At 65.7% G+C, this 53236-nt stretch carries 53 protein-coding genes and 3 pseudogenes; 26 read left to right on the top strand and 30 right to left on the bottom strand.

Features of this window, described 5'->3' with window-relative positions; all coding sequences use genetic code 11:
- Nucleotides 1-323: YkgJ family cysteine cluster protein (locus tag H926_RS34865; RefSeq protein ID WP_237741073.1), on the bottom strand; the 323-nt coding region annotated here is incomplete at its 3' end.
- 3 nt (nt 324-326) lie between these two features.
- Nucleotides 327-944: an SCO family protein gene (locus H926_RS0116050; protein ID WP_028658112.1), complete on the bottom strand. Its 618-nt coding sequence runs from the start codon at nt 942-944 to the stop codon at nt 327-329.
- Between the two features lie 99 nt (nt 945-1043).
- On the opposite strand from H926_RS0116050, the gene H926_RS0116045 reads away from it, so the two are divergent.
- The 5 genes and pseudogenes from H926_RS0116045 (at nt 1044) to ssb (ending at nt 5274) form a co-directional block, all read left to right on the top strand.
- On the top strand, nt 1044-1676 hold the full coding sequence (locus tag H926_RS0116045) for an ankyrin repeat domain-containing protein (protein WP_022677229.1): 633 nt from the start codon (nt 1044-1046) through the stop codon (nt 1674-1676).
- Nucleotides 1677-1722: 46 nt separating this feature from the next.
- On the top strand, nt 1723-2403 hold the full coding sequence (locus H926_RS0116040; RefSeq protein WP_028658110.1) for a COQ9 family protein: 681 nt from the start codon (nt 1723-1725) through the stop codon (nt 2401-2403).
- 112 nt (nt 2404-2515) lie between these two features.
- On the top strand, nt 2516-2761 hold the full coding sequence (locus tag H926_RS0116035; protein WP_054132196.1) for a FeoA family protein: 246 nt from the start codon (nt 2516-2518) through the stop codon (nt 2759-2761).
- Nucleotides 2758-4630: pseudogene (locus H926_RS28085) on the top strand (ferrous iron transporter B). The gene H926_RS0116035 and the pseudogene H926_RS28085 overlap by 4 nt, the downstream one beginning before the upstream one ends.
- A gap of 86 nt (nt 4631-4716) precedes the next feature.
- Nucleotides 4717-5274: a single-stranded DNA-binding protein gene (ssb, locus tag H926_RS0116025; protein WP_022677226.1), complete on the top strand. Its 558-nt coding sequence runs from the start codon at nt 4717-4719 to the stop codon at nt 5272-5274.
- A gap of 67 nt (nt 5275-5341) precedes the next feature.
- Here the strand turns inward: ssb and H926_RS0116020 are convergent, their stop codons facing one another.
- The 3 genes from H926_RS0116020 to H926_RS0116010 form a co-directional block, all read right to left on the bottom strand.
- Nucleotides 5342-5704, bottom strand: coding sequence for a hypothetical protein (locus H926_RS0116020; protein WP_022677225.1), 363 nt, complete (start codon nt 5702-5704; stop codon nt 5342-5344).
- Between the two features lie 92 nt (nt 5705-5796).
- Entirely contained in the window at nt 5797-6543 is a 747-nt protein-coding gene (locus tag H926_RS0116015; RefSeq protein WP_022677224.1) for a 7-carboxy-7-deazaguanine synthase QueE, read from the bottom strand.
- Between the two features lie 131 nt (nt 6544-6674).
- The gene (locus H926_RS0116010) at nt 6675-9389 is read right to left on the bottom strand and encodes a valine--tRNA ligase (protein ID WP_022677223.1); all 2715 of its coding nucleotides are present in this window, start codon (nt 9387-9389) and stop codon (nt 6675-6677) included.
- A 127-nt stretch (nt 9390-9516) separates the two neighbouring features.
- On the opposite strand from H926_RS0116010, the gene H926_RS0116005 reads away from it, so the two are divergent.
- Genes H926_RS0116005 through H926_RS0115990 form a run of 4 tightly spaced genes read left to right on the top strand, consistent with a single transcriptional unit; the run spans nt 9517 to nt 13098 of the window.
- Nucleotides 9517-10635 (top strand): ABC transporter permease, encoded by a 1119-nt coding sequence (locus tag H926_RS0116005; RefSeq protein ID WP_028658108.1) that lies wholly within the window; start codon nt 9517-9519, stop codon nt 10633-10635.
- A 3-nt stretch (nt 10636-10638) separates the two neighbouring features.
- Nucleotides 10639-11517 (top strand): ABC transporter ATP-binding protein, encoded by an 879-nt coding sequence (locus H926_RS28080; protein WP_022677221.1) that lies wholly within the window; start codon nt 10639-10641, stop codon nt 11515-11517.
- A gap of 3 nt (nt 11518-11520) precedes the next feature.
- Nucleotides 11521-12459, top strand: coding sequence for an MlaD family protein (locus tag H926_RS0115995; protein WP_022677220.1), 939 nt, complete (start codon nt 11521-11523; stop codon nt 12457-12459).
- Nucleotides 12460-12495: 36 nt separating this feature from the next.
- Nucleotides 12496-13098, top strand: a complete 603-nt coding sequence (locus H926_RS0115990; RefSeq protein ID WP_022677219.1) for an ABC-type transport auxiliary lipoprotein family protein — start codon at nt 12496-12498, stop codon at nt 13096-13098.
- Nucleotides 13099-13134: 36 nt separating this feature from the next.
- On the opposite strand, the pseudogene H926_RS0115985 reads toward H926_RS0115990, so the two are convergent.
- A pseudogene (locus H926_RS0115985) lies at nt 13135-13302 on the bottom strand (plasmid stabilization protein); the annotation flags it as partial.
- A gap of 222 nt (nt 13303-13524) precedes the next feature.
- On the opposite strand from H926_RS0115985, the gene H926_RS0115980 reads away from it, so the two are divergent.
- Together H926_RS0115980 and H926_RS0115975 are read left to right on the top strand one after the other, a co-directional pair.
- Nucleotides 13525-14001: a cache domain-containing protein gene (locus tag H926_RS0115980; RefSeq protein ID WP_022677217.1), complete on the top strand. Its 477-nt coding sequence runs from the start codon at nt 13525-13527 to the stop codon at nt 13999-14001.
- A gap of 122 nt (nt 14002-14123) precedes the next feature.
- The gene (locus H926_RS0115975; protein ID WP_237741072.1) at nt 14124-15224 is read left to right on the top strand and encodes an acyltransferase; all 1101 of its coding nucleotides are present in this window, start codon (nt 14124-14126) and stop codon (nt 15222-15224) included.
- Here the strand turns inward: H926_RS0115975 and H926_RS28075 are convergent.
- Complete coding sequence (locus H926_RS28075) at nt 15221-15820, bottom strand: type 1 glutamine amidotransferase domain-containing protein (RefSeq protein ID WP_051146397.1); 600 nt, start codon at nt 15818-15820, stop codon at nt 15221-15223. The genes H926_RS0115975 and H926_RS28075 overlap by 4 nt on opposite strands.
- A gap of 105 nt (nt 15821-15925) precedes the next feature.
- On the opposite strand from H926_RS28075, the gene parC reads away from it, so the two are divergent.
- Nucleotides 15926-18205 (top strand): DNA topoisomerase IV subunit A, encoded by a 2280-nt coding sequence (gene parC, locus H926_RS0115965; protein WP_022677214.1) that lies wholly within the window; start codon nt 15926-15928, stop codon nt 18203-18205.
- 14 nt (nt 18206-18219) lie between these two features.
- Here the strand turns inward: parC and H926_RS0115960 are convergent, their stop codons facing one another.
- A complete protein-coding gene (locus tag H926_RS0115960; protein ID WP_022677213.1) occupies nt 18220-19125 on the bottom strand; it encodes a LysR substrate-binding domain-containing protein in 906 nt (301 codons plus the stop codon).
- 99 nt (nt 19126-19224) lie between these two features.
- On the opposite strand from H926_RS0115960, the gene H926_RS28070 reads away from it, so the two are divergent.
- From H926_RS28070 to fghA, 7 genes are all read left to right on the top strand, one after another.
- A complete protein-coding gene (locus tag H926_RS28070; protein WP_043609912.1) occupies nt 19225-20262 on the top strand; it encodes a DUF1338 domain-containing protein in 1038 nt (345 codons plus the stop codon).
- Nucleotides 20263-20347: 85 nt separating this feature from the next.
- Complete coding sequence (locus tag H926_RS28065) at nt 20348-21568, top strand: aspartate aminotransferase family protein (protein ID WP_022677211.1); 1221 nt, start codon at nt 20348-20350, stop codon at nt 21566-21568.
- Entirely contained in the window at nt 21568-22578 is a 1011-nt protein-coding gene (locus H926_RS0115945; RefSeq protein WP_022677210.1) for an arginine N-succinyltransferase, read from the top strand. Before H926_RS28065 ends, H926_RS0115945 begins: the two co-directional genes overlap by 1 nt.
- Nucleotides 22579-22583: 5 nt before the next feature.
- A complete protein-coding gene (astD, locus tag H926_RS0115940) occupies nt 22584-23993 on the top strand; it encodes a succinylglutamate-semialdehyde dehydrogenase (RefSeq protein ID WP_028658104.1) in 1410 nt (469 codons plus the stop codon).
- A 63-nt stretch (nt 23994-24056) separates the two neighbouring features.
- Nucleotides 24057-26660, top strand: a complete 2604-nt coding sequence (locus H926_RS28060; protein WP_022677208.1) for an HWE histidine kinase domain-containing protein — start codon at nt 24057-24059, stop codon at nt 26658-26660.
- 73 nt (nt 26661-26733) lie between these two features.
- Nucleotides 26734-27114 carry a VOC family protein gene (locus H926_RS0115930; protein WP_022677207.1) on the top strand — a complete coding sequence of 127 codons (381 nt, stop codon included), beginning with the start codon at nt 26734-26736 and terminating at the stop codon, nt 27112-27114.
- Nucleotides 27111-27956, top strand: coding sequence for an S-formylglutathione hydrolase (gene fghA / locus H926_RS0115925; RefSeq protein ID WP_022677206.1), 846 nt, complete (start codon nt 27111-27113; stop codon nt 27954-27956). Before H926_RS0115930 ends, fghA begins: the two co-directional genes overlap by 4 nt.
- 48 nt (nt 27957-28004) lie before the next feature.
- Here fghA and nusB read toward each other — a convergent pair whose 3' ends face one another.
- The 3 genes from nusB to hisG are packed head-to-tail and all read right to left on the bottom strand — an operon-like array spanning nt 28005 to nt 30414.
- The gene (gene nusB / locus H926_RS0115920) at nt 28005-28454 is read right to left on the bottom strand and encodes a transcription antitermination factor NusB (RefSeq protein ID WP_022677205.1); all 450 of its coding nucleotides are present in this window, start codon (nt 28452-28454) and stop codon (nt 28005-28007) included.
- Nucleotides 28451-29740 (bottom strand): histidinol dehydrogenase, encoded by a 1290-nt coding sequence (gene hisD / locus H926_RS0115915; RefSeq protein ID WP_022677204.1) that lies wholly within the window; start codon nt 29738-29740, stop codon nt 28451-28453. Before hisD ends, nusB begins: the two co-directional genes overlap by 4 nt.
- Complete coding sequence (gene hisG / locus H926_RS0115910; RefSeq protein ID WP_022677203.1) at nt 29740-30414, bottom strand: ATP phosphoribosyltransferase; 675 nt, start codon at nt 30412-30414, stop codon at nt 29740-29742. The genes hisD and hisG overlap by 1 nt, the downstream gene beginning before the upstream one ends.
- Between hisG and H926_RS0115905 the strand changes: the two genes are divergently transcribed.
- Nucleotides 30413-31519, top strand: a complete 1107-nt coding sequence (locus H926_RS0115905) for a DUF2332 domain-containing protein (RefSeq protein WP_022677202.1) — start codon at nt 30413-30415, stop codon at nt 31517-31519. The genes hisG and H926_RS0115905 overlap by 2 nt on opposite strands.
- Here H926_RS0115905 and H926_RS0115900 read toward each other — a convergent pair.
- The gene (locus H926_RS0115900; protein WP_022677201.1) at nt 31510-32817 is read right to left on the bottom strand and encodes a low temperature requirement protein A; all 1308 of its coding nucleotides are present in this window, start codon (nt 32815-32817) and stop codon (nt 31510-31512) included. The genes H926_RS0115905 and H926_RS0115900 overlap by 10 nt on opposite strands.
- On the bottom strand, nt 32814-33086 hold the full coding sequence (locus H926_RS0115895) for a BolA family transcriptional regulator (protein WP_022677200.1): 273 nt from the start codon (nt 33084-33086) through the stop codon (nt 32814-32816). Before H926_RS0115895 ends, H926_RS0115900 begins: the two co-directional genes overlap by 4 nt.
- A 39-nt stretch (nt 33087-33125) precedes the next feature.
- Between H926_RS0115895 and H926_RS0115890 the strand changes: the two genes are divergently transcribed.
- A complete protein-coding gene (locus H926_RS0115890) occupies nt 33126-33716 on the top strand; it encodes a J domain-containing protein (RefSeq protein ID WP_028658100.1) in 591 nt (196 codons plus the stop codon).
- A gap of 21 nt (nt 33717-33737) precedes the next feature.
- On the opposite strand, the gene H926_RS0115885 is transcribed toward H926_RS0115890, so the two are convergent.
- The 7 genes from H926_RS0115885 to H926_RS0115850 form a co-directional block, all read right to left on the bottom strand.
- The gene (locus H926_RS0115885; RefSeq protein WP_237741071.1) at nt 33738-34406 is read right to left on the bottom strand and encodes a class I SAM-dependent methyltransferase; all 669 of its coding nucleotides are present in this window, start codon (nt 34404-34406) and stop codon (nt 33738-33740) included.
- A 224-nt stretch (nt 34407-34630) separates the two neighbouring features.
- Nucleotides 34631-34837 carry a hypothetical protein gene (locus H926_RS0115880; protein ID WP_022677197.1) on the bottom strand — a complete coding sequence of 69 codons (207 nt, stop codon included), beginning with the start codon at nt 34835-34837 and terminating at the stop codon, nt 34631-34633.
- Between the two features lie 5 nt (nt 34838-34842).
- The gene (locus tag H926_RS0115875) at nt 34843-35199 is read right to left on the bottom strand and encodes a hypothetical protein (RefSeq protein ID WP_022677196.1); all 357 of its coding nucleotides are present in this window, start codon (nt 35197-35199) and stop codon (nt 34843-34845) included.
- 161 nt (nt 35200-35360) lie between these two features.
- A complete protein-coding gene (locus H926_RS30980; RefSeq protein ID WP_158442000.1) occupies nt 35361-35984 on the bottom strand; it encodes a calcium-binding protein in 624 nt (207 codons plus the stop codon).
- Between the two features lie 316 nt (nt 35985-36300).
- Nucleotides 36301-37440, bottom strand: a complete 1140-nt coding sequence (locus tag H926_RS30975; protein ID WP_022677194.1) for an acyltransferase — start codon at nt 37438-37440, stop codon at nt 36301-36303.
- A 212-nt stretch (nt 37441-37652) separates the two neighbouring features.
- Nucleotides 37653-38189: a GFA family protein gene (locus H926_RS0115855; RefSeq protein ID WP_022677192.1), complete on the bottom strand. Its 537-nt coding sequence runs from the start codon at nt 38187-38189 to the stop codon at nt 37653-37655.
- 31 nt (nt 38190-38220) lie between these two features.
- Complete coding sequence (locus tag H926_RS0115850) at nt 38221-39027, bottom strand: VOC family protein (RefSeq protein WP_022677191.1); 807 nt, start codon at nt 39025-39027, stop codon at nt 38221-38223.
- A 202-nt stretch (nt 39028-39229) separates the two neighbouring features.
- Between H926_RS0115850 and cobS the strand changes: the two genes are divergently transcribed.
- Complete coding sequence (gene cobS, locus H926_RS0115845; RefSeq protein WP_022677190.1) at nt 39230-40222, top strand: cobaltochelatase subunit CobS; 993 nt, start codon at nt 39230-39232, stop codon at nt 40220-40222.
- A 101-nt stretch (nt 40223-40323) separates the two neighbouring features.
- On the opposite strand, the gene truA is transcribed toward cobS, so the two are convergent.
- Both truA and fmt read right to left on the bottom strand, forming a co-directional pair.
- Nucleotides 40324-41073: a tRNA pseudouridine(38-40) synthase TruA gene (truA, locus tag H926_RS0115840; RefSeq protein WP_022677189.1), complete on the bottom strand. Its 750-nt coding sequence runs from the start codon at nt 41071-41073 to the stop codon at nt 40324-40326.
- Nucleotides 41073-41978: a methionyl-tRNA formyltransferase gene (gene fmt / locus H926_RS0115835; RefSeq protein ID WP_022677188.1), complete on the bottom strand. Its 906-nt coding sequence runs from the start codon at nt 41976-41978 to the stop codon at nt 41073-41075. Before fmt ends, truA begins: the two co-directional genes overlap by 1 nt.
- 50 nt (nt 41979-42028) lie before the next feature.
- Between fmt and recR the strand changes: the two genes are divergently transcribed.
- Nucleotides 42029-42622, top strand: a complete 594-nt coding sequence (gene recR, locus H926_RS0115830) for a recombination mediator RecR (RefSeq protein ID WP_022677187.1) — start codon at nt 42029-42031, stop codon at nt 42620-42622.
- A 111-nt stretch (nt 42623-42733) separates the two neighbouring features.
- On the opposite strand, the gene H926_RS0115825 is transcribed toward recR, so the two are convergent.
- The 7 genes from H926_RS0115825 to H926_RS0115795 all read right to left on the bottom strand — a co-directional run bounded on the left by H926_RS0115825 (nt 42734) and on the right by H926_RS0115795 (nt 48453).
- Nucleotides 42734-43549, bottom strand: coding sequence for an RNA methyltransferase (locus H926_RS0115825; protein WP_022677186.1), 816 nt, complete (start codon nt 43547-43549; stop codon nt 42734-42736).
- A gap of 41 nt (nt 43550-43590) precedes the next feature.
- Complete coding sequence (locus H926_RS0115820) at nt 43591-43887, bottom strand: HPr family phosphocarrier protein (protein WP_022677185.1); 297 nt, start codon at nt 43885-43887, stop codon at nt 43591-43593.
- A gap of 71 nt (nt 43888-43958) precedes the next feature.
- On the bottom strand, nt 43959-44363 hold the full coding sequence (locus H926_RS0115815) for a PTS sugar transporter subunit IIA (protein WP_022677184.1): 405 nt from the start codon (nt 44361-44363) through the stop codon (nt 43959-43961).
- Between the two features lie 193 nt (nt 44364-44556).
- Entirely contained in the window at nt 44557-45522 is a 966-nt protein-coding gene (gene rapZ, locus H926_RS0115810) for an RNase adapter RapZ (protein ID WP_022677183.1), read from the bottom strand.
- 83 nt (nt 45523-45605) lie between these two features.
- Nucleotides 45606-46049 carry an HPr kinase/phosphorylase gene (locus H926_RS0115805; protein ID WP_022677182.1) on the bottom strand — a complete coding sequence of 148 codons (444 nt, stop codon included), beginning with the start codon at nt 46047-46049 and terminating at the stop codon, nt 45606-45608.
- On the bottom strand, nt 46046-47674 hold the full coding sequence (locus H926_RS0115800) for a stimulus-sensing domain-containing protein (RefSeq protein WP_022677181.1): 1629 nt from the start codon (nt 47672-47674) through the stop codon (nt 46046-46048). The genes H926_RS0115805 and H926_RS0115800 overlap by 4 nt, the downstream gene beginning before the upstream one ends.
- A complete protein-coding gene (locus H926_RS0115795; RefSeq protein ID WP_022677180.1) occupies nt 47671-48453 on the bottom strand; it encodes a response regulator transcription factor in 783 nt (260 codons plus the stop codon). Before H926_RS0115795 ends, H926_RS0115800 begins: the two co-directional genes overlap by 4 nt.
- Nucleotides 48454-48852: 399 nt before the next feature.
- Between H926_RS0115795 and H926_RS0115790 the strand changes: the two genes are divergently transcribed.
- Together H926_RS0115790 and H926_RS0115785 are read left to right on the top strand one after the other, a co-directional pair.
- On the top strand, nt 48853-50457 hold the full coding sequence (locus H926_RS0115790; RefSeq protein WP_022677179.1) for a phosphoenolpyruvate carboxykinase: 1605 nt from the start codon (nt 48853-48855) through the stop codon (nt 50455-50457).
- 177 nt (nt 50458-50634) lie between these two features.
- A complete protein-coding gene (locus H926_RS0115785) occupies nt 50635-52167 on the top strand; it encodes a glycosyltransferase family 39 protein (protein ID WP_022677178.1) in 1533 nt (510 codons plus the stop codon).
- Between the two features lie 65 nt (nt 52168-52232).
- Here H926_RS0115785 and H926_RS0115780 read toward each other — a convergent pair whose 3' ends face one another.
- Nucleotides 52233-52889, bottom strand: a complete 657-nt coding sequence (locus tag H926_RS0115780; RefSeq protein ID WP_022677177.1) for an alpha/beta hydrolase — start codon at nt 52887-52889, stop codon at nt 52233-52235.
- 146 nt (nt 52890-53035) lie between these two features.
- On the opposite strand from H926_RS0115780, the pseudogene H926_RS28045 reads away from it, so the two are divergent.
- Nucleotides 53036-53236: pseudogene (locus H926_RS28045) on the top strand (aminotransferase); the annotation flags it as partial.

The raw sequence follows: 53236 nt of genomic DNA, 5'->3' as shown, positions 1-53236 counted from the left end.
GGCTCGCCGGCGGCGCGCAGGCGATAGGCACAGGTTGCCGGCAGCCAGGCCACTTGCGCCACCAGGCGCGGGGTGAGCCGCAGGCAATCGGGCACCATGGCGCGGCGGTGGCGATAGTCGCTGCAGCGCGCGGTCTTGGTGTCGAGCAAGCGGCAGGCGACGTTGGTGTGATAGACTTCGCCGGTGTCTTCGTCTTCCAGCTTGTGCAGGCAGCACTTGCCGCAGCCATCGCACAGCGCTTCCCATTCATCGCGCGATAGCGTTTCGATCGGGCGATCCCAGAAGCGGTCCTGCGGCGCGCCGGTATTGGGGGGCGTGGCCATGTCTCAGCGCACCCAGCGCGTCAGTTCGGCGGCCACGGCCTCGCCGTTCTGTTCCACCGGCAGCAGGGCGATCGGCTTGCCATCGGGCCCCATCAGATAGGCCGCGCGGCTGTGGTCCATCAGATAGGCCTGTGGCGCGGCGCCCTTGGGTGCGGCGCGCTTCTGGTAATAGACGGCAAATTCCTTGGCTACGGTGGCAATCTGGTCGGCGCTGCCCGTAAGCCCGACCAGTTCCTTGCCGAAATTGCCGGTGAACTGCGCCAGCACTTGCGGCGTATCGCGGGCCGGATCGATCGAGACGAAGATCGGCACGAGGCGGGCTGCCTTGTCCGGGTGCGCCTTGGCAAAGGCGTGATAGCCCTGCATCAGGTTGGCGGTGTCGAGCGGGCAGACATCGGGGCAATAGGTATAGCCGAAATAGAACACGGTATATTTGCCGGCGAAATCGGCGGCATGCACGGTCTTGCCGGCTTCGTTCACCAAAGTGAAATCGCCCCCCAGCTGCGCCCCGGCCAGCGGCGCATCCGATGCCGGCGCACCGCTGCTGCAGGCTGCCAGCGGCAGGGTGAGGGCGGTGGCCAGCGCCAGTGCCGACAGGCACTTGCGGGCAATAATCGGCAAGAACGAGGGGTGATCCATGGCGTGGCGGTTCATGCTCTGCTAACAGCGCGCTTGCAAGGGCCACGTGCACCGTGGCCACGCCAGAGGAGGAATGCAGCCGTGTCGATCAAGAGGGCCAATTCGCGCCGCATCGCTCTTGCCCTGTGCGCCCTGGCGCCTGCTGCGGTGCTGCTGCCGGCCGGCCCGGCACTGGCCCAGTTCTCGGAAAGCTACAAGTTCCTCGATGCCGTGCGCAAGAAGGACGGCGACAAGGTGAACGAGGCGCTGCAAAATCCTGCCAGCCAGATCGTCAACACCAAGGACGTATCGACCGGCGAAACCGCGCTGCATATCGTGACGCAGCGGCGCGACCTGCTGTGGATGCAGTTCCTGGTGGGCAAGGGTGCCAACGTCAACGCGCGCGACAACAAGGGCGTCACCCCGCTGGTGGTGGCCGCCAACCTTAATTTCCTGGAAGGCGTGGACTTCCTCATTTCGGTGGGCGCGCGGGTGGATGATCCCAACAACACCGGCGAAACGCCCCTGATCACGGCGGTTCACGGCCACAACCTCGCCATGGTGCGCGCGCTGCTCAAGGCCGGCGCCAACCCCGATCGGCCCGACAATTCCGGCCGATCGGCCCGCGACTATGCCACGCTCGACCATGCGGAGGCGATTTCCGACGAGCTTGAGGCCGCCGCCAAGAAGCGCCAGACCGGCAAGGCGGCGCAAACCTATGGCCCCACGTTCTGATCACTGATGCGTTGATGTTCCAACCCGGAGACTTGCCATGATCGCCATGCCCGATGCGGCCACGCTGGAAACGCTCGATCTCGATCAGCTGCGCATCGAACTGGCGCCGCTGGTGGCCGAAGCGGCGATGTTCGACGGCTGGACCGGCGCGGCGGTTGATAGTGCCGCGCTCGCCGTTGGGCTCGATCCCGCGGTGGCGCGCCTGGCCTATGGCGTGGGTGAAAGCGGCGCGGCGATGACCATGATCGCCGCCTGGATTGCGCGGATCGATGCCGACATGGCGCGTGCCTTGCCGGCCAGCGAACTGGCCACACTCAAGATTCGCGAGCGTATCCGCCGCCTGGTGCAGTTCCGCCTCGATGCCCTGTCGGGCATGGAAGAGGCGCTGCGCCGCGCCCTGATCGAGATGGCCCGCCCGCGCAACAGCGCTCAGACGCTCAAGCTGGGCTGGCACAGCGCGGACGCCATGTGGCGCCTGGCGGGCGATACCGCCACCGATCTCAACCATTACAGCAAGCGCGCGACGCTGGCCGCGCTCTATGCCGCCACGCTGGCCGTCTTTGCCGAGGATCGCAGCGAGGACCATGCCGACACGCGCGCGTTCCTCGATCGCCGGATCGAAGGCGTGATGCGCTTTGAAAAGCTGAAAGCCGGCCTGTTCAAGCGTGAGGGCGAGCGGTTCAGCCCGGTGCGCCTGCTTGGCCGGCTGCGCTATCCCGCCCGCTGACCCCGCCGCTCACCCATTCGCGCGTGCCGCCAGGCCGTTTGATGAATTGATCGCGATCAATCTTCTTGCGAACGACTTGCATAAGCGGCTGGGCTATGGCAGCGGGGCTGCTGTGACGCTCGATGAACTACCGCTGGGCCACGATGCCCGAATCGCCTCGGTCGATTGGGCCGCGCTGGTGCCTGAAGAGGCGCAGCGCCTGCGCGCGCTGGGCTTTGACGAAGGGGCGCAGGTGCGCCTTGCCTATCGCGGGGTGTTCCTGGGCCGCGATCCCCTGGCGATCGAGATCGGGCGGATGACCGTGGCGCTGCGCCGCATCCATGCCCGCGCGATGCAGGTGGAAGAGTTGGCGGCATGAGCAGGGGGCCATTTGTCGCCGCGCTGGTGGGCAATCCCAATGCCGGAAAATCCGCGCTGTTCAATGCGCTGACCGGCGCGCGCCAGAAGATCGCCAACTATCCAGGCGTCACGGTGGAGCGCAAGGCCGGGCGCCTGCTGCTGCCCAGTGGCGAGCCGGTCGAACTGGTCGATCTGCCCGGTTCCTATGGCTTTGCCGCCACCAGCCCTGACGAGGAAGTGACCCGCAAGGTCATCATGGGCGAGCAGGTGGGCCAGGTGCGGCCCGATGTGCTGGTCATCGTGCTCGATGCCTCCAACCTCGAACAGCATCTGGTCTTTGCCCAGGAAGTGCTGGAACTGGGCCGGCCCACCGTAGTCGCGCTCAACATGGTCGATCTGGCTGCGCGCGACGGGTTGACGATCGATGCCGCCGCGCTGTCCGCCGAACTGGGCGTGCCGGTGATCGAAACCGTGGCGGTGCGGCGCAAGGGGCTGGCCGAGCTGGCCGCGGCCATCGCCGTGGCGCGCGACACCGCCGCTGGCGATGAAACCCCGGCGGCGCGCGTGCATGTGACGCTGCCCGAACGCCGCCTGCTGGCGCGGCAGATGGCGCAGGGCGCCACGCTTTCCGAAACCGCGCGCCATCGCATCCATGCGCGCATGGACCGGGTGCTGTTGCACCCCTGGCTGGGGCCGCCGGTGCTCTTTGCCCTGCTGTTCGTGGTGTTCCAGGCCATGTTTACCTGGGCCAAGCCGTTTCAAGACGGGCTGGATGGCGCCGCCTCTGCCCTGCAGGATCTGGTGCGCAGCGAATTGCCCGCCTCGTTGCTGCGCGATCTGCTGGCCGACGCGATCATTGGCGGGGGGGGCGCGGGGATCGTGTTCCTGCCGCTGATTCCTGCCGCTGATCCTCATCCTGTTCTTCTTCATCCTGGTGATGGAGGCGACCGGCTATATGGCACGCGCCGCGTTCCTGATGGACCGCATGATGGCCGGCGTGGGCTTGTCCGGGCGCAGCTTCATCCCGCTGCTGTCGAGCTTTGCCTGCGCCATTCCCGGCATTATGGCCACGCGCAGCATCACCGATCCCAAGGACCGGCTGACCACGATCCTGATTGCCCCGCTGATGACCTGTTCGGCGCGGCTGCCCGTCTATGCCGTGATCATCGCCGCCTTTATTCCCAACACGCGGGTGCTGCCGGGCGTGGGCCTGCAGGGATTGGTGCTGTTCGGCCTCTATGTTGCCGGTATCCTTGGCGCCATGGTCGTGGCGCTGGTGCTGCGCCGCTCGATCACCAAGGGCGCGGCCTCTGGCTTCATCATGGAGCTGCCCAAGTATCAGCTGCCCACGGTCAAGGATCTGGCGCTGGGCCTGTGGCAGCGGGCCTGGGTATTCCTGCGCCGCGCCGGTACGATGATCTTTACCGTGACGGTGGTCCTGTGGCTGCTGCTCAACTTCCCACGCGCCGAGCCGGGCAAGAGCCAGGTCGATGCCTCGATCGCCGGGCATATTGCCAATGGCCTGGCCGTCGTGGTCGAACCTATCGGTTTCAACCGCGATATCGCGCTGGCCCTGATCCCGTCGATGGCCGCGCGCGAAGTGGCGGTGTCCTCGCTCGCCACCAGCTATGCCGTGGACAACAGCGACGAGGACGCGCAGGGCCGCGCCCTGGGTGACCAGCTCAAGCACCACTGGAGCCTGGCGACCGCGCTGGCGTTCCTGGCGTGGTTCGTCTTTGCGCCGCAGTGCATGTCGACCATTGCGGTGACCCGGCGTGAAACCAACGGCTGGAAGTGGCCTGGCTTCATGCTGGGCTATCTCTTTGCGCTGGCCTATATCTTCGCCGGGATCACCTATTGGACTGCCGTGGCGTTCGGATTGGGTTGATCCGCAGAAATCTTTGCTGTGGGGCGTGCATTGCCATGCTCCCTTGCGCTATCAGGCGCGACTGAATTCCATAGGGACGAGATTCGATGGCAGGCAGCGTCAACAAAGTCATTCTGATCGGCAACCTGGGGGCCGACCCGGAGATCAAGTCGTTCCAGAACGGCGGCAAGATTGCGAACCTGCGCATTGCCACCTCGGAAAACTGGAAGGACCGCAACACCGGCGAGCGCAAGGAGCGCACGGAATGGCACAGCGTCGTGATCAACGGCGATGGCCTGATCGGCGTGGTCGAGCGCTTCCTGCGCAAGGGCAGCAAGGTCTATATCGAAGGCCAGCTGCGCACCCGCAAGTGGCAGGACCAGAGCGGCAATGACCGTTACAGCACCGAAGTGGTCGTGGCCGGCATCGGCGGCGCGCTGACAATGCTCGACGGCCCGCAGGGCGGTGCCGGCGGTGGTGGTGGCGGCGGTCAGCGCTCTGGCGGAGGCGGCTGGAACGACGGCGGCTCGAGCAGCGGCGGTTCGCGTGGTGGTGGCAGCGGTGGCTTTGGCGGCGGGTCGTCCTCGGGCGGCGGCAGCACCTGGAACCAGGGTGGCGGCGGCGGCGGCTTCGCCGACGATCTGGACGACGATATCCCGTTCTGATCGCGCCATCTGTACGCGATGACCGGCCCCCTCCTTGGTTCAAGGAGGGGGATTTTTTATGCCGGCGTCAGCGGCCGCAGGCGTCGTAATAGCCGGCGCGGCAATCGGACACAGCCTGGCGCCAGGCGGCCAGGTCGCGCTGGTATTGCGCCTGCGCCTGGGCATAGCCGCCATCATTGTCATAGCCATATCCCGCGCCATAGCCGTTGCTCTGGCTGCGCGAGGCTTGCTGGCGATATTCGCGGGCCCAGCGGGCATCGCGCTGGCGCACATAGTCCAGCTGGGCCTGGTTCATGCGGCGGATTGCCTCATGATCGCGCATCCGCGCGGCGCTGCTGCGCATCGACGGATCAGCCGGATCATCGGCGCGTGCTGCACCAGGCAGCGCTGCGGCGATCAGCGCCGCAGCCAGTAGTGGAGTGACCCTCATGGTTCTTGTCCCTTTGCGTATCCCGGCAAAGGCATAGCAAGGTGGGGAACCGGCGGGCAGAGCGCTTGCGACGAATGGTTCCGCAGTTGGTCTCAGGTTCCGCGCGTGTCGCCGTAGAGGTGAATGTGCAACCGGTCGGTCATGCGCCAGCCCTGCTCCAGGGCGAGCGCTGACAGCCACTTTTCGCGGCTGCGCAGGGTTTCGCTGTCGGTGCCTTCGGGCATCACGAACAGGCGCTCGCCGGGGATGCCGTAGCAGGCCTGCAGCGCGGCGACCTCGTCACCATCTGCCGGGCTGGCCACCACGAACTTGAAGAACGCGCGCGCGTCGGCCGCCCAGGCTGCCAGCCGTTCGGGGATCAGCGCCAGATCGGCCGGGTTGCCCGAATGCGCCAGCTTGGGCGAGACGTTGAACTGGTCGATCAGCGGATCGATCGCGGGCGTGGGGGCAACCGTGCCGTTCGTCTCGATCTCCACGTGCAGGCCGGGCCGCGCCTGTTTGAGCGCCGCCAGCACACGGGCCAGCGCGGCGGCCTGCAACAGCGGCTCGCCCCCGGTTACCACCACGCGGTCTTGCGGAAAGGCCAGCAGACGGGCGACTACGTCGTCTTCGGGCAGGATCAGCTGGTTGGTGCTGCGCGCGAACGCCTGGTCATCGCGGTGCGGGCGGTTGTCGCCGGTAAACCGCCAGGTATAGGCCGTGTCACACCACTGGCAGGCCAGATTGCAGCGCGACAGGCGGATGAACAGCGACGGTCGCCCCGCCGATGGCCCTTCGCCCTGCAACGAGGCGAAGATTTCCGGCTCACCGGGGGTGGTGGTGGCAAGGGCGATGGTCATGGGCGTTGCTGGTGGCTTCGCACCACCCCCCGCCCCCCTCCTCTGAAGAGGAGGGGGAGCACCGAGGTCATGGCCCCCTCCTCTTCAGAGGAGGGGGTTGGGGGTGGTGCGAGGCACAGCACGATGGTTTGTTACCCCAGCCGCGCCAAGGCAGCGGCCAGGCGCTGGCTTTCCGCGCTGTGGTGGGCGTGGTCGGCGCGGGCCTTTTCTACCGCTTCGGGCTTGGCGCGTTCGACGAATGACGGGTTGCCCAGGCGGCCTTCCAGGGCCTTGGCTTCCTTTTGCGCGGCGGCCAGGGCCTTTTCCAGGCGGGCCTTTTCCGCGGCGATGTCGATGATCCCGTCAAGCGGCACGACCAGCGTGGCGTCACCGGCTACGATCTGCATGGCAGCGCCCGCAGGGGCCGGGGCGAAGTGGATTGCCGAAAGACGCGCCAGGCGTTCGATCGCGGCCGGGTTGGCGGCGATGATCGCGGCGGTGCGTTCGCTCGGCGCAGCCAGATAGGCATCGAGCCGGGCGCCGGGCGCGATGCCCAGTTCGTTCTTGGCGGTGCGCAGCGCGGAAACCAGCGCGATCAGCCACTCGACCTCGGCCTTGGCATCGGCGTCGACGCTGGCCTGTGGCGCGGGCCAGCGGGCCACGATCAATTCGTTGTCGCGGGCGCCAAGCGCGTGCCACAGCTCTTCGGTCACGAAGGGCATGAACGGGTGGAGCATGACCAGGATCTGGTCGAGCACCCAGCCGGCCACGGCGCGGGTTTCATCGTCGAACGAACCCTTGATCAGTTCGATGTACCAGTCGCAGAACGTGTCCCACACGAAGTGGTAGATCGTGTTGGCGGCCGCATCAAAGCGCAGGTCGGCCATCGCCTGGTCGAGCGCAGCAACGGTTTCCACCACTTCGCCCACGATCCAGCGGTTGACCGCGCTGGTCGCCTGCGGGGCTTCCAGCGTGGTGGAGGCGGCAATGCCGTTGGCCTGGCAAAAGCGCGCTGCATTCCACAGCTTGGTGGCGAAGTTGCGATAGCCCTCCACCCGCTTCTCATCCATCTTCACGTCGCGGCCCTGGCTTTCCATTGCCGCCATGAAGAAGCGCAGCGCGTCGGCGCCGTACTTGTCGATCAGGCCCAGCGGGTCGACCACGTTACCCTTGGACTTGGACATCTTCTGCCCATCGGCCGCGCGCACCAGCCCGTGCAGGTAGAGCCGCTTCCACGGCACTTCGTTCATGAAGTGCAGGCCCTGCATGGCCATGCGGGCATCCCAGAAGAACAGGATGTCAAAGCCCGAGACCAGCAGGTCATTGGGATAGTGGCGCTGCACCAGCGTGGTATCGTCGGGCCAGCCCAGCGTGGCAAACGGCCACAGGGCGGACGAGAACCACGTGTCGAGCACGTCTTCGTCGCGGGTGAGCGGCTTGTTGCCGGCAAGGGCCTGCGCCTCTTCCTCGGTTTCCGCGACATAGGCCTTGCCATCGGCATCGTACCACGCCGGGATGCGGTGGCCCCACCACAGCTGGCGCGAGACGCACCAGGGCTGGATGTTTTCCATCCAGTTGAAGAAGGTCTTTTCCCACGACTTGGGCACGATCTCGATGGCGCCCGAGCGCACCGCCTCGATCGGCTTGCGGGCAAGGAATTCGGCATTCACATACCACTGGTCGGTCAGCCAGGGTTCGATTACCACGCCGCCGCGATCGCCATAGGGCGTCTGGATCGTGCGCGGTTCGGCGTCGTGCTCGGTCTCGTTGCCTTCCTTGTCCTTGGTGACATGGGGCACGAGCAGGCCTTTTGCCTTGAGCGCCTCGACCACGGCCTTGCGCGCGTCAAAGCGATCGAGGCCGACGAATGCGTCGGGGATCAGGCCATCGTCGGTCTGCACCACCTTGGCCTCGGCATCGAGCATGTTGAGCATGTCGCGCGCTTCGATTCCGGCGCGCTTGCCCACTTCGAAGTCGTTGAAATCGTGCCCCGGGGTGATCTTCACCGCACCGGTGCCCAGCGCCGGATCGGCGTGTTCATCCGCCACGATCGGAATACGCCGGCCCGTCAGCGGCAGCAAGACATGCTTGCCGATCACGCTCTTGTAGCGTTCGTCGTCGGGGTGCACGGCCACGGCCATGTCGGCCAGTATGGTTTCCGGGCGCGTGGTGGCAACGACAATATGATCGGCCCCGCTGTCGAGCGTGACGCCATCGGCGAGCGGATAGCGGAAGCGCCAGAAATGGCCCTGCACCTCGCGCGTTTCCACTTCCAGGTCGGAAATCGCGGTCTTGAGCTTGGGGTCCCAGTTGACCAGCCGCTTGTCGCGGTAGATCAGGCCCTGGTTGTGCAGGTCAACGAAGACCTTGACCACCGCGCGGGTGAAGTGCGGGTCCATGGTGAACTGCTCGCGGCCCCAGTCCATCGAGCAGCCCAGGCGGCGCAGCTGGCGGGTGATGGTGCCGCCGCTTTCCGCCTTCCATTCCCACACCTTGTCGACGAATTGCTCACGCGTGTAGTTGGTGCGCTTGTCCTGGTTCGCTTCCAGCTGGCGTTCCACCACCATCTGCGTGGCGATGCCGGCGTGGTCGGTGCCCACCACCCACAGCGCGTCCTTGCCCTTGAGGCGTTCGTGGCGGATCACGATGTCTTGCAGCGTGTTGTCCAGCGCATGGCCGATATGGAGCGAGCCGGTTACGTTGGGCGGCGGGTTCACGATGGTGAACGGGGTGGCATCGGGGCGTTCCGGGCGGAACAGGCCTTTGCCTTCCCAATGGCCATACCAGCGCGCCTCGATAGCGCCCGGTTCGAACGTCTTGGCCAGCTGGTCCTGGCCCGATTCCTGCTGCGTAATGGTCTCGCTCATGGCTGGCGCCTTGCCAGTTGCCGCCCGCTATCGCAAGCGGCGGCGGGAACGGAAAAGCCGCTTCCTGCGTTTCGCCGCACGTGATGCACTTGTCGCCCCCTCCATTTTCGCCCATGAAGTGGGCAGGATGAGAGCCTTAGCCGATTTCACGATAGAGCCGGGCCAGGGCGGTGGCGGCAATGTGCTGCACTTCAGCGGCCCGATGGTGGTATCTTCCCTGGGTCTGGTCGATCGGCGCCTGCGCCAGATCGCCGATCCGGTGGACGAGATCGATGTCAGCGACGTAGAACGCATGGACACCGTTGGCGCCTGGACGGTGTGGCGCCTGTCACAGCAGCTCGGCGCCAAGATCGTCAATTGCCGCGACGAGGCCGAACGGCTGATCAACGCGATCAGCAAGACCGACGAGAACCGCGAAAGCATCCGCGCCCCGCGCCTGCCCCTGATCGAGCGGGTGCCCGATGAAGTCGGCAAGATGGTCATCGCGCTGGCGGTGGGGTTCCTGCAGATCATCGGCTTTCTGGGCCAGGCGATTTCGGCGATCGGCATGACGCTGCGCCATCCGCGCCGCTTTCGCGGGCTGGCGCTGGTGCACCAGATGGAACTGGTGGGCGTCAACGCGCTGGGCATCGTCGGGCTGATGAGCTTCCTGGTCGGCGTGGTGATCGCGCAGCAGGGGGCGGTGCAGCTGCAGCAGTTTGGCGCGGAAATCTATACGATCAACCTCGTCGGCCGCCTGACCCTGCGTGAGCTGGGCATCTTGATGACCGCGATCATGGTCGCCGGGCGATCGGGATCGGCCTTTGCCGCGCAGCTGGGCACGATGAAGCTGACCGAGGAAGTGGACGCCATGCGCACGATCGGCGTCTCGCCGACCGAGGCGCTGGTGTTGCCGCGCATTCTGGCGACGATGATCATGTTGCCGCTACTGGGCATCTATTCGTCGGTGCTGGGCATCATCGGCGGCGCGTTTCTGGGCTCGGTGTCGCTGGGCATTCCGTTCCTCACCTTCCTGGCGCGCATCCAGGAAGTGGTGCCGATCCACGACGTGTGGGTCGGGCTGGTCAAGGGGCCGGTGTTCGGCCTGATCGTCGCGCTCGCCGGCTGCTACCAGGGCATGCAGGTCAAGACCAATGCCGAGGAAGTGGGCACGCGCACCACCTCTGCCGTGGTGCTGGCGATCTTTACGGTGATCGTGCTCGACGCCTTCTTTGCGGTGTTCTTCACCAAGATCGGCTGGGGGTGAGCCATGCATGATCCCCAGGCGCACCTGGCGCCGATCCCCGACGAATTCGAAGGCGATTACCCGATCCGCGTGCGCGGGCTGGTCAATCGCTTTGACGACCATGTGATCCACGACGGTCTCGATCTCGACGTGAAGCGGGGCGAGATCATCGGCGTGGTGGGCGGCTCGGGCACCGGCAAATCGGTGCTCATGCGTTCGATCATCGGCCTGCAGATCCCGCAGGAAGGTTCGATCGAGGTGCTCGGCCGCTCGATCACCGACGCGCGCGATGATGACGATATCGATATTCGCAGCCAGTGGGGCGTGCTGTTTCAGGGCGGGGCGCTGTTTTCCACGCTGACCGTGGCGGAAAACGTCGAGGTGCCGCTGCGCGAGTTCTATCCCGAGATCACCGACGAACTGCGCCACGAAATCGCGCGCTACAAGGTGCTGCTGTCGGGCCTGCCGGCCAATGCCACCAGCAAGTATCCGTCAGAGCTTTCGGGCGGCATGAAGAAGCGCGCTGGCCTGGCGCGCGCGCTGGCGCTCGATCCCGAACTGCTGTTTCTGGACGAGCCGACCGCCGGGCTCGATCCGATCGGGGCTGCCGCGTTCGATACCCTGATCCGCAGCCTGCAGGAAACCCTGGGGCTGACCGTGTTCCTGATCACCCACGATCTCGATACGCTCTATGAAATCTGCGATCGGGTGGCAGTGCTCGCCGACAAGAAGGTGATTGCCGTGGGCACGATCCCCGAACTGCTGGCGCTGGATCACCCGTGGATCCAGGAATATTTCAACGGACCGCGCGGCCGGGCGGCCAAGGATGCGCAAGATCGCGAAGCGGCCCATGTGGTAAAACCCAATCCCGAGGCGGCCACCTCCGCGATGGAACAGGAATAAGCGATGGAAACGCGGGCAAACCATATCTGGGTCGGGGCCGTCACGCTGCTGCTGCTGATCGGCGCGGCGGTGCTCACGATCTGGATCGCGCGGCTGAACCAGAACGCGCAGAACGAATACGACATCTTCTTCAAGCAATCGGTCGATGGCCTGGCCAAGGGATCGGAAGTGTCGTTTTCGGGCGTGCCCTCGGGCCAGGTCAAAGACATCGAACTGTGGGAGAAAGACCCCGAGTTCGTGCGCGTGCGCATCGCCATCGACAAGCGCGTGCCGATCCTGATGGGCACCACTGCCAGCATCCAGGGCAGCTTTACCGGCGTTTCCACGATCCAGCTGGCCGGCGCCGTCAAGGGCGCGCCGCCGATCGACCAGCCTGGGCCGGAAGGGGCGCCCGTGATCCCGACCAAGCGTTCGGGCCTGGGTGAAATCCTGTCCAACGCGCCGCTGCTGCTGGAGCGCCTGGCCACCCTGACCGAGCGCCTCACCATGGTGCTGTCTGACAAGAACCAGAAGTCGATCGAGAACATCCTGGCGCATACCGACAAGATGACCGCCAATCTGGCCGATGCCTCCCCGCAGGTGCAGCGCACCCTGGCCGAACTGCAATCGACGCTGCGCCAGGCGACCTATACGCTGTCGGCCTTTGAAAAGGTTGCCGGCTCGGCCGACAATCTGCTCAACGACCAGGGCAATGGTCTGGCCAAGCAGCTGCGCGATACGCTAAAGTCTGCCCAGGCGGCGGCCGATGCGCTCAATGATACGGCCAAGTCGGCGCAGCCTGGGCTCAAGCGGTTTGACCAGCAGACGCTGCCGGCAGCCGATGCGGCGCTGCGCGATCTTCAGGCCACCACCCGGTCCTTGCGTGAATTGACCGATCGCATCAACGATCGCGGCGTCAGCAGCGTGGTCGGCAGCCCCAAGCTGCCCGACTACAAGCACTGATCGTTGCGCCATTGCTCTCCACTGGGGGAATTTGACATGCCGTTTCGCCCGCTCATCCCCGCCTCGCGCCCGGCCATCGGTGCGCTGCTGGTGGCCGCTCTCAGCCTGTCGGGCTGTGTCAGCATCGGTGGCAAGGCGCCTGCCACGCTGCTGGCGCTCAGCTCTGATGCCACGGTTCAAGCCGGGCAGGGCGCCTCGGGCACGCTGGCCAAGTCTGTCGTGGTGATGGAGCCTTCGGCCGATGCGCGCGTCTCGGTGCTGCGCGTGCCAGTGCAGATCGATGCCAGCAACGTGGCTTACATCAAGAAGACACAGTGGGTCGAACGCCCGGCGCGCCAGTTGCAGCACCTGATCGCCGAAACCCTGCGCGCCAAGGGCGGCCGCCTGGTGGTGGAAAGCGATATCGACCAGTGGCAGCAGCGGCTTTCGGGCCGCCTGCTGGCCATGGGCTATGATCTGCCGAGCCACAGCGCCGTGGTGCGCTTTGACGCCGTGAAGGAAGCACCTGGCGGGCAGATCGAAACCCGCCGGTTCGAGGCGCGCGTGCCCAATGTCAGCGATGATGCCGCCGCCATCGGCCCGGCCTTGAACCAGGCCGCCAACGATGTGGCGCGCCAGGTGGTCGACTGGCTGGGATGATCGGGCGCCGGGGCGCGGCTGTGGTCAGCCGTGCTTGCGGCCCGAACCCGATTTGTTGCCGCCGCCGTCCTGCTTGTTGACGGTGGCCCAGGCGCGCGCTTCGGCTTCCTTGGGTTCTACGCCGCGCGCTTCATAGCTCTCCTCGATGTGCTCCGCCTTGCGTTTCTGCTTGTCGGTATAGGCGTCTTTGCTGCCTTGCGGCATCGTCGTTCTCCTGGGCCAAAGTCATCGGCACTGTCTGCCAGTTCCTGATCAAGGGGTGGCGCGCACGATGGTTCCGGCAAATTTGCGCCAATTGATCTATCGCACCGACACCGCCGCCAGCGCATGGCACATCCGGCCTCACCCAAGGGGGATCGCGCGATAGTCCGCCGCGCGGCGTTCCTTCCGGGGCGTTTGACCCATGCGTCCAAGGAGGCTCGACCAATGTTGCCCACGTTTCCCCGCCTGATCCTGGCCTGTGCCATGGCCTGTGTTACCGTGCCGCTGGCGTCCGTGCCGGCCCAGGCTGCCGCCCATGCCGGATCGGCCGATGCCCAGGCGCTGCTCTCACGCGCGGTGGCCGAAGTGAAAGGCGTTGGCGCGCCCAAGGCCTTTGCCGAATTCAACGATCCCAACGGCCCGTTCCACACCCGTGAGCTGTACGTTTTCGTGTTCAGTATGACCGGCCGCTATGAAGCGTCGGGTGCCGATCCCAAGCTTGCTGGCAGCGATGCCAGCGCCATGACCGATGCCGAAGGCCGCCCCTTCGTGCAGGACATGATCGCGCTCGCCAAGGCCAAGGACGGCGGTCGGGTGGACTATGTCTGGCTCAACCGTGTGGACAACCGGGTGGAGCACAAGCGCTCGCTGGTTCAGCGCGTGGGCGACCATATCGTTGGCGTGGGGTACTATGCCGGCTGATAACCAGGGCTGATCGGGCTTGGCCGCGTGCGGGGCACGTTTAGCCGCCTGACGGGTTTGACATCCACGGCCCCGCCGCGTTCATCGCGTGGCGGGGCGTCGATGCAAGGATGTCAGCGCCCGTGTTCCAGGAAAGCCAGTCGTTTGCCGATACCCGTGTCCGCACTTCGCGTGCGATCGGCCTGGCCCGCGTGCTGTGCATCCTGGGTATTGTCTATGTCCACGCCTGGACCGGGCTCTATGGCCCGGCGCTGACCGCGCTCGACCACACGCCGCAGGGCCTGTTGCGCTGGGGCCTGATCGAACTCTTGGCGCGCTCGTCGGTGCCGCTGCTCAGCCTGGTGTCGGGCTGGCTGGTGGGCCCGTCGCTGGCGCGGCGCGGCGCGCGGGCATTCCTTGCCGGCAAGGCGCGCACCGTGGTCGTGCCGATGCTGGCATGGAATGCCATTGCCATCGTCGTGGTATCGGGCGCTGCCTACCTTGGGTTGCTCTATGCGCCGCAGCCCACGTCGTGGGGCTGGTTGGCCAACGAGTTGACCGGCCTTGCCCACCCGAACGAGATCAACGTGCAGATGCCGTTCCTGCGCGATCTGTTCGTCTGCCTGCTCGCCGCGCCGCTGTTGGTGCGGCAGGGCGATCGCACGCTGGCGGGGGTGGCGGTTGCCGCCCTGGCGTGGAGCCTGGCGCCGCCGGTTTTCCCGCTGTTGCAGCGCCCGTCGATCCTGGGTTTCTTTGTCCTGGGCATGCTGGTGCGCCGGCACGATGCGGCTGCGCGCATCGCCGGTGCGCCGCTGGTGCTGATCCTGGCGCCCTACCTGGCGCTGTCAGGGGTGAAAATCTGGCTGGAACTCTATGGCGAAGCGCAGGGGCTGGCGTCGCCCTTGCTCATGGCGGCGGTCGATCTGGCCATGCGCGGCGCCACGGCGCTGTGTTTCTGGGCGTTGGCCTGGCGCCTTGCTGCCACGCGGGCCGGGGGCGTGCTGCTGCGGCTGGAGCCGGCGATGTTCCTGCTGTTCTGCTGCCACCTGATCCTGATCTGGTGCGCTGGCCCTGCCATCGGCCGCCTCACCGGGCCGCTGGGAGCGCCGGCCTATCCCCTGTTCCTGCTGGCCCAGCCACTGCTGGCGCTGGGCGCCACGCTCTTGCTGGGCAAGCTGCTTGTGGCCGTCAGCCCGCCGCTGGCGCAATGGCTCAGCGGCGGGCGTCTGGCCTTGCAGCGTTAGTCTTCGTCTTCGTCGGCGAGCAGGCCTTCCTCTTCCTCTTCCTCCCAGCCCTTTTCGTCCTCTTCCTCCTCGTCTTCCTCCAGCGCATCGATCAGCGCCTGGGCAAACATCGGGATGTCATCGGGCTTGCGGCTGGTGATGAGGTTGCCGTCGATCGCCACGGCCTGGTCCACCACATCGGCCCCGGCGTTTTCCAGGTCGGTGCGGATCGAGGGCCAGCCCGTTACCGTGCGGCCATCGATGATGTCGGCTTCCACCAGCAGCCAGGGGCCGTGGCAGATCGCCGCGATCGGCTTGTCCATGTCGTCGAATTCCTCGACCAGCTCGATCACGCGGGATTCGAGCCGCAGCGCATCGGGGTTCATCTGGCCGCCGGGCAGCAGTAGGGCGTCGAAGTCATCTGCTTCCACCGCGTCGAGGCGCATGTCCACCTTGACGCTTTCGCCCCAGTCGGTGTGGTTCCAGCCCTTGATCGAGCCGGTCTTGGGGCTGGCGACTACGGTTTCGATGCCGGCTGCTTCCAGCGCCTTTTTCGGTTCAAGCAGTTCGGATTGTTCAAAGCCGTCGGTGGCTAGGATCAGCACGCGTTTGGCCATGGTCATTCTCCGTCAAATCGGGGGGATACTTGCCCACAATGGCCCGCCGTGATGACAGTTCCGGAGGTTTCGTTTTGTTCACGGTATTGCTACACGGATTCGGCCATGGCCGATGATTTCAAAGATCCGTTCGACGCTATCGTCGATGCCCCCTTCGACTCCGCCCTGTCGGAGCGATACCTGGTCTATGCGCTGTCCACGATCACGGCGCGATCGCTGCCCGATCTGCGCGATGGCTTGAAGCCGGTGCACCGCCGCCTGCTGTGGGCGATGCGGCAGTTGAAGCTCGATCCCAACGGCGCGTTCAAGAAATCGGCTCGCGTGGTGGGCGATGTGATCGGCAAGTATCACCCGCACGGCGATGCCAGCGTCTATGACGCGATGGTCCGCCTCGCCCAGGATTTCGCGCTGCGCTATCCGCTGGTCGAAGGGCAGGGCAATTTCGGCAATATCGATGGCGATAACGCGGCGGCCTATCGCTATACCGAAGCGCGGCTGACCGCGACGGCGATCCGCCTGATGGCCGGGCTTGACGAAGGCACGGTCGATTTCCTGCCGACCTACAATGGCGAGGAGCAGGAACCGGAAATCTTTCCCGGGCTGTTTCCCAACCTGCTGGCCAATGGCGCCAGCGGCATTGCCGTGGGCATGGCCACCAACATTCCCAGCCACAACGTGGCCGAGATCGTCGATGCCACGCTGATGTTGATCGACAATCCCCACGCCGAACATGCCCAGTTGATGGAGGTGTTCCACGGCCCCGATTTTCCCACCGGGGGCGTGGTGGTCGATAGCCCGGCGGCGATTTCGGCTGCCTATGAAACCGGGCGCGGTTCGATCCGCGTGCGCGGGCGCTTTTCGACCGGCCGGACCGAGGATGGCGCCTGGGAAGGCAGCGGGATCGAGCGGCTGGGCAGCGGCCAGTGGCAGCTGGTGATTTCCGAAATCCCCTACATGGTGCAGAAGGGCAAGCTGATCGAACAGATCGCCGCCTTGATCGGCGACAAGAAGCTGCCGATCCTGGAAGACGTGCGCGATGAAAGCGACGAGCACATCCGCATCGTGCTTGTGCCCAAGAGCCGCAATGTCGATCCCGAGCTGCTCAAGGAATCGCTGTATCGGCTGACCGACCTGGAAACGCGCTTTGGCCTCAACCTCAACGTGCTGGATTCGCAGCGCACGCCGGGTGTGTTGGGCCTGAAACTGCTGTTGCAGGAATGGGTGGTCAGCCAGATCGACATCATGCTGCGCCGCACGCAGCACCGGCTGGACAAGATCGCCGCGCGGCTCGAACTGCTCGAAGGCTATATCATTGCCTATCTCAACCTCGATCGGATCATCGAGATCATCCGCACCGAGGATGAGCCCAAGCCGGTGATGATGGCCGAGTTCGGCCTGACCGATCGCCAGGCCGAGGCGATCCTCAACATGCGCCTGCGCAGCTTGCGCAAGCTGGAAGAGATGGAACTGCGCCGCGAGCACGACGCGCTGCTGGCCGAGCAGGACGATCTCAACAAGCTGCTGGAAAGCCCGGCGCGCCAGCGCACCCGGCTCAAGCGTGAACTGGCGGCGCTGCGCAAGGAGTATGGCCCGGAAACCGCGCTGGGTCGCCGCCGCACCACGATTGCCGAGGCCGCACCGACGCGCGAATTCTCGATGGATGCGATGATCGAGAAAGAGCCGGTCACCGTCGTCCTTTCCGCACGCGGCTGGATTCGCGCCGCCAAGGGGCATCTGCCGCTAGATACCGAGTTCAAGTTCAAGGAAGGCGATGGCCCGGCCTGGGTCTTGCACGCGCAGACCACCGACAAGCTGCTGGTCGCGCTCGACAATGGCCGGTTCTACACGCTCGGCGCCGATAAGCTCCCCGGCGCGCGCGGCTTTGGCGAGCCGATCCGCACCATGGTCGATATCGATCCCGATGCGCATATCATGGCGCTGGTGGTCTATCGGCCCAAGGGCCAGTTGCTGCTGGCCGCCAACACCGGGCGCGGCTTTGCCGCCGAGATGGACGAACTGCTGGCCGAAACCCGCAAGGGGCGCGGCGTGGTATCGACCAAGCCCGGCGTCAGCCTCAAGATCGTGCGCGAGATCGCGCCCGAACATGATCACGTTGCCGTGGTGGGTGAAAACCGCAAGCTGGTGATCTTTGCCCTGTCGGAAGTGCCGATCCTGGCCAAGGGGCAGGGGGTGACGCTGCAACGCTATCGCGATGGCGGCTTGTCGGACGCCATCACGCTCAAGCTGGAAGACGGCCTCACCTGGGCCATGGGCGGCGAAACCGGCCGCACCCGCGTGGAAAAGGATCTCCTCCCCTGGAAGGTCGCCCGCGGCGCCGCCGGACGTTTGCCACCTGTTGGCTTCCCGCGGGATAATACGTTCTAGGCAGGTACGGGCGTTTAAGCCGCGCCCTGTTCCTTGGCCGCGTCGACCAGCCAGTCGTGGAATTTGACGAGGCCGGGGTGATCGCGCCAGTCGGGGCGCAGGACGAGGTAGTATTGCCCCTCGTCGACCAGTGCGGTGGCGAACGGGGTGACGAGCGCGCCTGATTGCAGTTCCGGTTCGATCAGGAAGCGGGGGAGCAGAGCGGCGCCCGATCCGGCGGCGGCGGCCTGGGCCAGCATCAGGAAGTGTTCGAAGGTCGCGCCTTTGAGTGGCGGCAGGCCATCGATGCCGGCCAGCGCGAACCAGCGGTTCCAGGCGTTGCGGCGCGAGATCTGGAACAGCAGTGGCTTGCTCAGGAGGTCGGCGGGCTGCTGCACCCCTTCGGCCGCCAGCCACGATGGCGCGCAGGCCACCACCGCCTGTTCGGTGAACAGCGGGATCATCTCGGCATCGTCCCAATCGGCCGCGCCGAAGTGGATCGCGGCATCGAACCGTTCCTCGCGCAAGTCGAACGGAAACGAGCGCGCGGCGAAGTTCACCGTGAGTTCGGGGTGCCGCGCGGTAAGGCCGGGCAGGCGCGGGGCGAGCCAGCGCATGCCGAAGCTGGGCAGGGTAGCGATGGTCAGGTCGCGGCGGCTGCCCCGGTCCATGGCCTTGGCGGTGGCCATGCGGATGCGGCGCAGCGCCGGCTCGATATCCTCGGCATAGGCGCGCCCGGCCTCGTTCAGGGTAACGCGGCGGCCGTGGCGCTGGAACAGCGGGGTCTGCAGGCTTTCCTCCAGCAAGGCGATCTGGCGGCTGACTGCGCTTTGCGTCAGGCCCAGCTGCGCGCCAGCGCGAGAGAAGCCGCCTTCGCGCGCGGCGGCCACGAAGCAGGCCAGCGCGGTCATCGAGGGAAGCTCGCGGCGTGATTCACTCATTCCAAAACCCGATCAACAGATGATGCTTACCCGTTTTGATACCCGGCTTTCCTATCATAAATTGCGGCTTGGGACGATATTAGATCGAAAGAGCGCATGATGCAGAACTTGGCAACCATCGAACAAACCGGTGCTGCGGATCTTGTTGAAAATGTCCTGGGCCATGCGGCTGCGGCAAAGATTCGTGCGCTGGCTGCCCCGATGGTGCCCACCGGCGGTCATGCCCCGGTCAACGGTGTCGATGCCTTGCGTTTTGCCGAGGCGCTCAATCTCGTGCTCTTTGCCGATCTTTTGAAGCGCGTGCCCGAAGGCGCCGAATACGTGGACGAATGCGTGGCCCAGGGCCGCCGCATCGTGCTTGACCACGGCGCGCTGCGCACGGTGCTGCTGCCGCAGGGCGCGCGCTGCGCCATGCCGCAGGGCGTGGAAGCGTTCCGCCGCGTGCTTGAACCGCTCGGCTATATCGAAGTGGGCATCTATCCGCTGCCGCGTCTCAAGATGACCGGCCATGTGTGGTGCCATGCCAAGCTGCCCGAAACCATGCCGCAGTTCTTTGTCAGCGAATTGCACGTCGATCAGTTCTCGCCCGCTTTTGCGAAGGCGGCCGTGCGCGTGTTCGGCCCGGCGCTCGATCGCCTCGATGCCGCCACGGCGCAGGTGCTGTCGCGCTTTGCCGCCGGTGGCAGCGTGCCGCAGGACGATGCCGTGGCCGCCCTCAAGGTCGTGATGGGGCTGTTCGATCGCCAGCACCCGGTGCCGTTCGAAAGCGACTATGAGATCCTGCGCGCCGAAAGCGCCGAGGCCGCCTGGATCGCCACCGAAGGCAACGCTTTCAACCACGTGACCGATCGCGTCGCTGATGTGGAGGCAACCGCGCAGGGCGAGCGCGTGGCAGGCCGCAGCATCAAGGACAAGGTGGAGGTTTCCGCCTCGGGCCGGGTGCGGCAGACCGCGCTGCGCGCGGCCCAGGTCAAGCGTTCCTTCCGGGCCGAGGATGGCACGCTGACGGCGCAGACCGTGCCGGGCTCGTTCTTCGAGTTCATCACGCGCCGGGCCGATCCGGCTACGGGCAAGCTCGACCTTACCTTTGACAGCGGCAATGCCACCGGCATCTTCAAGATGACGGCCGCCGCCTGAGAGTTTACCCCGTGCCATGGCGCGGGGGCGGTTCATTCATAACAACAACACCAGTTCCGCATCTCGATTGCGGGGAGAAATCGTCATGTCTCAAGCCCTGATGCCGCTTTATGCCCGTGCCCAGATCGAAGTGGAACGTGGTGAAGGTGTGTGGCTGGAAGCGCGCGACGGCCGCCGCTTCCTCGATTGCGTGGCGGGGATCGCCACGTGCAGCCTGGGTCATGCCCATCCCGGGCTGGTCGCCGCGCTCACCGCGCAGGCGCACAAGCTGTGGCATGTTTCCAACATCTTCCGCATTCCCGGCCAGGAAGAGCTGGCGGAAAAGCTGACCGGCGCCACCTTTGCCGATCTGGTCTATTTCGCCAATTCCGGCACCGAGGCTGTTGAAGCCGCGCTCAAGACCGCGCGTCGCTATCACTTTGCCAAGGGCAATCCCGAGCGGATCGACGTGATCGGCTTTGCCGGGTCGTTCCACGGGCGCACCTATGCGGCGATCAACGCCTCGGGCAATCCCACCTATCTCGAAGGGTTCGGCCCGCGCCTGCCCGGCTTCCACCAGATGTCGGTGGATGACCTGCCCGCGCTCGCCGAAGCGATTGCCCGCCCCACCACGGCGGCCGTGATCGTGGAGCCGGTGCAGGGCGAGGGCGGTGCCCGCGCGCTGTCGGGCGAATTCCTGTTGGAACTGCGCCGCCTGACGCGTGAGCACGGCGTGCTGCTGATCCACGATGAAGTGCAAAGCGGCATGGGCCGTACCGGCAAGCTGTTTGCCCACCAGTGGTTTCCCGGCGCCGAGCCCGACATCATGGCGATTGCCAAGGCGCTGGGCGGCGGTTTCCCGATCGGCGCCTGCCTGGCCAGCGCAGAGGCGGCGAGCGGCATGGTCACCGGCGTGCATGGCACCACGTTTGGCGGCAATCCGCTGGCCATGGCCGTGGGCCTGGCCGTGTTCGACGTGATTGCGCAGGACGCTGCCCTGGCGCATGTTGGCGCGATGTCAGATCGCTTCTATTCCGGCTTTGCCGCCTTGGCGGCGCGCTATCCCGATCAGATCGTGGAAACGCGCGGCAAGGGCCTGCTCATGGGCCTCAAGCTCCATGCCAACAACCGCGAGGTCATGGCCCTGGCCCGCGAGCACGGCCTGCTGGTGGCCGGCGGCGGCGAAAACTGCGTGCGCATGCTGCCTTCGCTGTTGATCACGGCAGAGGAAGTGGACGAGGCGCTGTCCCGCCTCGATGCCACGCTGGCTGATGCGCGTGCACGCGGCTGGGGCCAGGTCGACGCTGCCAGCGCGGTGGCCGCCTGATGCTGGTGGTGCGGCCGGCCGGGCCGGCCGATATCGATGCGCTGCTCGATCTGGCGTTCCTTTCGGGCAAGGGCTTTACCAGCCTGCCCGAAGACCGCGCCGTGCTGGCCGAGCGGCTGGCGCTTTCCGCGCAAAGCTTTGCGCGGGAAGTGTCGCCGCAGCACGCCTGGTACACGCTGATGCTCGAAGACACCGAAACCGGCGTGATCGAGGGCGTGGCCGGGATCAAGGGCGCGGTAGGGCTCGACCGGCCGCACTTTTCATTCCGGGTGATGACCCTGGCGCAGTATTCGTCGGCAACCGGCACGCGGTTCGATCACCAGGCGCTGGTGCTGGTCAACGAATGCACCGGATCGTCGGAAGTGGGATCGCTGTTCCTGCGCCCGCGCAAGCGGCAGGGCGGGGCGGGATCGCTGTTGGCCCGGGCGCGCTATGCGCTGATCGGTGCCAACCGTGATCTGTTTGCCGCCACGATCATGGCCGAACTGCGCGGCTGGTTCGACGAGCGCGATGAAAGCCCGTTCTGGCACGGCATCGCCGCCAAGTTCTTTCGCCTGCCGTTCGAGGATGCCGATCGCATGATCACCGCGACCGACGGGCAGTTCATCCTTGATCTGGCGCCGCGCCACCCGATCTACCTCGAACTGGTCGATCCCGCCGCGCGCGAGGCAATCGCCAAGGTTCATCGCCACGGCGCGCGCGCGCTGGCGATGCTGGAAGACGAAGGCTTTACCCGTTCGGGCCTGATCGACATTTTCGATGGTGGCCCCACCGTGACGGCGCCGCGCGACCAGATCCGCACCGTGCGCAATGCGCAGACCCTGCCGGCAGCGGCCGGCGTGGTGGAACCGGCGGCCGACGAGCGGCTGCATCTGGTGGCGGTGCCCGGCCTTGCCACGTTCCGCGCCACGCTGACTCCGGCCCGCATCACCGATGATGCCCTGGTCGTTCCCGAAGCAACCCTGGCCGCCCTGGGCATTCGCCCGGGTGACCCTCTGATCGTGAGTTGATTGCCGTGACCCAAAGGCTCCAGTCGTTCGATCCGGCCCATGGCCGCGTGGTGTGGGAAGGCGAAGTGGCAGACGAGGCGGCCTGCGCTGCTGCGCTGGCCAAGGCCCGTGCCGCGTTCCCGGCCTGGGCACGTACCCCGCTCGAAGAGCGCGTGGCGATTGCCGAGCGTTATGCCACGCTGGTCAAGGCCAGCCCGGCGCTGGCCGAGCTGATTTCCGCCGAAACCGGCAAGCTGCTGTGGGAAACGCGCGCCGAGCAGGCCTCCATGGCCGGCAAAGTGGCGGTGTCGATCGCGGCGCAAGCCGAACGCACTGGTTCGCGCAGCGCCGATATGCCGTTCGGCAGCGCCACCCTGCGCCATCGTCCGCACGGCGTGATGGCCGTGCTTGGTCCCTACAATTTCCCCGGCCACCTGCCCAACGGGCACATCGTGCCCGCGCTGCTGGCGGGCAATACCGTGGTGTTCAAGCCTTCGGAACTGACTCCGGCCACCGGCGCTGCCATGGTGGGCCTGTGGCGCGAAGCCGGGCTGCCCGATGGCGTGCTCAATATCGTGCAGGGTGGGCGCGAAACTGGTGAGGCGCTGCTCAAGGGGCGGATCGATGGGCTGCTGTTCACCGGCTCTGCCGCCGCCGGGCAGATCTTCCGCCGCCAGTTTGCCGATCGCCCCGATGTGATCCTGGCGCTGGAACTGGGCGGCAACAATCCGCTGGTGGCCTGGGATGGCGATCCGGCGGCGGTGGCCAGCCTCATCGTCCATTCGGCCTTCGTGACCAGCGGGCAGCGCTGCTCGTGCGCACGGCGTCTGATCCTGCCCGAGGGGGCATGGGGTGACGCAGTGATCGCGGCGCTGGTCGACCTGGCGCAGCGCCTGCCGATCGCGGCATGGGACGAGCCGGGCGAGGCTTTCATGGGCCCGCTGGTGGGCGATGCCCAGGCCCGCGCCGCGCGGGCGGCCGTGGCAGACTTGGTCTCCGCCGGTGCCCGGCCGATCCTCGCCGAAGCCGTGCAGGAAGGACGGCGCGAGGCATTCTTTGCACCGGTGATCCTCGATGTGACCGGCCTGGCCGTGCCCGATCGTGAGGTTTTTGCCCCGGTGTTGAGCGTGCGGCGCGTGGCCGATTTCGCCGCCGCGCTGGCCAGTGCCAACGACACCGCGTTCGGCCTGTCGGCCGGGCTGGTCTCGGCCGATCCCGCGTTGTGGGACGAGTTCCGCCTGATGGTGCGTGCCGGCGTGGTCAACTGGAATCGCCCGACCACGGGCGCTGCGGCCAACATGCCGTTCGGCGGGCTGGGTGACAGTGGCAACCACCGCCCCAGCGCCTATTACGCCGCGGATTATTGCGCCTGGCCGATGGCCAGTTTCGAGGCGCCGGCGATCGCGGCACAGCCGGTGCCGGGCATTCCGTCATAAATTGCAAAAGGTGCCGAATATTTTCGGCACCTTTTTTCCCATGGTGCGTTATCTGCGCTACGGATGACCCACCATACTGAATCGAACGGCCAGGTTCCTGCCGAGCAGGCGGAAGCCTTTGCTGTAGATCTCAGCAATTGCGATCGCGAGCCGATCCATATCCTGGGCATCATTCAGCCCTTTGGATTTCTCGTCGCCATCACGCCCGATTGGATGGTTGCGCGTGTTTCCGAAAACATCGAACAGTTCACCGGCATGGCCGCGCACGACGTGCTGGGCCAGCCGCTTACCCATCTGCTAGACCGCGAGGCAATCCACACCATCCGCAACCGGCTGACCACGCTGCGTGGCGCCGATGCGGTAGAGCGGATTTTTGCCCTGCCATTGCTGGCTGGGCAGCCGCCGTTCGACGTGGCGCTGCATTTCGCCGGCCGCGAGATCGTGATCGAGGCCGAGCCGGCAGCGCTGGAGCCGATCGAGGCGACCTCGGTGGTGCGCAGCATGATCGGCCGGCTGCAACAGGTGGAAGGCCTACCCGCGTTCCTGCGGGAAGGCGCGCGCCAGGTGCGGGCGATCACCGGGTTTGACCGGGTCATGGTCTATCGCTTCGATGCGCAGGAATCGGGCGAGGTCGTCGCTGAATCCGCGCGGCATGGCATCGACAGCTTCCTGGGGCTGCACTATCCCGCCAGCGATATTCCGGCCCAGGCGCGCCAGCTCTATCTGCGCAATACCTTTCGCGTGATCGCTGACGTTGGGTCTACACCGGTGCCCCTGGTGCCGCAGCGCGATCCCGATGGGCTGCTGTTGGACCAGTCGTTGTCCGTGCTGCGCGCAGTGTCGCCAATCCACATCGAATACCTGCACAACATGGGCGTATGCGCGTCGCTGTCGATCTCGATCGTGGTGGGCGGCAAGCTGTGGGGGCTGTTTGCGTGCCATCACTATTCCCCGCGCCTGCCCAGCATGGCCGCACGCAGCGCGGCCGAACTGTTTGGCCAGATGTTCTCGCTCATGCTCGACGCGCGGGAAAACGCCCAGGCTCGCGAGTATGAGGCGCGCGGTCGCGCCGTTACCGATCGCTTGCTGGCCACCGTGGCGCAGGACAATGACCTGCTCGACAATCCGCAGTGGCTGGCCGACGTGATCGGCGATGCCATTCCCGCCGATGGCATCGGCGTGCATGTGCGCGGGCAGACCTCGCTGGTGGGGCTGACTCCCAATGACGACCAGTTCGACAGCATCGTGCGCCTGCTCAACCGGGTCTCTTCCGGGCAGGTCTTTGCCACCGAGACGATTTCCAAGCTGCTGCCAGCCGCGGCCGATCACGCCGATGTGGCGGCCGGCATGCTGGCGATTCCGCTGTCGCGCGAGCCGCGTGACTATATCGTGCTGTTCCGGGCAGAACGCCTGCGCGAGGTGCGCTGGGGCGGCAAGCCTGAAAAGGAAATGGTGCACGGCCCCAACGGCCCGCGCCTGACCCCGCGCAAGAGTTTCGAGGCCTGGGCGCAACTGGTAAAGGGCACGTGCCAGCCGTTTACTCCGGCCGAGCGCCGCGTGGCCGAAGCGCTGCGCGTGGGCATGCTGGAAGTGCTGGTGCGCCTGGCGGAAACCGCCGGGGTGGAGCGCGCCCGCGCATCGGAACGGCAGGAACTGCTGATTGCCGAACTCAATCACCGCGTGCGCAATATCCTCTCGCTGATCCGTGGCCTGATCGCGCAGACCCGCGATGGCGCCGCCGATGTGGCGGGCTTTATCGTCACGCTCGATGATCGCATCCGCTCGCTCGCCCGCGCGCATGACCAGATCACCGCCGATCGCTGGGGGCCGGCGCGGCTGGCTGACCTGGTAGAAGTGGAAGCCGGCGCCTATTTGCGCGCGCAATCCGAACGCGTGGTGGCGCAGGGCGAGAACGTGCTGCTTTATCCCACCGCCTACGTCACGATTGCCCTGGTCATCCACGAATTGATGACCAATGCCGTGAAGTATGGCGCGCTCGCTGGGCAGGGTACGGTGCACATTTCGTGGGAGCGTGACGGCAGCGGCGGGCTGGTGCTCGATTGGCAGGAACGCGATGGCCCGCCGGTGGCGCCACCCACCCGGCGTGGGTTTGGCAGCACGATCATCGAACGCTCGATCCCCTATGACCTGGGTGGCACGGCCAACATCGCCTATCTGGAACCGGGCGTGCATGCCCGCTTCACCCTGCCTGAACACTGTGTGGCGGGGGTAACGGCGGCGCGGCACAGCGGTCCCACGCCGATCAGCCTGGGCGGGGCGACCACGCCGCTGGACGATTGCAACGTGCTGCTGGTGGAAGACAGCATGATCATCGCGCTCGATGGCGAAGACGCGCTGCGCGAACTGGGCGCGGCGGCGGTCAGCACCGCGCCGACCGTGCGCGATGCGCTGCGCCTGCTGGAGCGGAACGAGTTTGCCTTTGCCCTGCTGGACTTCAACCTGGGTGTGGATACCAGCGCGCCGATCGCCGATCGGCTGACCGAACTGGGTGTGCCCTTTGCCTTTGCCACCGGCTATGGCGAAGGCATTGGCAACGAACGCTGGCCCGGCGTGCCGGTGATCAACAAGCCCTATGGCCTCAAGGAATTGCGTGCTGCCGTGGGCCAGGCCCAAGCCGTGCGGCGATCACCCCACGCGGGCACTTGACCGGCAGGGGCCGGGCCGGGCACACCCCGCGCGAGGCGGCGCATGGGGCGCTGCACCGGGAGAAGAGACGCCCATGTTCAGCCACCTGATGATCGGCACGAACGATATCGACCGTGCCAAGACCTTTTACGATGCCACCTTCGCCACGTTCGGTGGGCCCCAGGGCATCGTCGATCCCAAGGGGCGGCTGATCTATGTGCACAACGGCGGCATCTTCATCCTGACCAAGCCGATCGACGGCGAGCCGGCGACGTGCGCCAACGGCTTTACCGTGGGCTTTGCCATGACTCCGGAACAGGCCGACGCCTGGCATGCCGCCGGCATCGCCCATGGTGGCAGCGCCTGCGAAGACCCGCCGGGCGTGCGCAAGGGCAGCCCCTATTATCTGGCCTATCTGCGCGATCCCGATGGCCACAAGATCTGCGCGCTGCACAACTATGGCGTGGTGCAATGACGCTGGAAACGGTTTCCACCACCAAGGCCCATGGTGGCGTGCTGGGCGTGTACAAGCACGCCTCGGCCGCCACGGCCACGCCGATGACCTTTTCGGTGTTCGTGCCGCCCCAGGCGCAGGCTGGGGCGAAGCTGCCGGTGCTGCTCTATCTTTCGGGCCTGACCTGCACCCACGCCAACGTGACGGACAAGGGCGAATATCGCCGCCTCTGCGCCGAACTCGGGCTGATCTTCGTGGCGCCCGATACCTCGCCGCGGGGCGAGGACGTAGCTGACGATCCCGCCGGTGCCTACGACTTTGGCCTGGGCGCGGGCTTTTACGTCAACGCCACGCAAGAGCCTTACGCCGCGCATTACCGCATGTGGGACTATGTCTCGCAGGAATTGCCGGCCCTGCTTGCCGCGCATTTCCCGGTTGATATCGCGCGGATGGGCATCACCGGCCACTCGATGGGCGGTCATGGTGCGCTGACGCTGGGGCTGACCTATCCCGAAACGTTCAAGTCGCTTTCGGCCTTCGCGCCGATCGTGGCGCCGGGGCAGGTGCCCTGGGGCCACAAGGCGCTGGGCGGCTATCTGGGTGACGATCGTGCCGCATGGCGCGCGCATGATGCCACCGCGCTGGTCGAAGACGGCAAGCGCCCGGCGGGGGCCATCCTGATCGACCAGGGCGATGCCGATGGCTTCCTGGCCGAGCAATTGCGGCCCGACCTGTTCGCCACGGCGTGCGAAGCGGCGGGCGTTGACCTCACGCTGCGGCTGCAGCCGGGCTATGACCACAGCTACAACTTCATTTCCACGTTCATGGACGATCACCTGCGCTGGCACGCAGAGCGGTTGTAAATTGCCCTGCACCCCCTCCCCATCGGCGATGGGGAGGGGACGGGCGTATTATTTGCGCACGTCCTTGGCCACGGCGTCGAGTACGCCATTGGCAAACTTGGCCTCGCGCGCGTCGAAAAAGGCGTGGGCCACGTCGAGGTATTCGCTGATCACCGTGCCCACGGCAATGTCGGTGCGGGCCAGCAATTCATAGGTGCCGCAGCGCAGGATCTGCAGCATGGTCTTGTCGAGGCGGGCCAGCGACCAGCCCTGGGCCAGGCGGCTCTGGATCAGCCCATCGACTTCCTCGCGGCGGGCGATCACGCCCTTGACCACGTCATCGAAGAATTCGACGTCAGCCGCGGCATATTCCACGTCTTCGATTTCCGCGCCCAGCCGGTGCTGGTGGAACTCGTCGAGCAGGAAGCGCAGCTCGGTGCCTTCCATATCCACCTGGTACAGTGCCTGGACAGCGGCAAGCCGCGCGGCAGAGCGGGCCTGGCCCTTGCTATTCGTCATATTCCCAATCTCAGTTCGATCGAGCGGGCGTGGGCGGCAAGCCCTTCCGCATCGGCAAGCGCAATGGCCGCCGGGCCAACTGCGCCAATGGAAGCATCGCTCACGGCAATGAAGCTGGTACGCTTCATGAAGTCGAGCACGGAAAGCCCCGAGGAAAAGCGCGCACGGCGCCCAGTAGGCAGCACGTGGTTGGGGCCAGCGACATAGTCGCCAATCGCCTCGGGCGTCATGCGGCCCAGGAACACCGAGCCGGCATGGCGAATCTGGGCAAACAGGGCATCGGGATCGTCAGTGGCGATCTCCACATGCTCGGCCGCCAGGGCATTGGCGAGGGCGGGGGCCTCGTCCAGCGATTCCACCACGATCACCGTGCCGTGGGTTTCCCAGCTGGCCTTGGCCACGCGGGCAGTGGGCAGCAGGGCGATTTCCACGCCGACCATGTCGACCACCTGATCGGCAAAGGCGGCATCGTCGGTGATCAGGATCGCCTGCGCGGCCGGATCGTGTTCGGCCTGGCTCAGCAGGTCGGCAGCGATCCACTGCGGATCGTTCTTGGCATCGGCAATCACCAGGATCTCCGATGGCCCGGCCACCATGTCGATCCCGACCACGCCGTAAAGCTGGCGCTTGGCTTCGGCCACCCAGGCATTGCCCGGGCCGGTGATCACGTCCACCGGGCGCATTGTCTTGGTGCCATAGGCCAGCGCGGCCACGGCCTGCGCCCCGCCCACGCGCCACACTTCGTCCACCCCGGCCAAGTGCGCGGCGGCCAGCACCAACGGGTTGATCTCACCCTTGGGCGTGGGCGTGGTGACAACCAGCCGGCCAACGCCCGCCACCTTGGCGGGGATGGCATTCATCAGCAGCGACGAGGGATAGGCGGCGCGGCCACCCGGCACATAGAGCCCGGCCCCATCCACCGCGCGCCACTTGGCGCCCAGGCGCACACCGGCCGCGTCGGTATAGTCGCGGTCCTGCGGAAGTTGTGCCTCGTGATAGGTGCGGATGCGCTGTGCGGCCAGTTCCAGCGCGGCGCGCAGATCGGGCGCCAAGGCATCGAACGCCTCGCGGCAGGTGGCGGCATCGATACGCCAGCCATCGCCCTGCGGCAGGTGGCCATCGAAGCGCTGGGTATATTCGGCCACGGCTTCATCGCCGCGCAGGCGCACGTCCTCGATGATCGTCTGCACATCGCGGCTGACGTTCTCGTCGCTCTCGCGGCGGTCTTTTACCAGCCGGGCAAAGCGCGTGGCGAAATCGGCATCGGTCGTCTTGAGGCGAAGCATCAGGCGGCGGCCTTTCGTGCGGCAACTTGCGTGCGGAACGCATCGACCAACGCGCCCAGGCGGGCGCTGTCGGTCTTGAGCGCAGCGCGGTTGACGATCAGCCGCGCCGAAATCTGCATGATCTGGCTGGTTTCGACCAGGCCGTTTTCCTTGAGCGTGCGGCCCGAGGAGACCAGATCGACGATGCGGCTGGCCAGGCCCAGCGATGGCGCCAGTTCCATTGCGCCATTGAGCTTCACCACTTCGGCCTGCACGCCCATTTTTTCGAAATGGCGGCGAGTGAGGTTGGGATACTTGGTGGCGACGCGGGCATGGCTTTCGCGCTGCCAATCGCCCTGGCCCAGGCCGCCGACCGGCTCTGCCACTGACAGGCGGCAATGCCCGATATCGAGGTCAACCGGCGCGTAGAGATCAGCATAGTCGAACTCGTCGATCACGTCGGATCCCACGATGCCGGCCTGCGCGGCGCCATGGGCGACGAACGTGGCAACGTCGAACGCGCGCACGCGGATCAGCGTGACATCGGCCCGGCTGGTGGCAAAAGACAATGCGCGCGAGGACTTGTCGAAGAACGCGGCCTCGGGCACCACGCCTGCCTGTTCGAGCAAGGGCAGCGCTTCATCGAGAATGCGGCCCTTGGGCAGGGCGAAAACGAGCGGGGTGGCGGTGGTCATGACGCTTTCGCCCCTATGGCAAGCGCGGGAAAAGGGCAACCTCATGGCGTCGATCATGGATATCGCTTCTGTCGAACAGGCCATCGCCTGGCAGGCAGACCACGCTGCGGCCAATGGCGCCCCGGCCACGGGACGGGTGGTGCGGGCCCAATTGCCCTTGTTGGCATCGGGCGGTGCGGTTGGCGCGCGCATGGCGGCCTGGCCGGGCAAGCCCTTGGAAGACGCGCTGCCGCTGCGCCTGGCCGGTGGGCTGCACAACCTGGTGCTGACCGGTGCCGACATGCGGCTCGCCGCGGTCTATCGCGGGGAATTGACCGACCAGGCCATGATCGATGCGCTGGTCGGCGATCTGGTGGATCGCTTTGCCACCCGCCTGCTGCCCTGGCTCGACGGGCCACCCCAGACCAACGAAGCGGGGCGTTCGGCCTCGATCATGGCCGGGCTGCTGTGGCTCTCGGCACGGGTGGGTCCGCGCTTCGTGCTGCATGAGTTGGGCGCGAGCGCCGGCGTCAACACGATGATGGATCGCTTTGCCTTCGATCTGGGTGGCACGCAGGCCGGCCCGGCTGATTCGCCGTTGCATCTCGCGCCCGAATGGCGCGGCACCGGGCGGCCGCCGCAAGTTCCGGTCGAGGTACTGGCGATCGCCGGATGCGATCGCGCGCCGATCGATCTGGCCGATCCCGAGCAGGCGCTGCGGCTCAAGAGCTATGTCTGGGCCGAGATGACCGAGCGCATTGCGCGGCTGGACGCGGCAATTGCCCTGGCGCAGGCACGGCGGCCCGATCTGGTGGCGATGGATGCGGCCGACTATGTCGATGCCGTGCTGGCCGCGCCGCAGCCGCAAGACAGCACGCGAGTGATCTATCATTCCATCGTCTGGCAATATCTGCCGCCCGCCACGCAAGCGCGCATTGCCGCCGGGATCGAAGCAGCCGGCCAGCGCGCCACGCCGGGGCAGCGCCTGGCCTGGCTGTCACTGGAAACCGATCGTGCCACGTTCCGCCATGAATTGACCGTGCGGCTGTGGCCCGATGGCGGCGCGCCGGTGTGTCTGGCCGCCGCCCACGCCCATGGCGCCTGGGTGGAATGGCTTCAGCCCTGATCCTCGGCCAGGGCGCTGCCGTGGTGATGGTATGATGCCCATTCCCATACCGCCACCACCAGCAGCGCCAAGACCGTGGCGCCCACGAACACCGGCGCGGGCAGGGGAAAGGCCAGGGTCAGTGCCGCCAGCACGACCAGCAGGCCACCGCCCACCCAGTGCGACAGCGGAAAATTGCCGTGCGGGCTGGATGGCCGCTTGAACAGCCCGGTGCCGGCCAGGAACACCAGCAGCCCCCCGGCCTGGGTGGCAACCAGCGGCAGCTTGGCCGCGGCCAGCGGCGCATCGAGCAGCAGGGCATCGGCCACGGCGGTGATCACGATCCCGCCCACGATCGGCATGTGCAGATAGGTATAGACGCTGCGCGCCACGCGGCCGGGCTGCGCATGCTGGGCAATGTGCCGCGCGCCGCGTTCGGCACCCAGATCGAAATAGATCCACCACATCAACGCAGACCCGGCAAAGGCCAGCACGAAGGCCAGGCTGCGGGCAAGGTCGGCGGTTTCCTGCGCAAAGCTGGTGCCCGTTACCACCACGCCTTCGCCCAGCGCGATGATGATGAACAACGCGCAACGTTCGGCCAGGTGGCTGCCGGAAATGTCCCAGTCTTCCGGCTGCGATCGGCCCATGCCGGGCACGGCAAAGCCCATGAACGGTCCGCCGTAATCGACCGTGAGCGCCAGCGCCCACAGCCCCAGCCGCACCAGCGGGGCATCGACCAGCGCGCCGGCCAGCCATAATGGGGCCGAGGCGACGAACCACAAGGTGATGCGGATCATGTTGCGCGCGCCGCTGCCACGCCAATGTTCCTGCCGGCTCTTGGCCATGGCCCATGCGACAAACCCGCTGCGCCCGATCTGCACCAGGCAATAGCACGCGGCAAACAGCATGGCATCGCCACCGCCGCCAGCGTCGAATGCGCGCGGCATGGCCACGGCCAGCCCCAGGCTGGCCAGCATCGACAGCAGCAGCATGATCCGCACCGGGCCCCTTTCGGGATTGGTCCAGTTGGCGGCCCAGGCGGTGAACATCCAGGCCCACCATACTGCCAGGAACAGGACCAGTGCCTCTGCCAGGCCAGCCGTGCCCATATGGTGCAGCACATGATGGGAAAGCTGCGTTACCGCAAAGACATAGACCAGGTCGAAAAACAGCTCGAGATAGCTGACCGGGGCGTGTCCGCCCTCGTGATTGCGCAAGAGCGTGGCTGGCGCCGGCACCCCATCGGTCTCGGCCTTGGGGGCGGGCTTGCCAGCCTCGGCAATCGCCTCGGCTTCCTGCTTGGCCTGCTCGCTCATTCGCCCGGCGCGCGGGCGCGAATCGCCAGGGCGTGAACCCGCTGCCCCGGCAGATCGCCCAGTGCCTGGTTGACCAAGCGCTGGCGTTGCAGGCGCGACAGGCCGGCAAAGGCGGCGCTTTCGATCTCCACCGTGAAGTGCGATTCGCCGGTGCCATCATCACCCATATGGCCGCTGTGGCTGGCCGAATCGTTGATGACCTCCAACTGCGTGGGGGCAAGCGCGTCCACAAGTTTACGTTCAATTTCCTGGGCGATCGGGCCGGTCATCTCTTTCCTTTCGGGTTGGCACGCACCATGTGCAATGGCGTGAAGCATGACAAGTTCCATGGCCGCGTCACGGATACCGGGCGCCAGTGCAGTGCCCCGGGGTGCGATGCGCCGGGGGAATTCCGTGCGCCCGGCGTGCGCCCGTCCGGGTTTGACGGGCCTGGCGATTACCGCTGGTTCTGCCTCGACCACATTCGCGCGTTCAACGCCGGCTATGATTTCTTTGAAGGCATGAGTGCCGATGAAATCATGGCCGCGCAATCGCCGCTGGCCGGATGGGATACCCACACCCGCGCGTTCCGTCCCGACGCCGGCATCGATCAGGCGCCGCGCTGGGGCGATTTTGCCGATCCGCTCGAAGCCATTGCCCAGCGTGCCCGCGCCCGCAAGATGGATCACCAGGCCGCCCAGGAAGCGGCCCGGCGCGGCCTGACCCCGGAAGACCGCACCGCCTACGAAGCGCTGGGCCTGGGCTTTGACGCCGACCGCCACACCCTGCGCCGCCGCTACGCCGATCTGGTGCGGCGCTATCACCCCGATCGCAATGGCGGCGATCGCAGCCTGGAAGATAAGCTGCAGCGCGTGGTGGCGGCCTATGATCACCTGCGGCAATCGGCCGCGTTTCGCTAGTAGCTGGCTGTGAAAACGCGCTCAGGCCGGCTTTTCCAGCATGGCCAGCGCCTGCCAGAAAGCAGGGTGGTTGCTGTCGTCCAAGCCGCTGGTGAAAACAGGCGGGAGAAAACCCACGTCTTTGGCGAAACGGGCGATCCAGTCCCGGTGCAAAAAGCAATCCAGTTGTTCCGCGCGTTCCCCACGGCGCACGCGATCCACGCAGGCATTCCAGATCCGGTCATGGGCCGGTTCGGCCAATTCCAGGAATGAAAACACCAGTTTGCCGCCAGGTTTGAGCGCACGAAAGCTATCTTCGATATAAAGATATGATTCGGTTGGATAAAGATGTGTGAAGACCGACCAGTTGAAAGTCATGTCCAACGATGAATCCGGCGCCACGATCGTTGGCTTGTAATTGATGATGGCCTGATAGGTGGGGCACTGCCTTTGCAACTCCTGCAAAAGCTCGGGAACGACATCGGCGCCGGTATAGTCGCCCTGCCATCCAGAGCGTTGCAGTGCTTGGGCGGTTCGCCCGCAGCCACAGCCCAGATCATAAATGGCCATGCCGTCACGCAGGCCGTAATGGCGCAACACCGCGACATGGCCATCGCCCTGTGCGACGAAATTTTCCATCGTTTCTGCGCCGATGGCCTGGGCAAGAGCAAGGGAGCGCTCTTGTGGCATGGCCTTCAGCTTCTTTCGCACCACTCTTTGGTAATCGCGAATCGAATGGCTGGGTTGCGGTTTGGAACGTGACCGAAACAGCAATCGCATCTTTGTACTGTGCCCCCAAAATCAGTTTCGGGACACTGGCCCAAGTTGCGCTTTGTGCAAAAGAAAATCTTTGGGATTGAACGAATAACACACCGCAAAGGCTTCAATCTTGGCGGGAACACATAAAGGTTAGCCGACGCAGGGCGGGATTGTCGTCAATCCGGTGCCTGGTGAGCCACTTCGATCAGCGACGGGCCGCCGGCGACCGGGGTAAGCCAGACGGCGAGATCGGCCGCGATCAGGAATGCCATGCCGAGCATCAGGGCTGGCCGCTTGCGCTCGCCACGGCGCCAGAAAAACACTGCGCCACCGACGAGCGCCACGGTGGCAAGCACCAGCAGGGAAAGAACAGTATCCATCATGGGATTTAGCTGAACAGTCCCTTGGCCAGGCCGGCGATGTCGTTGAGCGGGTTGCCGTCACCATCCTTGTCGAGGAACTTGCTGACCTGGCCCAGCGCATCGGGATGATCACCCAGGATCGTGGCGAATTGTGACAGTGCGCCTTCGCCGCCGATGTGGCCGACGATCTGCTGCAGCAGGCCAGCATCAAGTCCGGTATTGGCAGCTGCGGTTTCGATGGTGTCGCCCTTGGCCTGATGGCCCGCGGCCAAGGCGGCGATGGCGGTTTCGGCCTGAGCGGGATCGATGCCCAGCTTTGCCGCCAGGTTCTTCACGTCCACCGCGCTGCTTACCTGGCCCAGGATGCTGTCGAACACGCTCATCGCTTTTGGTCCCCATGTTCGGCACGCCAAGGTGGCGGCCCAAGCCGCAGGGATAGCGCGCCAAGTGGCCCGCTTGCCAGAAAAAACGCCCTGCCGTGGCAAGCCATGGCAGGGCGCAAGGGTGACACGCAGCCGGGGCGGTATGCCCCAGCGCGGGGCGATCAGATCGCGACGGTATCGTCGGCGATGATGTGGCTGAGCGTGAGGGCCTGCTGATGGCCGAGCCCATCGTTGAGGACGAACGTGGTGCCGTCGAACCCGCTGGTGTTGACGAAATAGGTGCCCGCATCGGGATGCGCCTTGAGGTAGGCGGCCAGCTTGTTCACGTCGTCCTGCGAATCGATATAGGCAGAGCCGGTGCCCTTCACGGTGAGGCCGATGGCGTTGAAGATGCTGTCGAACCCGGTGATGCGCACCACGTCGTGATCGGCAAAGTTGAGATCTTCGACCGTCACCCACTGGTAGACGCTGTTGACGCCATGGCCGCCGGTGAACGCGAACGAGGAAAACCCTTCGCCCGAGCGGAACACGAACTGGTCTGCGCCCGCGCCGCCGGTCAGCGCGTCCTTGCCGCCGCCGCCCTTGAGAATGTCGTTGCCGTCGCCACCATAGATCGCGTCGTTGCCGCCGCCGCCGTAGAGCACGTCGTTGCCATCGCCGCCGCTGATGATGTTCTTGCCCGAGCCGCCGGTGACAACGTCGTCGCCAGCCCCGGCGTTAATGATGTTGTTGCCCTTGGGCGCGGCGATGGTGTCATCGCCGCTGGTGCCATTGATCACTGCCATGTTCATTCTCCTTCATTCCACCGTGTGGGCGGAAATTTGATCCACAAGTATTTTGCGAGGATACTGTGTGGTCGGGAAGAACAGAGGCGTTCCTCGGCCACGCAAGTCATGATTGCGACCTGACTTGTCTTATGGGTAATTGCACAAACACCCTGGCGGCCAAGGTGTGAATCGCTGCCGATCCTGCCTGGTTATAACGCGATATTGCGGTGCAACGTGCCGGTGTTTCCCGTTCATATTGGCGCTTTCACGCGGTAACAGCGGCAAGACCGGTTCAATCTGGAGCAAGTTTGAATCTGCGCGGCGCCTCCCTGTATCAGCCCCAGGTTGAGCCTTGGCGCACGGTTGTCGTTTGCCGTGCCGAACGCGCCTTGCCATCGAACCACTGCGAGAGCGCGGCGCGGCATGGCTCGTCGATGCGGGTGAGCACCAGCCAGGCCGCGAGCAGCAGGGGCGGGACCAGGGCAATGCCCCAGGCGCCCAGCGGCTCACCCTGCAGCATGCGCTTGGCTGCGCCCGATACGATGGCGAGCAGAGGCACGTGAATGCCATAAAGCGGATAGGAAATACGGCCCAGCCAGGTGCCGCCGGGCATGGCGCGATGGCTGCCGGCTGCCACCGCCACCACCAGCACGCAGGGCAGAAAGGCCATGGCCATGAACAACGTCCACGGCAGGTGCTGCACCGGCAGCGCCAGGGCATAGACCAGCGCCAGCGCGGCCAAGGTTGCGGCGGCCCGGTTCATTACCGGGAGCGCGTGGCGCAAGCGGTGGAGCAGCAGGCCGCAGCCGAACCCGAAGCAGACCCGGGCCAGACCGCCGTCCAGCGAACTGGCCTGCCAGCCCAGATCGAGTGTGCCATGGCGCAGCGCGCAGGCAATCAGCGCCAACCCCGCGAGCGCGACGCCGGCCGCGAGCAGCGCCGTGCTGCGCCGTACCAGGAATGCTGCCCAAGCGAGATTGGCGAGGATTTCGAAGAACAGCGACCACAGCGGGCCATTGGCCGGGAACAGTTCCCACCCCGTCGCCGCGCCATGCCACAGCTTTGGCAGGATCAGCAGATTGAGGGCATTGGCCAGCAGCACCTGGTCCAGCGGATCGGACCGATCAGGGGAAACCAGGCAACGCGCGACGAGATAGAGCCCACCCAGCCCGGCGCCCAGCACCGCCACCGGCGCCATCCGCACCAGCCGCCGCCGGGCAAAGCCGGCCCAGTCCATCACGGGTGCACGATCCGGTGCATCGGCAACCAGGCGCGCCTCATAGGCTTCAGCGAGGACAAAGCCACTGAGCATGAAAAAGAAATCGACGGCAAGATAGCCGTTGGGAAACAACTGGATGCCCGTGGCCCGCGTGCCAATGTGAAACAGGCATACGGCCAGCGCCGCGATGCCGCGCATCTCATCGAGCAGGGCATAGCGCCCGCTCTGCCGGGCCTGCTGCGTGGCCGTGTTCATGCGCTGTGCCCCCATTGCCAATGGGCGCGGCCCGCTGGCGTTTCTGCCCGAATTGGTGCGCCGCGATATCGCGGTGCACCGCAAGGGCAGGGCATGCGTGATCGTGACTAACGCATGATTAACCAAACTATCGACGGGGACTCATACGGATTACTGCTTAGTGAAAACCGTATTGCGCGCTGCGGCGTAGAATATCCTTTGCTGCCAGCCGCCTATTCCGGGCGGGCGCGCAGCGTGGCCAGCCGGGCGGCGCCTTCTGCACCATAGATCTGTGGCACATCGCGGCCGGCGTAAAACCCGTCGAACGCGGGAATGCCATCAGGCAGCGTGATCCATGGCAGCCGGGTGCGCACATAGATGTGCACGTTTGGCGGGCACAGCGCGGGCGAATCGAGCGTGCCGGCGCGCACGAAGGCCGCCTTTTGCCCCAGGCTGCCATAATGACTCCATACCGCTGTCTGGCACGCCGTGCAGCGCATGATCGTCTGCCCCCGCCCGCTGTGCGTCGGCACGGCGACCGGTGCCACTGTGCCAGCCAACAGCGTGAGGCACTCTGTCTCCACCACGGCATTGATGGCAAAGGCGCTGCCGCTCAGTACCTGGCACTCGTGACAATGGCAGCAGTGGACCACATAGGGCGCCCGCGCGAGGGCATAGCGTACCGTGCCGCAACGGCATCCGCCGGTGGCAAAGGGATCGGCGGGGCCGGCGATTGGCGCCGCATGCGCCTTCGGATTCGCGTCATTCATGCTGTACAGCCTTGCCCAGGGAGGGCCCAGATCATCCGGCGGCGGCCTTGCGCGAGACCAGCCCGAAAAAGGCGCCGGCAGGATCGCGGGCCTGGATCATCAGGTCGTCGCCAGGCACTTCGTGCACATCGCCTTCCAGCGTTCCGCCCAGATCCCGCACCGCCTGGGCAGCCGCGCGCACGTCTGCCACGCGGAAATAGGTGCGCCAGCCCAGCGGCGCATCGGCGCTGGGGCGGGCCATCATCGCCCCGACGCGGCCCTGCAGGGGATGGGCGATGAACTGGTAATCGCCAAAGGCGCCCATCGGCATGGCATCGGGATAGGTAAAGCCGAAATGCCGCGCATAAAATGTCCGCGCGCCGGGCAGATCGGTGGTGAACAGCTCGTTCCAGGTTACTGCCTGGGTAATGTCCAGTGCAAAGACCGGCGGTGGCGGCGTGTCTTGCCCCGGCGGCGGGGTTGGATCGATCAGGTAGAACGGCGCGCCCCAAGGGTCTGCCACCATGGCAAAGGTGCCCTCGGCAATGGTCGTGGGAGGCATCCACACGCGCGCGCCATCGGCCGTGATCGCGGCCAGCGTGTCCGGCACGCTATCGACCATCAGGTAGGGCACCCACCATGGGCGCGCGCCGGCCGCGATCATCTCGGGGCGCAGGACCAGCATGCCGCCCTGTCCGGCGCCATCGGCACGGTAGATATGGCGATAATCGATCGCGGCGGTTTCGTGGCCGGGCGAGGGATCGGCGATCCGCCACCCGATCACGCCTTCGTAAAAGGCGCGCACCGCATCGGGGGCGTCGGTTGTCACCTCGTACCACACGAACAGGCCTTGGGGCATGCTGGCATCCCTCCTGCGGGTTGGCCGGTCGATCGCGGCCCACGCATCATTCTCTCGATTCGCGCGTTATGGGCGGCAGCATAGCAGCTTGGCCGCCCAGGCCCACTGCGCATGGGCTCGGCCGGCACAAATGCAAGACGGGCCAAAAGCGCATGCCAAAGCATGTTGCAGCGCGGCGCCCGCGCGGATAGTCAGGTAAATGATGAGCGACACTTCCAATCTCGTGGCCCACGCTGGCACCACCACCGTCCTGCCCGCGCCCGATACCCAGGTTTCGGTGCGCGAGGTGTTTGGCATCGACATCGACATGACCGTGCCGGCCTTTTCCGCCGCCGACGAGCGCGTGCCCGATACCGACGACAACTATGTCTTCGATCCCGATACCACGCTCGCGATCCTGGCCGGCTTTGCCTACAACCGCCGCGTCATGGTGCAAGGTTATCACGGCACCGGCAAATCGACGCATATCGAGCAGGTCGCCGCGCGCCTGAAGTGGCCGTGCGTGCGCATCAACCTCGATGCCCACATCAGCCGTATCGACCTGATCGGCCGCGACGCCATCGTGCTGCGCGATGGTCTGCAGGTGACCGAATTCCGCGAAGGCCTGCTGCCCTGGGCGCTGCAGACCCCGACCGCGCTGGTGTTCGACGAATACGATGCAGGCCGCCCCGACGTGATGTTCGTGATCCAGCGCGTGCTGGAAACCGAAGGCAAGCTGACCCTGCTCGACCAGAACCGGGTGATTCGCCCCAATCCGTTCTTCCGCCTGTTCGCCACGGCCAATACTGTGGGCCTGGGCGATACCTCGGGCCTCTATCACGGCACGCAGGCGATCAACCAGGGCCAGATGGACCGCTGGAACCTGGTCGTCGCGCTCAACTATCTGCCCGCGGAAACCGAAATCGACGTGGTTTCCAAGAAGGTGCAAGGCCTGGATGCCCAGGTGATCGCGCAGATGGTCCGCGTGGCCGACCTGACCCGCAAGGGCTTCATGGCTGGCGACATTTCCACGGTGATGAGCCCGCGTACCGTGATCAGCTGGGCGCAGAACAGCCAGATCTTCAACGACGTCGGCTTTGCCTTCCGCCTCTCGTTCCTCAACAAGTGTGACGAGGCCGAGCGCGTGCTGGTGGCCGAATATTATCAGCGGGTGTTTGCCAAGGACCTGCCAGAAAGCGTCGCGCACAAGGCGTGATGCTGGGCGCTTGACGCCCTTCGACAAGCTCAGGGCGAACGGATGCAGCCGAAGTTGAAATCCGTTCGGGCTGAGCTTGTCGAAGCCCCCCGCGTGCGAACTCAATCCTCGCCGGGATACACCGCCTTCACGAAATAGAGGCCTTCGGGCGGGGCATTGTGGCCCAGCTTCTGGCGATCACGGGCGTGGAGCGCGGCCACCAGATCAGCGCGCGTCCAGTGGCCCTGGCCGATCAGGCCCAGGCACCCCACCATCGATCGCACCTGGTGGTGCAGGAAGCTGCGCGCCGCCGTCTCGATGATCACCATGTCCCCTTCGCGGCGCACGTCGAGCCGGTCGAGCGTCTTGACGGGGCTGGCCGCCTGGCAATGGACCGAGCGGAACGTGGTGAAATCGTGGTTGCCGACCAGCTCCTGCGCTGCCTCGTGCATCGCGGCCGTATCCAGCGGCCGCGCGATGCGCCAGGCGCGGCCGGCATCTAGCGTGAGCGGCGCGCGCCGGTTGGCGATGCGATACTCATAGGCGCGGCCAAGGCAGGAAAAGCGCGCATGCCAGTCATCGGGCACGATCCGGCAATCGAGCACGGCGATCGGATCGGGCTTGAGCCGAGCGTTGAGCGCCTCTGACAGGCGGAACGGATCGAACGGCCGCGCCACATCGATATGCGCGCGCATGCCAAGCGCGTGAACGCCGGTATCGGTGCGGCCGGCGGCATGCAGAATGACGGGATGCCCCACCACGCTTTGCGCCGCTTCCTCCACCGCTTGCTGCACCGATGGGCCGTGCGACTGGCGCTGCAGCCCCATGAACGGGCCGCCATCGAATTCCAGCGTGAGAGCATAGCGCGGCATCAGGCGAGCACCGTGCCCGCCGGAATGGCGCGGCCGCGCAGGAGAGCGGCGGTGTCCATCGCTGGGCGGCCGGCGCGCTGCACGGTCAGCGGGCGAATGGCGCCTTGTCCGCAGGCGATTGTCAGCACATCGTCCAGCACCGTGCCGGGCGCGCCTTCACCGGCCACCACCTGCGCAGCGAGCACGCGATAGCGTTCGCCATCCAGTTCGAAAAAGGCACCGGGGGCAGGGGCGAAAGCGCGCACCTGGCGCTCCACCTGTTCGGCCGGTTGGGCGAAATCGAGCCGGCTTTCCGCCTTGTCGATCTTGGCGGCATAGGTCACGCCCGCTTCGGGCTGAACCTCTGGCGTAAAGCTGGCCAGATCGGCCAGCACGCGCACCATCAGGTCTGCGCCCAGCGTGGCCAGTTCAGCGGTGAGTTCGCCGGCGGTCTTGCCGGCCACGGGCGTGGCCACCGTCGCCAGCATAGGCCCGGTATCGAGTCCGCGCTCCATCTGCATGATGGTGATGCCGGTGTGCACATCGCCTGCCAGGATGGCCCGCTGCACCGGTGCTGCCCCGCGCCAGCGTGGCAGCAGCGAGCCATGCACGTTGAGGCAGCCCTTTGCCGGGGCTGCCAGGATCGCGGCCGGCAGGATCAGGCCATAAGCCGCCACTACCGCCACATCGGCGCCATGCGCGGCAAAGGCAGCCTGTTCGTCTGCCCCCTTGAGGCTGACGGGGGTGAGCACAGGCAAGCCATGCCGCTCTGCCGCCAGATGCACGGGCGAGGGCTGCAACTTTTTACCCCGGCCGGCCGGGCGCGGCGGCTGGCTGTAGACCGCCACCACATCGTGGCCGGCGGCCACCAGCGCATCGAGCGTGGGCACGGCAAATTCGGGTGTGCCCATGAAGACAACGCGCATGGTGCAATGGGTCCTTTTCCAATCCTGCGCGCGGCCCTATCTGTCGCGCCATGGCATCGCAAGAGATCGAGGCGCTGGCGAGCGCACTGGCCCGTCTGCCCGGCCTCGGCCCCCGCTCGGCGCGGCGGGCTGTGCTCTGGCTTATCAAGCGGCGTGAAAGCGCGCTGCCGCAACTGCTGGCCGCGCTTGATACCGTGCGCCAGAACCTGGTGGAATGCCAGACCTGCGGCAATGTGGACACCACCGATCCGTGCGGGATCTGTGCCGATCCGCGTCGCGATGCGCGCGCGCTGTGCGTGGTGGAGGATGTGGCGGACCTCTGGGCGCTTGATCGCGCGCGGCTGTTCACTGGGCGCTATCACGTGCTGGGCGGGCGGCTTTCCGCGCTCGAAGGGGTGCGGCCGGAAGACCTGACCATCGGCCGGTTGCTCGATCGGGTTCGCGCCGGCGGGATTGATGAAGTGGTCCTGGCGATGAACGCCACGCTCGAGGGGCAGACCACGGCGCACTATATTGCCGAACGGCTGGAAGACTTGCCCGTGCGCGTGACGCAACTGGCGCATGGCCTGCCCGTGGGGGGAGAACTGGACTATATGGACGAGGGCACCCTGGCCCAGGCCCTGCGCGCGCGGCGGCCGGTTTGACCCGCGGGTGTCGCGCTGGGCCCTTCGACAGGCTCAGGGCTAACGAAGGCGGAAAGGTTAGCGTCTGAACCCCGTTCGGGCTGAGCCTGTCGAAGCCCCCTCGCGCCGAACTCAGCCTTCCAGGCTTGCCAATACCTCATAGGCGAGCACGGCGCCAGCGACAGCAGCGTTGAGGCTGTCGGCGCGCCCCTTCATCGGCATGGTCACGCGCAGGTCGCAGGCCAGCTCATAGTCTTCGGGCAGGCCGCGCGATTCGTTGCCCACCATGACGAAGCAGGGACCGGCATAGGGGGCGCCGCGATAGGGCACCGCATCGCGCAACGATGCGGCCACCAACTGGCCGGCCCCGGCGCGTAGCCAGGGCAGAAATTCGTCCCAGCGCGCCTGGGCCAGACGCTGGGTGAAGATCGCGCCCATGCTGGCGCGCACCGCCTCTACCGAAAAGGGATCGACGCAATCATCGATCAGGATCAGCCCGCCTGCGCCCACGGCATCGGCGGTGCGCAGCATCGTGCCCAGATTGCCCGGATCGCGCATGGCCTGCGCCACCAGCCAGAGCGGGGCGGACTGGCGATCGATCTGCGCCAGGCCCGTGTCCCATTCGGCAAAGACACCTGCCACGGCCTGCGGGTTATCCTTGCCGGTCACCTTGGCCAGTATATCCACCGGCAACTCGATCACATCGCCCCCGGCGGCGGCCACCGCGCTTTCCAGGTCTGACAGCAGCGGATGCGCCTCGCGCCCCTGGGCCATCAGCAGGATTTCGGGCAGGCGCCCGCCGGCGCGGGCATCGGTCAGCAGGCGCAGGCCTTCGGCCAGAAAGCGCTGCTCGCGCTTGCGGTGCTTCTTGTCGCGCAGGCTGCGGACGAATTTGACGGTGGGGTTGGAAAACCCGGTGATCGTGCGGCGGGACGTTGGGCGGGACATGGGGCGGTCCATGCGTCAGCCAGCCGCGATGGGCAAGGCTTTCAGTCTTCGCCGAACCCGTCCTTGACCAGGCCCGCCAGCTTGAGCAGCACAGAATCCGCTTCACCTTCCGGGCCAGACACCACGACATCGATGGTATCACCCTTGGCCGCGCCCAGCATCATCAGGCCCAGGATAGAGCCGCCGGCTGCCTCGGTGCCGTCCTTGAACACCGTCACGTCAACGCCAGAAGGCAGCTTGGCCACGGCATTGACGAACTTGGCGCTGGCGCGGGCATGGAGGCCGCGCTGGTTGACGATGGTGATCGTCTCTCGGGCAACGTAGCTTTGGCTCGACATCGGCTTTCCTCTTCCCCTGCCCGTCGTTGTCGGGTGCGTCGCTTTGTTCGGGAAACCCTCGGGCGTGGGATTTATGCGTCCTGGCCCAGGAATTCCGAAGCGATCGTGATATAGTTGCGGCCGGCATCGCGCGCGGCGGCCGTGGCATCGCGAACATTCATGCATCCGCGCGCCTTGGCAAGCCGGATCAGCATGGGCAGGTTGATCCCGGCGATCACTTCCACCCGGCCCGCCTGCATCAGCGAGATCGCGAGGTTCGAAGGCGTGCCGCCGAACAGGTCGGTGAGGATGATGACGCCTTCGCCGCTATCGACCCGGCGGATGGCATCGGCGATCTCCTTGCGGCGACGCTCCATATCGTCATTGGGGCCGATACAGACGCCGATGACGTCCTGTTGTCGGCCCACGACATGTTCCATCGCATGGATGAATTCGTCGGCAAGGGCACCATGGGTGACGAGAATAAGGCCGATCATGAAGGGAACGGGCTCCGAAATACAGCCTGACAAGATGCCACAACCAAGCTTAACAGAGCCTTGGCGGGCACATGTGGGCTGCCAGAATGCTGGCATTCACAAGGCATGTCTTTCAGAACCGTCCCATCCCCCGAGCGCAGGATATTCGCTGCCCGCGCTATCGTCATCATTGGCATTGTCACTGGCATCATTGTCATACCTGAACCGCCTGGGCGCCTTCCAGCAGGTTGGCGCCGCGGGCGGCAAGGTTGCGGTGCAACAATGTGGGTGAAAAACCGGAATTGCGCAAGCCTTGTGCGATCTCTTCGGCCATGAAGACCGAGCGATGGCGCCCGCCGGTACAGCCGAAGGCGATGTGGACATAGGCCTTGCCCTGGGCCGCGAAGCGGGGAAGGAGCAGGCGCAAAAGCCCCAGAATCCGGTCAAAAGCCTCGGCAAAGGCAGGGTCGTTGCGGATGTAATCGCCCACCGGGGCGTCCTTGCCGGTCATCGGTCGCAGCGTTTCATCCCAGTGCGGATTGTTGAGGAAACGCATGTCGAAAACCAGGTCGGCGAGCGGCGGGGTGCCGCGGGAAAAGCCGAAGCTGCTGATCGTGACCGTGGTGCGACTCGGTGAGATCGCACCGAACTGCTGGCGGATCGCCTGCTGCAGGTCGTTGGTGGTGAAATCGGTGGTGGATATGACCACGTCGGCCCAGCGGCGCAGTGGGGCCAGAAGGTCACGCTCGGCAGCGATGCCGCTGGCGGCGGGCTTGTCCTCGCTCATCGGATGGCGGCGGCGGGTTTCGTTGTAGCGGCGCTCAAGCTCTGCCCCGCTGCAGTCGAGAAACAGCGTGGTGACCGAAAGGTTGGGCCGCGTGCTCAGCGCCTTGACCCGCTCGATGATCGTCTGCGGATCAAACCCGCGGGTGCGGGTGTCAAACCCGATGGCGAGCGGCGTTCCGGCATCGATCCCACCGCTTTCGCTGCGGGCCTGGCCCGGTTCGGTCTCCAGCAGGCGATCTAGCAGGCGGATCGGGAAATTGTCGATCGCTTCCCAGCCCAAGTCTTCCAACGTGCGCAGCGCCGTGGTCTTGCCTGCGCCGAGGAGGCCAGTGACCAGCAGGATGCGTTGCGGCGAATCCGGATCGGGCAGAGCGGAACTATCGGTGGCGACCATGCACGACCTTTTGCGCGCATTGGCGGGCAAAGAAAAGTGCGGTTACGCGACGGCCAGCCCTGATCTTGTTGCAGGCATGGCACTCAGCCCAGGCCATAGTGTTCCAGCGCGAGCGTGGCGCGCAGGGCCAGCATCGGCGTTTCTGGCCATAACTGCACCATCGGCACGGCTATTCCGGCGCGCTCAACGCGACCTGCCGCATCGATGAAGCGCGGCGCATCTGCGTCGAGGCGCAGCACCAAGGCCACCGGCGCCTGTGCCAGGGGGGGAAAGCGCAGCAGCCCCAGATTGCGCACTTCCAGCAAGCCGGCGATGCGGGGATGGGGTTGGGCCAGCAGCCGTGGCGCGTTGCCCGGCGCGATATCTGGCAGGAGGAGCAGCCCGTCATCGCCCACCAGCTGCGCACCGCGATCGATCAGCGCCAGCGCCAGACTGGACTTGCCGCTGCCCGGTGGCCCCTCGATCATCACGGCGCGCCCGCCGATCGCCACTGCCGTGGCCTGGTGCGCTTGGCCCGCCGCGGTCATGCGCGCAGTTCCCCGGCATAGGGCAGGGTCAGGACCAGGCAGGCGCCATGTGCGCCATCGGGACGGTCGATGATCGTCAGGCGGCCATCGTGGGCTTCGGCAATGGTGCGGGCGATCGCAAGGCCGAGGCCGCTGTGCGCGCCAAACGCCTCCTCGGCCGGTCGCACCGAATGGAAGCGCTCGAACACCTTGCCGCGCTCGGCCTGGGGGATGCCGGGTCCCTCGTCGGTCACGCTCAGCATGACGCGGGCGTCTTCACCCTCGCGCGGCCCTTGTGTCCACACTGCCACGTCCACCGCGCCGCCGGGCGGAGAGAAGGACACGGCGTTGTCGAGCAGGTTTTCCAGCACGCGCTCCAGCCGCATGGCATCGCCCAGCACCAGCGGGGCGTAAGTGCCGGGATCGGGCTGGCGCAGGCGGATCACCGCGCCGCCGCGCGTTTCCCGCGCGCCGCGTGCCCCCACCACCTGCGCGGCAAGGCCGCCCAGGTCGAGCCGCACGAACGTGGCGCGGCTCAGCTCCGCATCGATCCGGCTGGCATCGGCGATTTCGGTGATCAGGCGATCGATCCGCTGGACATCGTGGGTGGCGATCGCGGTGAGTTGCCGGCGCAGCGTGGCATCTTCCACCCGGTCGAGCGACTCGATCGCGCTGGCCAGGCTTGCCAGCGGGTTCTTGAGTTCGTGGGCGACATCGGCGGCAAAGCTTTCCACCGCGTCGATGCGATGGCGCAGGGCCATGGTCATGTCGGAAAAGGCGCGGGCGAGCAGGCCGATCTCATCCCCGCGATCGGGCAGGCGGGGCACCACCACTTCGCGGTCACGGCCCAGCCGCACCCGCACCGCTGCGCGAACCAGCGCGCGCAACGGCTGGACGATGGTGCGCGCCAGGAATAACGACAACTGCACCGAAAGCATCAGGGCAAGGCCGATGATGATCACCAGGGTCTGGCGCGCATCGCGCACCGCCTGGGTGATATCCACGGCATTGCGCATGGCCAGCAGCATCTGCCCATCGCTGTCGCTCCCCACGGGCGTCGCGGCGGTCAGCACCGGGGTGCGATCGGGGGCATAGCGCAGATAGACCTGGGTGGAATGGGCGGCACGGGCGCGCACCACTTCGGGCCAGTTGCCGGCTCCCGGATCGGCCGGTTCGGCATAGCGTTCCACCGGCGGCGCACCGACGATGAAATCGACCCCGCGATCGAGCAGGCGCGCGGCATGTTGGTACCATGGCTCGCCCGTGGGATCGACCAGGGCGAAGCTGGGCGGCGCCAGGGCAAAGCTGTCTGCCACCAGGCGGCCTTCGCGATCATAGAGTCGCAGCCGCAGGCGCTGTTCCTGGCCGATGCGCACCAGCAGCGTCTTTTGCTGCGCCAGGCTGGCGCCATCGAGCGCATCGGCGGCAATTTCCGCCTCGGCCCGGGCCAGCTTGAATCGCTCGCCCAGCAGCTGCGAACGGTAGCTATCGAGATAGAAGAAGCTGCCTGCCAGCAGCGCCAGCGCGATGACGTTGACCGCCAGGATACGTGCGGTGAGCGAGAGGCCGCGCGGCCGCAGCGCACGTGGCACCAGCATGCGCGCGGTGCGCTCTGGCGCAGGTGGGGCAGAGTTGGCCGGCGTCATTCGTCGCTGTAGCTGTAGCCCGCGCCATAGAGCGTCTCGATCGCGGAAAACTGCGGATCGACGGCGCGGAACTTGCGGCGCAGGCGCTTGATATGGCTGTCGATCGTGCGATCATCGACAAAGACGTCGTCGTGATAGGCCGCGTTCATCAGCTGGTCGCGGGTGCGCACCACGCCGGGGCGCACGGCCAGCGCTTCCAGGATCAGGAACTCGGTGACGGTCAGCGAAACCAGTTTGTCTGTCCAGGTCACCAGGTGGCGCGCCGGGTCCATCGCCAGGCGGCCGCGGCGGATCGGATCGGGCAGGTTTTCGGCCGGCTCGGCATCGGCGGCAACCGGATCGCGGCGCACGATTTCGCTGCGCCGCAAAATGGCGCGAATGCGGGCGAGCAACAGGCGCTGGCTGAATGGCTTGGCGATGTAATCGTCGGCGCCCATGGCCAGGCCCAGTGCCTCGTCGGCCTCGTCGTCCTTGCTGGTCAGGAAGATCACCGGCAGGTCGCTCTGCTCGCGCAGGCGGCGCAGCAATTCCAGGCCATCCATGCGCGGCATCTTGATGTCGCACACCGCCAGGTCGGGCGGATTGTCGAGCAGCGCTTTGAGCGCGGTATCGCCGTCGTTGTAGAGCCGGGTGACAAAGCCCTCGGTCTGCAGTGCGATCGATACCGTGGTCAGGATATTGCGATCATCATCGACCAGCGCGATCGTGCGGCGCGGCTGGCTCTGCCCTGCCGGGGGCGTACCCGTGCCTTCGGGCTGGGGGGCAGGGGCATTGTGCATAGGCGTTGCGGCGATCCTGCTCGAGTGGGCCTGCTCGGGTGTGGCCTACCAGGGTGGCGCGCTAGATTAGGGCGCGCAGGCGCGGCTGGCAAGAAACCCCCAAGGACGTTGGATTTGTTCGTGTGGGGACAAGCTGCGACAGGGCAGCAGTTGAAAATTGTGCAACTTGCTGCGCAAAAATCTTGGGTCGATCCGGTTTGACGCGGGGCGGGTGGTCAACTATCCGAACAGGGAATCGCGCATTCGTATTCGGCATTCGTATGCGAAGCCGGAAAACAACGGCAATGCGGCTGTGCGATCATGCTCGATACCGCGCTTTTGCAATCAGTGGCCTGCCTTTTTGCCCACGGCTCCAGACAGTCCGGGGTGCAGCATGGCCCACCAAACGGGAGGCTTGTGATGTCCGCCAACAGCCTGAACATTTCCTTGTCCGCGCAGGGTTTTCCTGAACCTGCCGAGCTGTTTGCCAACCTCGGCACCGCCCCGCTGGTGGAACATGCGGTGAAGAACGGGGAAGGCGTCCTGGCCAAGGACGGTCCTTTCGTCGTCGCCACCGGCAAGCACACCGGCCGCTCGGCCAAGGACAAGTTCATCGTCCGCGACGCCGAAACCGAAAACACCGTGTGGTGGGGCAAGACCAACGTGGGCATGAGCCCGGCGCACTTTGCCGCGCTGAAGGAAGATTTCCTTGCTGCGCTCGCCACCAAGGACAAGCTCTATGTCGCTGATCTGTTCGGCGGCTCGCAGCCCGAACACCGCGTCAACGTGCGCGTGATCAACGAGTTTGCCTGGCACAACCTGTTCATCCGCACGCTGCTGGTACGCCCGACGACCGATGAACTGGCCGGCTTCGCCCCCGAATACACGATCATCGACCTGCCCAGCTTCCGCGCCGATCCGGCCCGCCACGGCTGCCGCAGCGAAACCGTGATCGCGGTCAACTTCACCGAAAAGCTGATCCTGATCGGCGGCACGTCCTATGCCGGCGAAATGAAGAAGTCGGTGTTCGGCATCCTCAACTACCTGCTGCCGGTCAAGGGTGTGATGCCGATGCACTGCTCGGCCAACATTGGCCCCAATGGCGACACCGCCGTGTTCTTCGGCCTCTCGGGCACCGGCAAGACCACGCTGTCGGCCGACGCCAGCCGCACCCTGATCGGGGACGACGAACATGGCTGGTCGGATACCGCCGTGTTCAACTTCGAAGGCGGCTGCTATGCCAAGATGATCCGCCTCTCGGCCGAGGCCGAGCCGGAAATCTTTGCCACCACCAAGCGTTTCGGCACGGTGCTGGAAAACGTGGTGATCGATCCGGTGACGCGCGAAATCGATCTGGATGACGCCAGCCTCGCGGAAAACAGCCGCGGTTCCTATCCGATCGATTTCATCCCCAATGCCTCGGAAGAAAACCTCGGCCCCGTGCCGCAGAACCTGATCTTCCTCACCGCCGATGCCTATGGCGTGCTGCCGCCGATCGCGCGTCTCACGCCCGACCAGGCAATGTATCACTTCCTCTCGGGCTATACCGCCCGCGTGGCCGGCACCGAAATCGGCGTGACCGAACCGGAAGCAACCTTCTCCACCTGCTTCGGCGCGCCGTTCATGCCGCGTCACCCCTCGATCTATGGCAACCTGCTCAAGGAACGCATCGCCAAGGGCGGGGTGAAGTGCTGGCTGGTCAACACCGGCTGGTCGGGCGGCAAGGCCACGCAGGAAGGCATCAAGCGCATGCCGATCAAGGCCACCCGCGCGCTGCTCAATGCCGCGCTCGATGGCAGCCTCAACAGCGCCGAATTCCGCGAAGATCCCAACTTCGGCTTTGAAGTGCCGGTGGAAGTGCCGGGCGTCGATACCAAGCTGCTCGATCCGCGCGGCGCCTGGGCCGATGCCGGCGAATACGACAAGACCGCCCAGGAACTGGTCAAGAAGTTCATCGACAACTTCGAGCAGTTCATGGAGCATGTCGACGAAAGCGTGCGCAAGGCGGCGCCCGTCTCGGCCTGATCATCCGCGCTGCCCACGCAGCGTCTGCAAGACCCCCGGTGCGCCCTGGCGTGCCGGGGGTTTGCTTTTGGCGGCAACGTCGCGCCTGTTAACCATGTCGTTACGGGCGATGCGCCATGGTCACGACCAGCAGGCTGGGGGGTGAGTAACGTGGCGAGTGTGGTGGCGTGTAACGAGATGACAACGCGCACGATGCTGCAACGCCCGGCGTTTCATTGGCTGGCTGCGGCCTGGCCCTATGCTCTTATCGGGTTGGTGACGCTGCTCGTCCGCTCGCCGACATTCGGCAATCCGATTCTCGATTTTGATGAGCAACTTTACCTGCTGGTTGGCGATCGCATGCTGCATGGGCATTTGCCCTACGTAGACTTGTGGGATCGCAAGCCGGTCGGCCTGTTTGCCCTTTATGCCGCCATACGGCTGCTGGGTGGCAGCGGAATCATCCAATACCAATTGGTTGCTACAGCATGTGTAGCAATCGCGGCCTGGCTTGTTCGTGCCATCGTGCGGCGGCACATGGGGGAAATCCCTGCGATTGTCGCGGCGGTAGCATATGTTCTGATGCTCAATGTTCTCCACGGGCTCGGCGGGCAGACGGCAATCTTCTATAACGCATTGACTGCCTTTGCCGCCTGGTGCGCTTGCAAGGCCAATGACGCGAACACCCCCGGCCGCATCGCGGCCCTTGCCTTGGCGGCGATGCTTGCGTTGGGCTTGGCGATCCAGATCAAGTACACCGTCATTCCTGAAGGCATCTTCTTTGGATGCTGGTTCGTGTGGCGGCTGTTTGCTGCTGGAGAGCGGTTGCGCCAGCTATTGGGCATGGCAATTGCCATGGTGCTGGTGGCGCTGGCACCTACCGGGCTGGCGCTGGGTGCGTACGCGCTGGCGGGGCATTTAGACGAATTTTTATTTGCCAATTTCACCTCGATTTTCCTGCGCCAACCCTTTCCAGCCCAAGTCCGTAACGATCAGATTTCCCAGGTCGTTGCATGTTGCATGGGGCTGCTCACCACCGCTGGTGTCGGGCTGTTCCAACTGCGCACCCATGCACACGGGCGGGTCTACGCAGATTTTCCACTTCTGGCGGGATGGTGGGTCAGTGCGTTCGCCGGATTCGGCATGCTCGGCGACTTCTATGATTTCTATTTTCTGCCGGTGGTTCTGCCCAGCGTCATTCTCGGCGCTTTTGCGCTTCGCGGCGAGCGGCGCGGCTTCACGTTTGGTTGCCTGCTGCTGCTATGGCCCTGCATTTTTATCCCGGCCAATTACTTTTCGAGGCACCAAGGCATTTTGCAGACGTCACGAATGGTTTCGGCGATTTCGCCTTATGTCAGCGGGCACTGCCTGTACATTTATGACGGGCCGACGATCCTCTATTATCTTACCAATGCCTGCATCCCGACGCGGTTCGCCTTTCCCGACCATCTTACCAATCCCATCGAAACCCGCGCACTGGGAGTCGATCCGGTGGAAGAAGAGCGACGCGTGTTGGCCAGCCAGCCGGGCGCGATCGTCACGGCGAGCAGGTCTGTCGTGCCGCGAGTGGCGCCGGCAACGCAGGCCTTGGTCCGCGAAGCCCTGGTGCGCGATTATGTGCTGATTGCGCGGACACCAACGATCGACCGCACCTATTACATCTGGGCACGCCGCGACCTTCATCCGGGGCCAGCGCCGCTGGTGGACCCACGCGCTGCCAATCCGCAATAGTCACACAAAAAAGGCCCCGGCAGCGCGCGCTGCCGGGGCCTTTCCTGATACCGAGCCTGCGCCGATCAGCGGATCGGGCAATCGGGCGACAGGCGGAAGTCGAGGTAATTGTCCACCGACTTCATCATCTCGTCCAACTCGTTTTCATAGAAGTGGTTGGCGCGCGGGATTTCGTCGTGGTGGATGGTGATGTGCTTTTGCGTGCGCAGCTTGTCGACCAGCTTTTGCACGGCATTGGGCGTCACCACCGTATCGGCAGACCCTTGCACGATGATGCCCGAAGCCGGGCAAGGCGCGAGGAAGCTGAAATCATACATGTTGGCGGGCGGCGAGACCGAGATGAAGCCGCGGATTTCCGGGCGCCGCATCAAGAGCTGCATGCCGATCAATGCGCCGAACGAATAGCCGGCAATCCACGTAGCCGAAGCTTCGGGATGGATCGACTGCACCCAATCGAGCGCTGCAGCGGCATCGGACAATTCGCCCACGCCGTTGTCAAAGCTGCCCTGGCTGCGGCCCACGCCGCGGAAGTTGAAGCGCAGCGTGGCAAAGCCGCGCGCCACGAATGTCTTGTACAGCGCCTGGGTTACACGGTCGTTCATCGTGCCACCGGCCTGCGGGTGGGGATGCAGGATCATGGCGACAGGCGCGCGGCTGCGCGTGGCGGGCTGGAAGCGGCCTTCGAGGCGACCTTCGGGACCGGGGAAGATGACTGCGGGCATCGTTGACCTGATGAACCTGTTGGCTGGCCCTGAAGACCGGCGGTGCAAGACCCTGTTTCAAGGGCAATGCGCGGTCGGGGCTGGGCATGGAACTGGTCGCTATATAGAAACGAACCCCGTAAACGCAACTTTTCCGGGATTTCTCGTTGTCGCTCTCGCTTTATTTCGATCACGCGGCCACCACGCCGCTCCTGCCGCAGGCGCGTGACGCGCTGTTGGAGGGGATGGCGCGCTGGGCCAATCCCTCCAGCCCGCATGCCGCCGGCCGTGCGGCGCGGGCGGCGCTGGAAGATGCCCGCAACCGGATCAAGGCCGCGCTGGGCTGGCCGGGCGAGGTGGTCCTGACC

This window comes from Novosphingobium sp. B-7 (genome assembly GCF_000410615.1).
Taxonomy (GTDB): domain Bacteria; phylum Pseudomonadota; class Alphaproteobacteria; order Sphingomonadales; family Sphingomonadaceae; genus Novosphingobium; species Novosphingobium capsulatum.
The sequence above is the reverse complement of the archived record's forward strand: the minus strand, read 5'-3'. Positions and strand labels throughout refer to the sequence as shown.

Bases quoted from the DNA above. Each gene is read 5' to 3' on its own strand.
- parC (WP_022677214.1), top strand. From the start codon at position 15,926: ATGGCCGATGATTTCAAAGATCCGTTCGACGCTATCGTCGATGCCCCC.
- fmt (WP_022677188.1), bottom strand. From the start codon at position 41,978: ATGCGCGTTGTCTTCATGGGCACACCCGAATTTGCCGTGCCCACGCTC.
- H926_RS0115995 (WP_022677220.1), top strand. From the start codon at position 11,521: ATGGAAACGCGGGCAAACCATATCTGGGTCGGGGCCGTCACGCTGCTG.
- recR (WP_022677187.1), top strand. From the start codon at position 42,029: ATGGCATCGCAAGAGATCGAGGCGCTGGCGAGCGCACTGGCCCGTCTG.
- H926_RS28060 (WP_022677208.1), top strand. From the start codon at position 24,057: ATGACCCACCATACTGAATCGAACGGCCAGGTTCCTGCCGAGCAGGCG.
- H926_RS0115850 (WP_022677191.1), bottom strand. From the start codon at position 39,027: ATGCCCCAAGGCCTGTTCGTGTGGTACGAGGTGACAACCGACGCCCCC.
- ssb (WP_022677226.1), top strand. From the start codon at position 4,717: ATGGCAGGCAGCGTCAACAAAGTCATTCTGATCGGCAACCTGGGGGCC.
- hisG (WP_022677203.1), bottom strand. From the start codon at position 30,414: ATGACCACCGCCACCCCGCTCGTTTTCGCCCTGCCCAAGGGCCGCATT.
- H926_RS0115855 (WP_022677192.1), bottom strand. From the start codon at position 38,189: ATGAATGACGCGAATCCGAAGGCGCATGCGGCGCCAATCGCCGGCCCC.
- H926_RS0115790 (WP_022677179.1), top strand. From the start codon at position 48,853: ATGTCCGCCAACAGCCTGAACATTTCCTTGTCCGCGCAGGGTTTTCCT.
- H926_RS0116015 (WP_022677224.1), bottom strand. From the start codon at position 6,543: ATGACCATCGCCCTTGCCACCACCACCCCCGGTGAGCCGGAAATCTTC.
- H926_RS0115930 (WP_022677207.1), top strand. From the start codon at position 26,734: ATGTTCAGCCACCTGATGATCGGCACGAACGATATCGACCGTGCCAAG.
- H926_RS0115980 (WP_022677217.1), top strand. From the start codon at position 13,525: ATGTTGCCCACGTTTCCCCGCCTGATCCTGGCCTGTGCCATGGCCTGT.
- H926_RS0116010 (WP_022677223.1), bottom strand. From the start codon at position 9,389: ATGAGCGAGACCATTACGCAGCAGGAATCGGGCCAGGACCAGCTGGCC.
- H926_RS0116005 (WP_028658108.1), top strand. From the start codon at position 9,517: ATGAGAGCCTTAGCCGATTTCACGATAGAGCCGGGCCAGGGCGGTGGC.
- H926_RS0115805 (WP_022677182.1), bottom strand. From the start codon at position 46,049: ATGACCGCGGCGGGCCAAGCGCACCAGGCCACGGCAGTGGCGATCGGC.
- H926_RS0115875 (WP_022677196.1), bottom strand. From the start codon at position 35,199: ATGAGCGTGTTCGACAGCATCCTGGGCCAGGTAAGCAGCGCGGTGGAC.
- H926_RS28065 (WP_022677211.1), top strand. From the start codon at position 20,348: ATGTCTCAAGCCCTGATGCCGCTTTATGCCCGTGCCCAGATCGAAGTG.
- H926_RS0115960 (WP_022677213.1), bottom strand. From the start codon at position 19,125: ATGAGTGAATCACGCCGCGAGCTTCCCTCGATGACCGCGCTGGCCTGC.
- H926_RS0115880 (WP_022677197.1), bottom strand. From the start codon at position 34,837: ATGATGGATACTGTTCTTTCCCTGCTGGTGCTTGCCACCGTGGCGCTC.
- H926_RS0116020 (WP_022677225.1), bottom strand. From the start codon at position 5,704: ATGAGGGTCACTCCACTACTGGCTGCGGCGCTGATCGCCGCAGCGCTG.
- H926_RS0115990 (WP_022677219.1), top strand. From the start codon at position 12,496: ATGCCGTTTCGCCCGCTCATCCCCGCCTCGCGCCCGGCCATCGGTGCG.
- H926_RS30975 (WP_022677194.1), bottom strand. From the start codon at position 37,440: ATGAACACGGCCACGCAGCAGGCCCGGCAGAGCGGGCGCTATGCCCTG.
- H926_RS0115815 (WP_022677184.1), bottom strand. From the start codon at position 44,363: ATGATCGGCCTTATTCTCGTCACCCATGGTGCCCTTGCCGACGAATTC.
- truA (WP_022677189.1), bottom strand. From the start codon at position 41,073: ATGCCGCGCTATGCTCTCACGCTGGAATTCGATGGCGGCCCGTTCATG.
- fghA (WP_022677206.1), top strand. From the start codon at position 27,111: ATGACGCTGGAAACGGTTTCCACCACCAAGGCCCATGGTGGCGTGCTG.
- H926_RS0115785 (WP_022677178.1), top strand. From the start codon at position 50,635: ATGACAACGCGCACGATGCTGCAACGCCCGGCGTTTCATTGGCTGGCT.
- hisD (WP_022677204.1), bottom strand. From the start codon at position 29,740: ATGCTTCGCCTCAAGACGACCGATGCCGATTTCGCCACGCGCTTTGCC.
- H926_RS0115945 (WP_022677210.1), top strand. From the start codon at position 21,568: ATGCTGGTGGTGCGGCCGGCCGGGCCGGCCGATATCGATGCGCTGCTC.
- H926_RS0116040 (WP_028658110.1), top strand. From the start codon at position 1,723: ATGCCCGATGCGGCCACGCTGGAAACGCTCGATCTCGATCAGCTGCGC.
- H926_RS28070 (WP_043609912.1), top strand. From the start codon at position 19,225: ATGCAGAACTTGGCAACCATCGAACAAACCGGTGCTGCGGATCTTGTT.
- H926_RS0115905 (WP_022677202.1), top strand. From the start codon at position 30,413: ATGACGCTTTCGCCCCTATGGCAAGCGCGGGAAAAGGGCAACCTCATG.
- H926_RS0115780 (WP_022677177.1), bottom strand. From the start codon at position 52,889: ATGCCCGCAGTCATCTTCCCCGGTCCCGAAGGTCGCCTCGAAGGCCGC.
- H926_RS0115900 (WP_022677201.1), bottom strand. From the start codon at position 32,817: ATGAGCGAGCAGGCCAAGCAGGAAGCCGAGGCGATTGCCGAGGCTGGC.
- H926_RS0115895 (WP_022677200.1), bottom strand. From the start codon at position 33,086: ATGACCGGCCCGATCGCCCAGGAAATTGAACGTAAACTTGTGGACGCG.
- H926_RS28075 (WP_051146397.1), bottom strand. From the start codon at position 15,820: ATGGCCAAACGCGTGCTGATCCTAGCCACCGACGGCTTTGAACAATCC.
- H926_RS0115800 (WP_022677181.1), bottom strand. From the start codon at position 47,674: ATGACGCCGGCCAACTCTGCCCCACCTGCGCCAGAGCGCACCGCGCGC.
- H926_RS28080 (WP_022677221.1), top strand. From the start codon at position 10,639: ATGCATGATCCCCAGGCGCACCTGGCGCCGATCCCCGACGAATTCGAA.
- H926_RS0115820 (WP_022677185.1), bottom strand. From the start codon at position 43,887: ATGTCGAGCCAAAGCTACGTTGCCCGAGAGACGATCACCATCGTCAAC.
- H926_RS30980 (WP_158442000.1), bottom strand. From the start codon at position 35,984: ATGGCAGTGATCAATGGCACCAGCGGCGATGACACCATCGCCGCGCCC.
- cobS (WP_022677190.1), top strand. From the start codon at position 39,230: ATGAGCGACACTTCCAATCTCGTGGCCCACGCTGGCACCACCACCGTC.
- nusB (WP_022677205.1), bottom strand. From the start codon at position 28,454: ATGACGAATAGCAAGGGCCAGGCCCGCTCTGCCGCGCGGCTTGCCGCT.
- H926_RS0115795 (WP_022677180.1), bottom strand. From the start codon at position 48,453: ATGCACAATGCCCCTGCCCCCCAGCCCGAAGGCACGGGTACGCCCCCG.
- rapZ (WP_022677183.1), bottom strand. From the start codon at position 45,522: ATGGTCGCCACCGATAGTTCCGCTCTGCCCGATCCGGATTCGCCGCAA.
- H926_RS0115825 (WP_022677186.1), bottom strand. From the start codon at position 43,549: ATGTCCCGCCCAACGTCCCGCCGCACGATCACCGGGTTTTCCAACCCC.